This is a genomic window from Burkholderia sp. Bp9143, from assembly GCF_003853645.1.
Classification (GTDB): Bacteria; Pseudomonadota; Gammaproteobacteria; order Burkholderiales; family Burkholderiaceae; genus Burkholderia.
Genome location: NZ_QTPO01000061.1, coordinates 1 through 45,903 on the forward strand (window position 1 = coordinate 1; position 45,903 = coordinate 45,903).

The following is a 45,903-nucleotide window of genomic DNA, read 5'->3' on the forward strand; positions in this document are numbered from 1 at the left end:
TCGGCGTCGAGCGTCTTGCCGACCACACCGCGAATGTCATATGCCTTGAAGATGGATTGGGAGATCATCGATTCTCTTTCGGTTGCGTGCATGGGAAACTTCCGACATGCCCGGTCGTCGCGTGGCCTCGTCTCGATTGGCGAGGAGCAACCGCTTCGCAAACAGGAGACACGATCGATTGCATTCCGGGATCGCATCGGAAATATCGTGTTGTTCAACCATGATCGGTTCTGAATGGCCCGCGCGTGCGCTCTGCCGGTCGATTCGCTCGGACACGGTGGTTCGGTATCCGCCGTATTCTCGATGACACACTGTACGTCGCGAACGCGCCGATGGACCGACAAAGCTCTGAACGGATCCGCCAGCGTGCGTATGGGCGAGGCCGACGGCATGCGCTGCGTTTCGCATGGAGTCGCCACGACGCCATGCGAATCCGGTCAGTCGGCTTCCGCGAGATACGGCGACGTGAACGCGCGTGGCGGGAACAGCGGCACGCCGCCTTGCGGCGTGAAGCTGTAGCGGAGGTAGACGGCCGCCGTCCACTCGCGATACTGATACGCGTTGCCGAACGATGCCGTCCCGCCGACGGCGAGCTGCGGGGCGATCTGGTATTCCCCGCGCGCGGCGAGCGAATAGGCAATGCCGGTCTTGCTGCGTGCCGGATACACGGCCCCCGGGTCCAGCCCCACCGCTTGACTGGTGGCGGCGTTCGCCGCTGCTTGCGCCTGCATGCCCGAATCGAGCGGGAAATACGGCACCGCGTTCTGCCGGTAATGCTGCACACCGACCGAACCGTTCAGATCGTACGAAAACGCGCCCGTTCTGCCTGCATACTCGATCGGAATGTTCAGGATCACGTATTGCTGAGGACTGAAGTAACCGCCCTGCCCGTACGTGAAATACGACTGGTTCTTGCTGAAACGCATCCACGTCGCATTGACGCCAATGGTGAGCGTCCGGTCCGTGTCGCTCAACACGCGCGTATAGGCGCCCCCGCTGCCCTTTCCGGCGAAGTTGCGTTCCACGTGATGGCCGTCGTAGTAGTCGAACGCGCCCGCGACATACACGCCGCTGGTACCGTCGTCCCAGCTCAGCGCGCCGCGCGCGCCGCTGCGCGTCACGCCGCCCCACTTGAGGCCGGCACTCGCATCGCGCGCGCCTGCGAACGAAAGCAGGCTGTCGGTCACCGCGCGGCGCGTGACGGCCAGCGAGTAGGCGGCCCGATCGGTTATGGCACCGTTGTAGCGCACGCCGCCGACCATGTCCTGGTACGGGAACCCGACCGGCGTCGCGCCGATATCGACCTTCAATTGCTTGCCTTCGTACGCGACGGAGAGACCGACGCCGCTCGCCGTCTGAGAACCCGGCGAGCCGCCGCCGGCCGCCGTCGCGAGCCCCGCACCGAAACGCGCAAGGGTCGGCACATCGGTGCCCGAGCTGCCGCCGTCGAGCATGACCGGGGTGGCCGTCACGACAACGTGACCGTTACCCGCCTTGATACGCCCTTCCAGGGGCGCCTCGATATCGGTGAGGCCCGACAGCCCCGCTTCGCCCGTGCGGTTTCGGAACACGAGGCCGCCGGTCGCCGCGCTGGCCTGCTCGCGGTTCACCTGGGCAAGCTCCGACGCGACATCGGGCATCTGTCCGCTGGCGTCCGTGCCCGCATCCGGCTGCGTCGACCGGGCCGCAGTCGCGCTTTTCGCATAGCCTGCCGGTGGCTGCGGGATATAGCGAGACGATGCATCGGGCTGCCCGTACGCCGGCGAAGGAACGGACGACCGCGCGATGGGGAGCTTCGCGCCACCGCGCGGCGGCCGGCTCGCTCTGGCGGAAGACGTGGATGCCGTCGGCGATGCACTCGTCGCCGCGGCGCGCGACGCCGGCGACATCGGCCATGGCGTGGCGACGTAGCCGGCACACTCGTCGTTGGAATCGGCCTGCGACACGCATCCGGTGGACGCCCCCGCCTGCGGTACGTCGGCGCCAGGCTCTCGATACGGCAGATACCGCCGTGCGGTCGCGGCACGCCCCGACTCCCCCGCACCGACGCTCTCCTGGCCGTAGCCGCCGGGATCGCTCACCGCTGCCCGCAGCGGGACGGGTACGGCGGTCGGCGCCGTGCGTGCTTCCGGCACGGCGGACGGTGTGACGTAGGTCGCGGGCGGCGCGGGCGGCATCGTATAGGGCACGGTCGGAGCAGAAGAAGACGGGGTGGACCACGTGGGCATGCCCGGCAGCGGAAGTGCCGCGCCGGAGCCGGCAGACGGACGAACGACATCGACGGCGGTCTTGCCTTCGAACGGATTGGTACCGGGCAACGGATTCGCGCCGATGCGCCGCATCGCGTCTTCCCAACCGCGCGGAACATTCGACCGTTCGGGTTTGCTCGCCGCGGGCGGCGTATTGGCGACCAGCAGCGAACGCTGCAGATACTGCGCGGCGAGCGACAGGTTTCCCTCTGCGCGATACAGGCGGCCGATTGCAGCAAGCAACGCCGGATCATCCGGCGCGATACGCAGCGCCGCGGTCGCGAACGCTTCACCGTCGCGCCAGGCCTTGGCGCTGCTCGCCGCGTAGATCGCCGCGACCAGCAATCCCGCATCGTCGGGCCGGCGGGCCAGCGCGACCCGATAGCATTTCAGCGCGTTCGTCGCGTCGCCGGCCGACGTGTACAGCCTCGCGAGCGCGGCTTGGAGCTCCGGACTGTCGGGCATCGCGGCCAGCCAGGGCGCGATGACGGCGTAGCCGCCGGCAAGGTCGCCCTCCTGACGCACCGCATCGGCTCGACGCACGACGATCTCGAGGTTCAGGCGTTCGAAGTCGCCACGCTGCGCGGGCGACAGCGGCATCGCGGCGAGCCGGCGCATCGCGTCGCCCAGAAGCCCATCGTCGCGGACGGTCAGCAGAATCCGCGCGTACTGCAGCAGCACGCCGGCATTGTCCGGCTCCCGGGTAAGCGCAAACCGCACGATCCAGAGTGCACGCGACATGTCGCCGGCTTGCACATAGCCCGCCGACAGCTGCGCCGCAAGCGCCGGTATCGACAGACCGATTCCCTCGGCGTCGTGCAGCACGCCGAGCGCCTGTGCGCGTCGGCCCTCGCGCGCCATCCGTGTCGCGAGGGCAACCTGCTGGCCAACCCAGAGGCGGTGCTGCAACGTCGTCATCGCCGCCGTGCGTTGCGCGGGCGCGATGCGCTCGAGGCGCTGCAGCCCGATGCTCCAGTCCTGCGTCTGCTCGGCCAGCAGCGCGCCGGCATAGAGCGCGTCGGGCATGTCGGGCCGCTCGGCCAGCAATCCGTCCATCACGCTGCGTGCCGATGCGATCGCACCTTGCCGCACATACACGCGTGCCAGGTCCAGCCGCAGCCACGGATCGTCCGGACTGCCCGCGAGCGCATCCTCGAACAGACTGCGCGCCGCGCCCAGATCGCCGCGCGCTTCGGCCTGCCGCGCCTGCGCCGCCTCCGCCGTGCGACGCAGCCGGTCGAGGCCGCCGGCCTTCGATTGCTGCTCGGCGCTCAGTTGCGTCGCGAACTGCAACGCTTCGTCGCCGCGTCCCTGTGCGGCCAGCGCGCCGACCAGGCCGCGTATCGCGTCCGGATTGTCGGACTGGCGCCGCAACGCCATCCGATACGCCTGCTCGGCGCCACCCGCATCGCGATGCTCCAGCAGCGCATCTCCGAGCAGCACCTGCGCGGTGACATTCGACGGATCCGCCAGAATCGCGCGCTCGAACAGCGCTTTCGCCCGTGCGAAGTCGCCGTTGCTTTGCGCGCCCAGCGCCTCGCTCGTGTAGGACCAGTACGTCGCACTGTCCAGCGCGGATCGCCAGCGCGCCGCATTCCCGCCTCGCGACGCACGCTCGAGATCGCTGCGTGCCTGCGCAAAGCGCTCCTGCTTCAGTTCGACGATACCGCGACCGCCCAGCGCATCACTGTCGTTCGGCAACTTGCCGAGCACGGCATCGAAGCGGGCCCGCGCCGCGTCGAGATCGCCGCGCTCGAGTGCCGCGAAGCCCTCCTCGATCGCACGGCCGCGTGCTTCGTTCGACGCACCTTGCTGATCGCGCTCGCGACCGGCTTGATCCTGTCGCACCATGCTGTCGTAGCGTGCCTTGACCGGCGGATCATCGGGCACCGCCTTCAGATAGGCGAGATAGCGCGCCTGATCCGATGGCCTTGCCGCGAGCCAGAGCAGCGCCTGGCGCCAGCTCTGTCGCGCGTCCTTGCCGACCTTGGCGTCGGCGGACAACTGCTCGAGCCGTGCGATGCCGTCGCGGCGCGTCGCATCGCGATAGGTCAGGTGTTGCGCATACGCGAGGGCATAGCGCGGATCGTCGGGGTTGTCCCGCGCGAGCCGTTCGAGACCGCGCCGCGCTTCGCTCCATCCGGTCGGCGTGGCCGCAAGCGCCTGGAAATATTCGAGCTGCAGCGCCGGCGACGACGGGGCACCCTGCAGCGCGTGCTGATACTGTCGGGCGGCCAATTCGCTTTGCCCCGTTTGCGCGAGGCGGCGGGCGTCGCTGATCTCGCCGTCCCGCGCGCCCGCATCGCCCAGCCGGCGGCCAAGCTCGTCGATCCGCGCGAAACGGGGAGCGGTTCGGCGCAACTGGTCCAGATAGCGGCGCGCGCCGTCGGCATCGCGTCGATCGGCGAGCACCATCCCCATGCCGAACAACGCATCGGGCTGATCCGGCTCGACGCCCAGCACCTTCTTCCAGGCCTGCGCCGCGAGGTCGCCTCGACCGTGCGCCTGCCAGTATCGGCCCTGTTCGACGAGCACCTTCACCGGATCGCTGCTGGCCGCGGCATGCGGCAGCGCAAGCGCGAACAGGAGGCTCGCGACACCGCCCGCGCGAGCGCGGCCGAGCCTGCCTAACCGTCGGACGCGCATGTCACTCCTTCAGCCGGCGCGCCGCCCGCGCACCCAGCAAACGATAGAAAAGCGCCGCCGCGATGAAGGCGGCCAGCACGCCGATCAGCGCAAGCAGCAGCGGACGGGCCGACATGACCCAACGCAGGTATGTGACCGGCGGCAGCGCACCCACGTGATACGACGTGCTAGTCGACGTGACCGTCACGGTGCGATCGCGAATCACGACCATCGCGCCCTGGATCGACGTGAGCATGTCGTCGTCGAGCAGCGCGCGTCCCAGCACCTCGTCCGCATGGCCCGTCGGGCCGATCAGCGCGACCGCGCTGCGCGTCTTTCGCAACGGCGATTCGAAGCCGGCGATCAGCGCGCTCGTGCCGTCGGACACGATCGACAGGCCCGCACGCACACGCTCGCGCTCGGCGCCAGGCGACTCAGCCGCATTCGCGCGGCCGAAGAGGCCGCCGCCGCGATCCTCGTCGAACGGCATGCGCGCGGCCCACCGCGCAAGCAGCGGCTGGGTATCCGGTGCGCCGAGAATCAGCAGGTCCCGCGACGCGAACGTGCCGACGCCGCCCGCATCCGTCACCGCCACGCCGCTGACCGGATAACCGGTCGACGCGCCCATGCGGCCCATCGCGAGCAGGTACAGACCATAGACGTCCGGCGTCGGCTCGTTTGGCAGCACGACGGCCGTGTCCGACAGGTCGGCCATTCGCGTGAATGGAAAACCGCTGTTCGCGAACGCGGCGAGGTCGGGCAGCGCCATGTAATGCGGAAACGACGATACGTCGATCGTCGAGTCCGGGTCGATCGTGCCAGCCACGTTCTGCAGCAGCCGCCCGGTGCATTTGCCCGAGTCCGGAATCTCGTAGAAGAAGTTCAGCGTCAATTGCGTGCGCGGCGTGACCAGCAACGGCGGCACGTGCAGCGTCGCGCGGTCGATGCCGCTGGCGGCGAACGGCAGGTAGCGACTCAGGCTCCAGCGGGACGATTCGCGTGCCGGAATCGGCAGCGCCTTCACGAACGTATCGCCGACGCTCAGGTTGAGCGACGAGCGGTCGGCGCGCGCGGTCGGCGTGTATCGATAACGCAAATCGATCGGCGCGCCCCGTGTACTCCACGTGAACAGATCGGGGGCAATGCGCAGGTCGACCCGGACCGGGCCCGCTTCGTATCCGGACACGGAAAGCGCGCGTTCCCCGGCCAGTTCGCCGAACCGCACCGGGCGGGTCGACGACAGCCAGTTCGGCGCGTCGTACGGCACGCGGGGGGCGGGATTCGCGAGCCCGGTCACCGTGGCGCGGGTGCCCGCAAGCGCGTTGCTGCCGAGCGCGAGCGCAAGCGCCGCGGTCTTCAGTTCGGCCGGCGTTCGCCCGAGAACCAGCAATAGCTGACCATGGGCGGGGGCCTGCCGCTCGGCGACGGCCAGCGTCGGGCCGTCGATGACGGGAAGCGGCACACCGTCCGGGCGATCGTCGGGCGTCGCGAACACCACGGCGTTGCCTGATTCCGGCAGGCCACCAAGTCGGGCCGGGAACCGCGCGCCGCGATACGAAGCCAACGCACCGAACCACGACGCGACGATGCCGGCCGCTTCCAGCGTCTCGCGCGGTGGCCGCGCGGCGAACACGAACGGCACCTCGAGCCGCCGCACGTCCCGCTGATCGAAGAACGGCGCGGGCAGCACGCCAAGCTCCGCCCGCTCGGGCAGCGGCGCATAGGTCAGCTCGAGCCGGCTCGCGTTGCTCACCGTCGCCCAGAGCGACGAACTGGCAGGATTCTCGCAGCCGTTTGTGTAATGGCCGATCAGCTGAACATTCAAATGGTTGTATTCGGTGACGAAGCGCGGATCGATCGGCACGTCACGCGCGACCATCATCCCGGCCTGGGCCGCCGGCAGCGGCAGCGTCGCCGCCACTTCGCCGTTGACGAGCACCTTGAGCTGCGACAGATCCGGCAGCAGCGCGGGCGAGTAGCTGTAGACCAGATGCAGCGTCGCGCCCGTGACGACCTCGTCGCGACGGACCGAAAACGCCACGCCGTTCTGGCCGTCCGTGCCGCGCAACTGCAGCGGATCGCGCGCGCCGAGATCCGCGAACGTCAACGCCTGGCGTCGGCCGCCCGGCACGAGCGTGCCGGGGTCGGCCGTGGTCGGCGGCCCGCCCGCGCGCCGACGCGCGGCTTCGGCCGCGGGCACCGGCTCGGCGAGCAGCGGCGGTCGCGCCGCGACGGGCCCGACGGGCAGCGCCGGCGACGGCGCAGGCCGTTCGCCCGACGACATCGCGCCATCCGCCGCACGCACCGCGCCGGGCCCCTGCGCCATCGCGACCGATGCCCAGATGCCCGACGCGATGCCGCCCGCCAATGCCCAACACAGGAGCGAGCGCATCTTGCGCGGCAAGCGCGCGTGCCAGCCGACCCGAGCAAGGCGCGCGGTGACCGCGCCCTGCGAAACGCACGCCTTGCGGCGCGTGCAGCCGCGCTGTCGCGACACCCACGTCATGCTCTCTGCCATCGTGCTATTTTTTCGTTGTCGTTTCGATCGCGTCGCCGCCGCGGTCGCTGCGCGTGGCCGCGCGCCCGCCCGTGCGCAGGTCGGCGTACAGGCGGCCCGTCACGCGCAGCAACCCCTGCACGCCGACCATCGCGAGATGCAGGAACGCACGCGGCGGCGAATCCGGCCGGCGGCCGGCCGTCCAGTCGATCCATGCGTCGGCGCGGGCAAAGGTCGAGCTGACGAGATCGAACTCCTGCCGTTGTGACAGGCTCTGGAACCGAATGCCGATGCGCCCCGGTTCCGCGTATTCCACCGTCCCGGGAAATGCGTATTCGTCGACGCCGCGAAACAGCGACACCGTCACCTGTTCGCGATCCGGAATGCGCGCGTCGTCGGGGACTGCCACGCCGATGCCGCCCTCCGAGTAGTCGCGCGTTTCGCAGGCCAGTGTGCGGCCATTCGCGAAGCGCAGCATGACCGGAATCCGTGCCGTGACGCGGTGGGTCACGCGTACCTGCCGGCGTTCGTTCGCCGCGGCCACGGCCAGGCCGAGAATCAGGAGGTTGTATGTCGTCCACGCCAGGTTGAACACCGTCGTCTGCACTTCGCTGCCGACATGACGGTTCAGCGCGATGTGCAGCGCGCCCATCGCCAGGCCGAACGCATTCAGGATGACCAGGCTCAGGTAGGGCTTCGAAATGGCCCAGTCGAAATAGCCCCGGTCGATCCGGCCGCCCTTGGCCGTCACGTTGAACGTGCCCAGCCGGGGATTGACCAGCGCGAGCAAGGTCGGCAACGCGATGTACGACGCGAGCACGGCCTCGTAGACCTCGGCCCAGAACGAATGCCGGAACCGGCTCTGCATCCGCGAGTTCGTCACGTTCGCATGGACCACGTGAGGCAGCGCATAAAGCGCGAGCATCGTCGCGGGCGCGTGGATCACGTGTGCGCCGAAGAACAGGAACGACAGCGGCGCGGTCAGGAACACGAGCCGCGGGATGCCGTAGAAGAAATGCATCATCGCGTTCAGGTAGCACAGTCGCTGGCCCAGCGTCAGTCCGCGCCCGAGCAACGGGTTGTCGATGCGGAATATCTGCGTCATGCCGCGCGCCCAGCGGATTCGCTGGCCGATGTGTCCGGTCAGGCTTTCAGTCGCGAGGCCCGCTGCCTGAGGTATCGCGAGATAGGCGGTCGTGTAGCCGCGGCGATGCAGCTTCAGCGCCGTATGCGCGTCCTCCGTCACGGTCTCGGTAGCGATGCCGCCGATCTCCTCTACCATCGAGCGGCGCAGCAGCGCGCACGATCCGCAGAAAAACGTCGCGTTCCAGAGATCGTTGCCGTCCTGCACCAGTCCGTAGAACAACTCGCCTTCGTTCGGCACCTCCCTGAAAATGTCGAGGTTGCGCTCGAACGGATCCGGCGAAAAGAAGTGATGCGGTGTCTGAAGCATCGACAGCTTCGGATCGCGAATGAACCACCCGAGGCAGATCTGCAGGAACGAGCGCGTCGGCACATGATCGCAATCGAAGATCGCGACGTACTCTCCGTCGGTCGTCTTCAGCGCTTCGTTGAGATTGCCCGCTTTCGCATGACGATTGTGATCGCGTATCGTCCAGTGCACGCCGACGGATTCGCAGAATGCCCGGAACTCCGCGCGGCGCCCGTCGTCGAGCACGTGGATCGACAGCTTGTCGGCCGGATAGTCGAGCGCGAGCGCTGCATAGATCGTCGGTTTGACGACGCTCAACGGTTCGTTGTACGTCGGAATGAACACGTCGACGGTCGGCCAGTGCGCGCGCGATTCGGGCAACGGCAACGGCTTGCGCCCCAGCGGCCACGCTGTCTGGAAGTAGCCGAGGAGCAGCACCGCCGCCGCATACACTTCCGCCGCCACGAGCAGCGTGCCCCACGCCGCGTCGAGCGGATGCGACCACACCAGGGTCTCGGTCAGTCTCCAGTACATGTACCGGCCGGTTGCCGCGACCGACAGCACGATCATGACCAGCGTCGCGTAGCGACCGTCCACGCGCCGGATCGCGAGCGAACCGGCCAGGCAGCACGTCGCGAACACGAGTTGCCCGACATTGTCGAGCGGCACCGTACACACGACATACAGCGCCAGGAGCGCGCATGCCGCGAGCGGCAGCGTGACGAGCCAGCCGCTGCCCGGCAACGCGTCGACAAACCGGTCGACCGCCGACGGTCGCGCGGAATTCGCGCCGGCACTCAAGCGATGCTCCGTGCCGTGACGCGCTGATCGATCGCGCGCTCGAGCCACGCGGCGCACGCGTTCAGGTCGGCCGCGGCCTGCGAACGCGGGTCGTAGTGATTCACCGTCGTCCGGCACGCGAGCGCTTCCGCGACCCCTTCGTCCGCGTGAATCACGCCGCCCAATCGCTCCGCGCCGAGACTGTCGCACAGCACCCGCAGCACGTCGCGGCCCAGTTCGCGAGACTGATCGACCTGATTGACCACATAACCGTCGCCGGCGAAATCCGCGCGGGTCGCCGCGTAGGCGTCGATCATCTGCCGCATCTTCGGGATCGATGCGTACGACGCCGCATCGGCGAGCACGACAGTGAGCACGAAATTCGCGGCCGTCAGCGCGGCACGCATGTAGACCGAGGTGCCCGGCGGCGTATCGATGATCACGATGTCGTCGTCGCCGAGCCCGAGCGTCGCGAGCCCGCGCGCGAGCCACGATGGGTCGCGGTCGAGCAGTCGCTCGAAGCGGCGCTGGTCCGCTTCACCGACCACGCCGAACGGCAATACCACGATCCCGTCGACGACCGCGGGCGGCCAGTCCAGCCCGTCGAGCCCGGCGTGGGCAAGCCCGTCGCTCATCTCGAGCGGCACGCCGAAATGCAGCTTCAGCGCATTCTGCGGATCCAGATCCACCACGCTCACGCACCGCCGTCCGCGCGCCGCCATCACGGCCGCGAGGTTCGCGACCAGCGTGGTCTTGCCGACGCCGCCCTTGGCCGAAGCGATCGCAACGATCTTCATGAGCGGCCCGTCCGCGTCGACGGCTCGTCGTGCCCCTCTCCCGGCGCCTCGCTTCGCAGCCGCTCGAACAGCCGGACCAGCGGCTGCGACGACCCTCGCGCATCGGTAGCGTCCGATGCCGACCGCTTTCCGACCAGCTTCTTCAACGGGCCCTGCGTGAGATCGCGCCGGACCGCAGCCGGCGGGGGTGCCGCCTGCGTGTCCGCCATCAAGATATCGCGCAGGCCCGGCGCGCCCTTCGGCGCCCCGGAGCCCGGCTGCGCGTGCGGCTCGCATTCGCGCAGTTCGACACCCTCGAGCAGCGGCCAACGCGCGCGCGCCGCTTCAGCATCCGCTTCGGCACGGACTTCCTGATAACGTCCGGCGTCACCGCCGAAACGCTTAAACAGCGATTCGATATCCCGAGAGGTCGACATAGCGTGCCCAATTGAATTGTTATCGCGGATATTCCGGTCGACCGGACCGCTCAATTCCTTGCCCGCGCAATGCGCAGTTCGATCCGTGAGTCGTCCTGAGGAACGACGTCCTGCACCACGCGCAGGCCGGCCGCGCCGACGCTGTCGAACCAGCCCTGATACGCGCCCTGCAGGAAGGCCGAGGACCACGCGAGATGGCCGGTGCCAAGCGCGCGCAACGGCGCGGCGAAATGGACGATGCGCAGGAATTCGTGCTCGTCGGACAGCTCGGCATAACCCCATTGCGCGTCGCGCCAGCGCGCATTCAACGCATTCGCGAGATCGTCCGTCGATTCGCAAGGGCCGAGCGGATGGGCGGCCGCGAAGCGCATCCCGACGCGCGCCATCAGGTGCCGTAGCTCGTCTCGATCGAGCTGATCGGCGAATTCGACGGCCAGTGCCTCCAGGAATCCACGCCATTGGAGCGACACCTGACGCTCGAGAAGATGCTCCAAAATTCGCTGCATGGACAACGGATTCCCGGTGAAAAACAATGATTGGCGTGACCGCATCGTATGCGTCTCGTGCGGGCATCGTGGCTACAGCGTTTTGCGCATCGTATCGAATCCGGGCACGCGAAGGCGGCCGGAATCTAGCCGTAAAACGCCAAACCGTCCGATGTGACCGGCGGATTCAACCAGCCGGAGCGGCGCCGGCAGTCGACGAATGGGGTTGCTTATGCGGACCGGCGACCGGATATCACGCAGCGTTCGTGCGCGGCGTGGTGCATGAAACGACGGAAAGGCGGCCTTGTCAGGCGCGGCCCGGAGAGAACTCCGCGCGGAATTCGCAAAACAGCTCGTGGCGCTCGGCCAGCACGTCGATCTGCGCCGGGGTCAATGCGGCGACGATCGAGGCCGTCTCGTCGGACATGCCGAGTTGTTGTTTCGCGGCTTCGCGATCCGCTTGCAGCAAGCGCTGGGCGAGCGTCAGGTATGAGCGGTTGAATTCCGCAATCGCGTCGAAGATTTCGTTCTGTTTGGCCATGATCGTTCCTTTTTTTGGACGGCCATTAAATTCAGCCGGCCGCAGGGCGCATATTCTCGACGCCCGGAGTTTTCGACCACGCACTTTACGTGTTGAACGTATCGACCAGCGGACAAAGCCTAGACGGAATCCGCCAAATCGCCATTTTTCCATTGCCGCTTACTGGAAATATAAGTCAGTGGCGTGACGCTCGCGGTGCCGGCTAAGGCTGCGCGCGACGATTAACCAGCGCTTCAATCTCCGTCGGCGTCAGCGCGATGATCCACGACGCGATCTGATTCGAAATGCCCAGCTCGCGCGTCGCCACCTCGCAATCGATCTTCAACATCTGCTGCATCAGTTCGAGATAGGCGGGATCCAATGATTCCAGCGCGTGACAGACATCATCCTGTTCCATCGCCACTCCCTCCCCATGACACGCCCGTGATCTCGATGCGCCGGCATCCGGACGCATCTGCCAGATCCGTCCGGATTCCGGGTCTTCAACGTCAAACCGGATACCAAGCGAGCGATTTCCTGCCGACAAACGACAGCCACAATCCGCTATATAACGCCGATTCGGCCACATGCATACCGTTTCAAAATAATTCTTCCTGCAATGCGCAGCCTTTCAATCAGCCTGTCGGATTCGCCCAGGATTCAGTCGCCGCCTCATTCGCAAATACACCTAGGATTTCCGGAATTGCACGTGCGCGACCATGCAATTGCGTCCTGTACGACGTCGAATATTCCGTTGCGCCCGTACGCCGACATCGGACATCGACGTTGTCCGCTCTTCATTCCGAACTCATGGAATTACCACTATGTTGAAAGTGACGAAAGCCGTCTTTCCCGTTGCCGGCCTGGGCACGCGGTTCCTGCCGGCTACGAAGGCGAGTCCGAAGGAAATGTTGCCGGTCGTGGACAAGCCGTTGATTCAGTATGCGGTCGAGGAAGCGATCGAAGCCGGCATCACGGAGATGATTTTCGTGACCGGACGCAGCAAGCGCGCGATCGAGGATCATTTCGACAAGTCATACGAGATCGAGGCAGAGCTCGAGGCGCGCGGCAAGGACAAGCTGCTCTCCCTGGTACGCAGCATCAAGCCGAGCCATGTCGACTGCTTTTACGTTCGCCAGGCCGAAGCCCTCGGGCTGGGTCATGCCGTCCTGTGCGCGGAGAAACTCGTCGGCGACAACCCGTTCGCCGTGATTCTCGCCGACGACCTGCTCGATGGCCCGAAGCCCGTGCTACGCCAGATGATCGACGTCTTCGACCACTATCATGCGTCGGTCATCGGCGTCGAGGAAATCGCCCCGGAAGATTCGAAATCCTATGGCGTGATCGACGGCAAGCGCTGGGAAGACGATCTCTTCAAGCTGTCCGGGATCGTCGAGAAGCCCGAACCGGCGAATGCGCCGTCGAATTTTGGCGTCGTCGGTCGCTATGTGCTGAAGCCGAAGATCTTCGAGCATCTTCGCAGGCTCAAACCCGGCGCGGGCGGTGAACTGCAACTGACCGACGCGATCCAGTCGCTGCTCACCGATGAACAGGTGCTGGCATACCGCTACGACGGCACACGCTTCGATTGCGGCAGCAAGCTCGGGTACCTGAAGGCGACGGTCGAATTCGCGCTGCGGCATCCGGAAGTCGCGGCAGACTTCGAGCGGTATCTGCTGGCGCGCATGTCGGAGCAGCTCGTCGTCTGACGCCAACCGTGCGCCGCGGTGGCGCGGCGCACCGAGTGGCCGGCCTTTCACGCCACGCGCGATCGATACATCGGTTTCGTCCTTCGAGGACCGGAAATGTGGCTCGCCATCGGCAACCTCGGTGACGCGGCGCTGACGCTCCCGCTCGCCGCAGTCTGTTTCGCTTGGCTCACGCGCTCGATGTATGGCTGGCGCATCGCGCTATCGTGGATCACGCTGCTTGCCGCGGCGATGTTCATCGTCGGCATCACGAAGATCCTTCATGTCGGATGCGGATTGCAGATTCGGGCGATGGACTTCCGCGCGATCAGCGGGCATACGCTGCTGGCGGCAACGGTCTGGCCGATGGCATGTCTGCTCATGCTGCACGACGGGTGGAGCATGCGCCCCGGCTTCGCGCTATTGCCGGGACTCGTGCTCGCCGCGACGATCGGTTTTGAACGCGTACGTGAGGATGCGCATACCGCGTCCGAAGTGATCGTGGGCTGGATGCTCGGCGTGATCGTCATCACCCTGTTGCTGAAGCGGTGGACGGACGCGCCGATCCTGCCACCGGCATTGCGCCCGCTCGCCGTGGTTTCGGTGTTGGCGGTGTCCGGCGTCTCCTATGGATATCACGCGCCGATCCAGGTTGCGATCGAGATGTATTCGCCACTGCTTTGCGCGCATCTTCCCTGACTGATGCTTGCCCGTTCGGTGACGCTGCGCGCGCCGCGCGCGCTCACCCGGGTTCCAGACGGCCGCCGTCGTTGATTGGCGGCACCGATCAACATTCTGTCGGACTCGTACGGTTGGCATTGCCGACAATGCGCTTATAACGCACCGCACCATTTTTACGTCTCGCTGGAAGCCGATGAAAATCCTCATCTACGGCATCAACTATGCGCCCGAGCTGACCGGCATCGGCAAGTACACCGCCGAAATGGCGGATACGCTCGTCGAGAAGGGCCACACCGTGCGTGTCGTGTGCGCGCCGCCGTACTATCCCGAGTGGCGAATCGGCAGCGGATACTCGGCGCTACGCTACTCGACCGAGCGTCGCGGCGGCGTGGCGCTTTGGCGGGCGCCGCTGTGGGTTCCGTCGCGACCGAGCGGTGCCCGCCGCATCGCGCACCTCGCGAGCTTCGCACTCTCCAGTCTCCCCGTCATGCTGCGACATGCGGTGTGGCGGCCCGACGTCGTCGTCTGCGTCGCGCCGAGCCTGCTGAACGCGCCCGCCGGCTGGTTCGTCGCACGGTTGACCGGGGCCCACGCGTGGCTACACATCCAGGACTACGAGGTCGATGCGGCGTTCAGCCTCGGGATGCTCAAGGGATCCCTGCTGAAACGTACCGTGCTCGCGATCGAGCGCATGCTGTTGAAGCGCTTCGATACCGTGTCGACGATCTCCGGGAAGATGATCGAGCGCGCGATGCGCAAGGGTATTCATCCGCGCAAGCTCGTGCATTTCCCGAACTGGGCCGACACCCATTCGATCTACCCGCTCAAACGGCCGAGCGAGCTTCGGAACACGTTGTACATTTCCCCGTCCGCAACGATCGTGCTTTATTCCGGCAACATGGGTACGAAGCAAGGGCTGGATATCCTGGCTGGCGCGGCCGAACGGCTCGTATCGCGCGACAACGTGGTGTTCGTCTTCTGCGGCAACGGGCCTGCGCGCGCCGAGCTCCTGATGCGCTGTGTCGGCCTCAGGAACTGCCGCTTCCTGGATCTGCAGCCGATCAGCCGGCTCAACGAGCTGCTGAATCTGGCCGACATTCACGTCCTCCCGCAACGCGCCGACGCGGCCGATCTCGTGATGCCGTCCAAGCTGACCGGGATGTTCGCAAGCGGGCGGCCCGTGATCGCGATGGCGAGCCCGGGCACGGAGTTGCATGACGTGGTCGGGTCGCGCGGGATCGTCGTGCCGCCGGGCGACGCCGAAACGCTTGCATCGACTATCGACGCGCTCGCCGCCAACGCGGCCGAGCGCGCTCGCCTGGGCCAGGCCGGGCGCAGATTCGCCGAAGCTGTTCTGTCGCGCGACGCTGTGTTGAGCGAATTCGACGCCAGATTGCGCGCATTGCGTCCCGAGCCGGCCCCCGCCGACGTATCCGGCGCACGGCATCCGGATTTTTGAAACCGCATTCGATCCCTCTTCATACGGCAACATGAAAATCACCATCATCGGTACCGGCTACGTAGGCCTCGTTACTGGCGCATGCCTCGCCGAAATCGGCAACGACGTGTTTTGCGTCGATGTCGATCAACGCAAGATCGACATCCTGAACGGCGGCGGCGTACCGATTCACGAGCCCGGCCTCAAAGAGTTGATCGATCGAAATCGCGCGAGCCGTCGACTGCAGTTCTCGACCGACATCGAGGCCAGCGTCGCGCACGGTGACATCCAGTTCATCGCGGTCGGCACACCGCCCGATGAGGACGGTTCCGCCGATCTGCAGTACGTGCTCGCCGCCGCACGCAATATCGGTCAGCATATGACCGGCCCGAAGGTGGTCGTCGATAAATCGACGGTGCCGGTCGGCACCGCGCTGCACGTGCGCGATGCGATCGCGACGGAACTCACACGCCGCGGCCTGCGCCATGATTTCTCCGTCGTGTCGAACCCCGAGTTCTTGAAGGAAGGGGCCGCCGTGGACGATTTCATGCGCCCGGACCGTATCGTGATCGGCACCGACGACGACGATGCCGGAGAACGTGCGCGCGAGCAGATGAAGCGGCTGTATGCACCGTTCAACCGCAATCACGAACGTACGCGCTACATGGACGTGCGCTCGGCCGAGTTCACCAAGTATGCGGCGAATGCAATGCTGGCGACGCGGATCTCGTTCATGAACGAGCTCGCGAATCTTGCGGATCGCGTCGGGGCGGATATCGAGGCCGTGCGTCGGGGTATCGGTTCGGACCCGCGCATCGGGTATGACTTCCTGTACGCCGGCGTTGGTTACGGTGGATCGTGCTTCCCGAAGGACGTACGCGCGCTGGTGCAGACCGCGGCGGAATATGGGCAGTCGCTGCAGATTCTGGAAGCCGTTGAAGCGGTCAACGATGCGCAGAAGAAGGTACTCGTCGACAGGATCGTCGAGCGCTTCGGGGACGATCTGTCGGGACTCACGTTCGGGCTTTGGGGGCTTGCGTTCAAGCCCAATACCGATGACATGCGCGAGGCGCCGAGCCGTGATCTGGTGGCCGGGCTTTTGAAGCGCGGTGCCAGCGTGCGTGCTTACGATCCCGTCGCGACGGATGAGGCGCGACGTGTGCTTGCGCTTGACCTGAGCGACGAGCCGGATGCGCATTCGCGGCTCGAGTTCGTGACGACGTCGGAAGAGGCCGCGGCCGGCGCCGATGCGCTCGTGATCGTCACCGAATGGAAGGTGTTCAAAAGCCCGAATTTTGCGGGGCTGGTTGAGTTGCTGAATGAGCCGGTGATCTTCGATGGGCGGAATCTGTATGAGCCGGAGACGATGAGGGAGTTGGGGATTGAGTATTACAGTATTGGGCGGCCGGATGTAGCGGGAGTGTCTAAGGCAGTTAGGACGCTGAGCGTGGCGAGGGCGTGAACGTGCAACTTCTTGGCTTGGGGTCTACATCACGACCTCGAGCCAGCAACTGAAGCGATCACTGTGAAGGAAACCTAAGAATAGCGGCCTTGTATATAAAGTCGGACACCGCGTGCAGTGTACCATGCAGATGGCAGCCCATTTTTTCATAAGGTCCTGTTGCCAGCAGGACCGGTATAACTAAATGTTATAAATTAAATGAATAAATCCCCGCCGCCCACTCCAACCTAACAAAAACATTTCTCGGAGCATCGAATCATGAAGGTTAGCGTAGCAGTTTGCGGTCGCTTCCATTTCCACAACTACATTGAAAATCTAGATAAATCTGGAATTTTAGATACATTTTACTACTCCCATAAAATACATAATTCCGCGTTCTCGCTCGCGCGCAGCCGCGCGGTCAATATCTGGGCAAAGGAATATGCCGTCCGAGCACATGCGAAAATGCTAAAGGGACGGCTGAATGACCTGCTCTACCCGGCATATCACGATCTTTGGCAACTTGGAGTACGTCTGAATTGGCGACCGACTCAAGTGCTACACGTCATGGCACACGGCACATCACGACAAGTTGTCAAGGCCGCAAAACGCGAAGGCTCGACCATAATCGGCGAGGTTGTCAATACACATCCAATTTATCGTGACAACATTCTCACCATGGAGGAGAACAAGCGAGGGCTTCCGCATGTCAACAGAATTAATCGACAGCAAAATAGATTGATCGAGGAATTACAAATGTACGATTACGTACTCGCGCCGTCAGCGATCGTACGAGAGTCGTTCATTCAGCAAGGGGTATCGGCAAGCAAAATAAAGGTTATTCCATATGCTGCCAATGTAAAAAGATTCCACCCATTAAATAAACGCGAACACTCGAAAGATCGCTTCGACATCTTGTGCGTCGGACAAATCAACTTGCGAAAAGGCCAGCTTTACCTCCTGGAGGCCGTCAAGCAACTCAACAACAAGCGCTTTCATGTCACTCTGATCGGGCAAATTGATCCTCAGATCGAATTCTTACTGGAGCCATATCGACATCTCTTCACGCACATTCCACGCGTAGATAACGCACAACTCAACAAGTACTATAATTCTGCCGATCTCTTCGTGCTGCCCTCCCTTGAAGAAGGTTTGGCGGTGGTGCTATGCGAAGCTTTGGCTACCGGACTTCCCATCGTCGCAACACGCGAATCCGGGGCTGCGGAGATCATCGAAGATAACCGTAGCGGCAAAATCATTCCGGCCGCTTCCGCCACCCAACTGGCCGACGCAATAGACAAGATGGTTAGCGCTCCAGAAAGGCTTAGGGAATTTTCTAGTCAGGCAAGCCTCGCCGCCACCGATACTCATAACTGGAACCAATACGTCGAAAAACTGGTCGGCGTCTACTCCGAGTGTATGAGATAGAAGCAGAAAATCACGAGGCGTAGGTCTTCCGCGTCAAAATTCTATTAAATCCAAATTTTTGCAGTACTGTCGACGAAGTTAAAATCGCGGTCTACGCATCTATTCAGAATTGCGTCGACACATCGCCTAACAGATTGGTGAAATACCGTTTTCCGTGGTGCTGGGAAGCTGTTCTCATGGGCAGTCGCCCCCATCGGCTTATACAGAAGTGTCAGGGTTAAGGTCGCCATGTAATGCTCATAGAGTGTTAGCAGCGACATGAACCTCTTTCAGTTTAAGCCAGATGGCCTTCGCGTCCGGTTCGCCATCGCCATTGCGACCGAGGAACCACGCCCGCCGTCGGTTTGGCCGCCAATCGTTCCATCAATGTCCTCGCTCGATTGTTCAGGCGCGCGTCGCCAAGCTCGAGGTGGGCGAATTCCGTTTCCGTCCAGCAGGTCGCACGGCCAAGGAGCTCACGCAAAAAGCGGGAGTAAACGCGGCCTACGAGCGGAGCGCTATGTCAGTGAAAGTAAACACGTTCGTCCGCGCTCGAGGGCAGAGCGCCGAGATGTGTATAAGACGATGGGCTAACCGGTTGCACTTGACTCTTGAGACGGCCCAGTAGTATTAAGCCGCATTGCCGATCACGTGATTCATTCACCAAGGCGAGCGGTATATGTTGCTTCTGCCAATCGTACCGTGGTCGCCGTCCGGCGAACCAGAGTGCGAAGCGCGATACGACACTGAGGCCGCCGTATTGTTCCGCGCCAAGCCCTTTCCCTGATTACTTTGTCCGGCGTAGCTAGCAACACGCGCAGCGGATTCCGGCGAAAGCAATCGCTCCACCGGAGTTCGGCTATAACCTTCCGATGGGTCAGCGAATTGCTTTCCACCAAGTTCCTCACCGAGATTCGCTCCATATCGCTCGTCGTAACCTTTCGGTGCACCGAGCAACGGACTTGCAGACACCCGGGGGGTACTTATTGAGTTCCGGCCCTCGCCGGTGCTCGCCGGAGCTTTGCCATCACTGCTTCGAGAGACACCTGTCGCCCTACCGTCAATTCCATGTGCGGCTCCCAACTGCGGAGATGTCAATGTCCCCGCAGGCATTGCCATATTTCTCCCTTGGCGACGCGTTTTCCCTTTATTTGATCCACTTTGTGCGTTGGCCGTCGTACCGTTCGCCAATAAAATTCCAAGCGTTAGGAAAATGCAGAAGACTTTCTTACACATGTACATGTTTTCTCCGCTGCAAGTAAACCGAATTGTCACTTCCAGAATGAGTCAATTATTTAAAAGCACGCCTCTGGTTGAAGATCACGATGAAGCAATTTCCATTTCACTTTAAGCAATCCGGTGCCGCGCGGCCATCAATATGGCACACCACACCTCAAAACCAGAAATACGATTCAAAAAATAAATTCTTTTAAAATATCATGCAACCATTGCTCGATATGCAGCAACCATCCCTCGTTTTCCAGGCATCTCAACGAATATATGAGTCACGTAAGAAATGGACATCAAAACAGTCAAATATAAAGCCAAGATCGCAAAGAATCTAAAATCGTCCACACCACCCAACGCCGATTCAAAAACAAGCAATAGCGGCATATGCAGAAGATACATTGAGTAGGATAACTTCCCCAACATTTGCGGAACGGAAGTATTGAGCAAATTTGGGAGAATCCCATTATCAGCACTCAATAGACCAATCAATATTGCAAATGCAAGTGGAGCAATGAATGCCAACGCACCATACTGCGTCGATGCCGCAATCAGCAACATTGACGCAGCAGCAAGAATAATCGCCACATACACACCCGCATTCACACGGGAGAATTCACCCAATCTCTTAAAATGATATACTGCAACACCGGCAAAAAACCCTGCCAAACATCGAATCATCGCCCCTGATGACGCGACATTATCAAGGCACGCCTTCGCACCCACACCGCACCCATTTTTTACCGAATCAATATAAAAAAGAAACATATAGCAAATAAGCGCAAGCGTTATCGAACCTAGCGCGCGATGCCGACGATTTGTCACCATCCAAAACAGCCCAAATACACCATACGTGTAAAACTCCGTACTTATACTCCAACTCGCGAAATTATATATACGAATATTTGGCAAACCAAATCCGAAAATCATAGTGCCCGTGGCCAATATCTCGGCCGGCGAGGGCACAATCAATTTACTTGTTGAATCGATTGTGTTTGCAACAATAAAATATACGAGATAAGAAAATAGAAGAAGCGGCAACAGTCGCGCCAGTCGCGAAAACATGTATTCCGCGAACTCCGTCAAACTGGTTAGCCTGTCACCATAGCTAACACACATCACAAAACCACTCAATATAAAGAATAGATCGACCGATAGATAGCCGGCCTTGATCAACGAAATACCGTGCAACGCCTTGACGTGATAAAGCACCACCAGAAAAGCCGCAATTCCCCTAAGACCTTCAAATGATTTGATAATCGGCCGAGCCATTTTCCCATCCTCAGCATTTCACATATTTCACTGCATCTTCATCGAAGGTTGAAGCGGATTAACTATCTGGCCATCGATAGTAACCCGACCCAATTTTGCCTTTACGACCACGTCTGCCGAAAATTTGCTTCCAACTGCATTCTTTTCCATAAGAGATAGCGCCGGTTTTCCTATCGATACTATTCTTATTTTTCCAAGGCGTAGCCCCGTCACCCCCCCTAACGGAAAGAACTTTGCATCTGACCTACTCAAGCCGGATTGCCCAACCAGAAACGGGGAATGCGCACCTTGATCGAGAAATTCGATATATCCCTCATCAATTTTCAATTCGGCGTCGTGTACACGAACGGGAACCGATGTTGGACCGGTTATTGACAATTTCCGAATATGTACCGTCGTCGCTCCAGTGTTTCGCATCTTGTACTTGGAAGAAACACTTTCTGAAATAGACGAACTCGGGCCTGCGCCCGCGGCGGGAAAACCTATAGAAACTGCCGCAGAGTATGCGTTCTTAGCGGGTGTGCTTGTTGCGCAGTTTTCTACGGCGAGATAATCGATCTCGGTATCTCCACCAAATAACACACTGATCCCAGCTCGCTGAAAATCTCGCGCCTCAATGCGTTTGAAGTGAACATTGGTCGATGCATCACCGACGAGCAATCCGCCAAGGGAATTTGACGAGCCATTCCCTTCTAACATGAGGCTCCCCCAGTCCACATCGGACGTTGATTCGATTGTCAGCGTGTTCTTCTTAATAGCGTCCGAAATCAATGTGACCTGGTCACTTTTTACTCCATTTGACGTGCCCCACGATGCTGAAACACCGCGATCGAGCGTTATATTTTTCCACCCGCTATTGATAGTTGCTGAGTGACAGATATAAGCGGTGCCACCTGTAGACGTAAAGTGCAAATTTTCTAGCCGAATATTCTTTGGATAATCCCGCTGCCCATCTCGGAATCTCAGGACAAGGTCTTCCGCAGACTTAAAAAGCTGACGCAAACCCTGATCAACCGTTATTGAATTTTCATCTACAGATTTGATAGTCAAAAATTGATTTGGTGCGTCTTCGCGTGATGGCGTGCTGTTTACCGACCGCCCGTTTCGCGCCAGACGAATGGTTTGACCGACACAGATATTCGGCATGACTTTGAAAGATATTTTATTTTCATCAACACTTACCCCGGTCACTTCGACTGTTTTCTCACCATCAAATACTCCAGACAAGACATTTATTGACGTCTGGTAGCCAAAAGGGCAGGACTCTCCTCCTACCAGATCGATAATCGAAGAATTTTTTGATATTACGAGCACATTTGACGGTAAGATCCAAATTCGTGAAATGCTGTTCGCATCGAGATGATGGCCTAGAACGTTCTCGGCGACGTCTGCTCCGGTGTATCTTCCAAGAATATATCTGGGGAGATCCAGATATATTACTCCGCCACCACGTTGATGAGTAGCATTCGAGGCACGCTGAAATGCAGCTAGCCAGTCACCTTGGTCTTTATCCTCGTAGTAGTCTTCAACAGCTACCACGCTCTTGAGCCGGACATCAGCTGCACTAGACGGTCGTTCCCGGGCGTTCGCCCTGAATGGAACCACCATATTCCCAACGACAACAGCGCCGATTTTTGCTACAGCCGCTCTTCGAGATGGACGCATGGCATTATCGATATCCATTCAATTTTCAATCGAATTATCCGACAAAAGTCGGCTACATTCTAATCCGAACGGGACGGACAATCATCGCAATTAACATACCCAGCCAAAATGCTCGAGATATAACAATTGCCTGACCGCCATCGAACAAAAGAGCCACCAACATGACCATCGCTATGCACATGGTTGGCATTAACCCTCTTTTCTGCCTGGACACATATATGCCGCGCATCAACCACACTAAAAATGGGGCAGTAAATATAATTCCATAGTGAAAACACATGTAGAAGAACAATGAATCAATGGTTGTTACCTCTACTGCCGATTGCGAAAAATACGGGTCAATATCATTAAAAAATGAGCGATACCCAAGCCCATGAGGTAGCGTTACCTTCCACGGATTCGTAAAAATAAACTTGAAATAAGAGAATCGCGTCTCATCTGAGCCTTGCATTCTCCCATTTCCACTTACAGTGGCATCAAGAAAGTTCTGAGTCTTGCCGACAGCCTGTATGTAATGTGACTGATCGCTAACAAAAAAATCCTCTACTTTTGAAACGAGTCGAGGTGCGAGTGGGGCGACCACGATTGCGCCTACCGCAATAATTACTATTAGGCGCATTCTAGACCTATTTCCAAGCTTTGATGCCGTATAAGACAACAAATAAACAACCCCACACGCAGCGGAAATCCAGTATTGCCGATAAAAACTAACTGCTGCCAGAAATACAAGCAGTACCGTGGCCAATGTGGCAAGAGCCATCCTACGCGACTCGCATGCGAGCACAATCGCCACCAGCATGCAGACATATGGAGACGCGAATTTTGTGCCTAAGGAGTCTCCAGTGACCTGAAAATACCAACTCAATGTACTTATTATGCCGGTAACTATTCCAAGTTGAATCAAAGGAAGCGAATCTCGCCGCCCGAAATCCCAGAAAATTAGAAATCCAACCAGGACACTAAGATTTGCTCTGTAGTCCGCATATGAATATAGCGCATTCCCACCGACGAGAGACCCTAGGATGAAAAGTATGGTTATAATGATAAACGCCGCGAATGCCTCGTGTTTTTTATACCGAATAATCCTCGTAACTGATCGCGCGATGGGGTCGCGAACAATGAGCCCCCACCCAACGGCTAAAAACAGTGCCGCCTCAAACAGATAATTTCCGCCAATATCAAAAATCTTGATCGAAAATGCGGATAGAAGCAGCAGGCTATAAATCGTTGGAGAAATCCAACTTATTACGGAGCGAGCTATTCCTCGCGAGACATCAGATCGCGCAGACGCTCCTCTGACATATCTCACGTTGACAGGTTTAATTTGGCTCGATGCTGCGTTTATTTCGTTCATCGGAGTGGTGATCAGTGTCAGCCCAGTAGCGTGGTTTTCAGAAACCGATTACTTCGATATGTCCGCTTGCGTGAGATGGCAGCCCGTACGAAGCACAATTTACGGGTGTGATGATGTGTAATCTAGCGTGAGGCTAGGGCTCTATCACTATCGACGAGTGGCACCTAGGTGTGGAACCATGTGAGCCACTATTCAGAGGCATGTCCCATCACATCCGGTGCTGCGACGCGGCATATTTCGGCATGGTGTCCGATCACGGATGGCGGCGTCCGCCTAAATCTTGGCGGAATCCGTCGCCTGCCAGCGATTTTTCGCTGCGTGCGGTGCACCGGTGGTTTGCGCTCGAGGAATTCGACATGACCGACAGGCTGAAGACATTCTTAAACAGCCCCGTCAACCACCCACTCCGGCCGCTCCCCTTCCGCAAGCAACCAGCGATACACTGCAGCCATCCGTTCCGCGACGCTGCGCCAGATAAAGCGCTCCGCGACCATCACCCGTCCACGCTCCCCGATCTCGCTCAGTGTTCTCTCATCCGCCGCACCGAACTTCACCAGAAACTGCTTGATATCGTCGACATCCGCCCCGATTCTGAACGCCGCCCCGGCGTCAAATCCTTCCGGCAGATTGCATGCGTCCGTCAGTGCGCACGGCACGCCGACCGACCATGCTTCCAGCGGGACCATCGGCAGACCCTCGCTGAACGACGGCAGGATCAACCCGTGACAGGCCGCATAGGTCTGCTGTTTCGCCCCACCGAATTGCGGCCCGATGAACCGAACCTGGTAATCGGCTCCCCGAGCCTCGACGATCTGGTGCAACTGATCGATATAAGCCTGGTCCCCCCAGCCGCCAACAATCAGCACCAGGCGCGGGTCCAGCGTTCCGTCCTGAAACATCGCTTTCCACGCGAGCAAAAGATTGTCCAAGCCCTTCTTTGGATGCAAGCGCCCGAAATACAACAACAACCGTTTTCCCTCAAGGTTATCGCTCCACCACGACGGCTTCGTTCGCACCTCCGTCTTGGGCATATGCACACCGTTCGGGATGATCGCGATCGGCTGTTCGAACCCGGCTGCGCGAATGCCGCGTGCCTCCTCCAAACTCAGTGCGTGAAAGCAAGCAGCTTCCCGTAAATGCGCGCGCTCATAACCGGTCAACGCGATCCACTTCTTGACCTTGGAGCGATTCAGAATCCAGCGATCCAGCATTCCGTGCGGAGAGATCAGGTAAGGCTTGCCATATCTGCGCCGCCACGCAACAACATCCGCCGATGGGTGCATCCAGATGCCGTGCGTATGCACGAGTTCCGCGCCGGAACTCAGCAGGGCCTGACGCATCGCGGGAGCGAAACCTATGGATTTCGGGCCCAGAGGTTTCGAGGTAGTCAGCGGAATCGCGCCCCACTCCGCACGGTCCTCCTGTGTATGACCATCTTCCAAGCCGAAAACGTGCGGCGAGATCCCCGCGTCGGGCAACTGAAGAACCAACCCCCTAACTGCATCGAACAAGCCGCCGGCATTGCGTGACACTGAAGAGGTTACAACGGCAACGTTCGCAACGGACGCGCGTTCGCCAATTGCTTTGACTGTTAGCCCCATACTTTTCACAAGGCACCTTTAAATCAACAATTTCGATACGTTCGACCCCAATCCGGAATTCGAATCATCTATCGAGCGATCATTGCGACACCCTGCGCCTTACCGGTCGACAAGGGGTTCCGACGCAAATCATCCCTTCCTCCATATCCGAAAACACCGAGCTTCGTGCGCCAACGACAGCGCCACGGCCGACGGTCACACCTGGGGCGACAAACACATCCGAGGCTACCCAGGCCTGTTCCTCGATGCGGATCGGCCGGCCGCGAATTGCGAAGTCAACACGAGTAGGATCGTGATCGCCGGCACACAAATACGAGCGCTGCGAGACAACCGCATGCGCGCCGACCTCAATCGGTCCCAAGCTGTATAGCACCGCATCGTCCCCGATCCAGCTGTGATCGCCGAGCGTTACTTTCCACGGATACGTCACCACGGACGTCGGTCGGATCAGCACACCCTTCCCGACTCGCGCGCCGAATAAACGCAATAGGAATCGGCGCCAGCCATACATGAATTGCGGTGATGCCCGAAACAGGATCGACTGACAGATCCACCAGAGCTGAACGATCACGATGCCGCGTCCGCGGAAGCCACTCGGTACAGCAAAGCGGCTCAGATCCTGATATGTCAATCGATCGCCAAGGCGATCGGAATCCTCGGTCTTCGTGTCATACGTCATGCTTTGATCACTCTATCAACGATATCTGCCAATCTCTGGCCCAAACTCGGCGAGTTGAGCTGTTGATATTTCGCAAACGCACGTGAGGCCGTGTTGCGGATGATCTCCGGCGGCAAATTCCAGATCTCGGTCAAAGCCCCTGCCAATGCATCCGCTCCGCCGTCGTGCGCATAGAGAAATCCGGTTTCGAAGGGCTCCACATTTTCCGGCTCAGGACCCATGTGCATCGGCAATCGGTCGTGCACCAGAGGCGGCAAACTGAGGCCGAACATATGCACGACGCTCAAGCCGGCAGCGCCCGGATAGCAGCCAATCCGGCACTTTCTGCTGATCGCGGCGATCTCGCCGTCGTCGAAAATCCCGCCGTGCCAGATCACGTGAGCTCGCCCCGCATACTTGTCCTGCAAGCGGGCTCGTTGCTCGCCGTCACCAACGACGTGCAGCACAATACAATGCCCTTCGCTCACGAGCGCTTCCACGGCCTGGATCAGGATTTCTACATTACAGCCCTCACGCAACCTCCCGACGAACAGCACGCCCTGTTCGGTGCCGGTCTTCTCCGACGGCGCGACCGTCCGTTCGACCAAGAGCGAATTGCTCGCGACGGTAAGCTTCGACGGCGGGCAACCAATGCGCTCGAGCGAGCGCTTCGATACTTCCGCGTAGCAGACGTAATGCGAGGAAAGTGCAACCGCGGCGCGATAACAAAGTGTACGCAACAGGCCAGGTTTCTCGTAACGGTAAAGCCCTTGTCCGTGAATCACCATCGGAACGCACGTCAGACGACCAACGACCAATGCCAGCCACAACGAAACGTAAGTCACATCGGCGAAGATGAATACGGCTGCCGGCCGCTCGCGCATGATGCGCGGCACAACCTTTGTCTGGACTTTGACGCGCCTACGGAACACATTGTTGATCGGCGTTTCGACGAACTCTTCGCATTTGGGGCGTTCGCGCGAAAACCCCCGCGACTCGACCCCATCGGAGCTCGCGAAGACCTTCACGTTGAAGCGTTGGCTGAGCGCCGCGATAACCTCAACCCGATAACGGGCAATCAACGGTTGCACGTAATAGACCGTATGCTTCAACGCAAACTGAGTGGCTGCGCCCGCGCCGTTACCACTCCGATTCGATGTTTTGTGGTTCGTCACTGTCCCGTCCAAATGATCAACTCGACTCACGAAACACAACTATCCACTTCGTCGAGGTGCCAGCTCTGCGATGTAGCAATGGCATTAACGACGTTGCGTCCGAAAGCCTGCGGCGTATGTGCCACCGCGAACGCGCGCAACCGACCCGATCCGCTCATCGCGGCCACGCTGTCGGTGAGGCTAGACCAATTGAAGTGAACCTCGCTCGGTCCATCCGTGACAAAATCGCTCCACCGGATGCCTAGCATGTACCGCTCTCGATAGTGTTCAATCAGTCCGTAGCCTGCCGTCACAACGGGCACTCCAGCCTGCGCCGACTGAATCAACACACCACTCATTCCACTGAAGTTCTCGTAGCACAGCCAAGCCACGTCGGCGCAGGCGAAGGCCTGCCCTTCCTCAAGATTCGTCACGAAGCGATCGACAGAGACGAACTGGTGTTTCCGCTCCGGCCGACGCTCAAGATACTCGGCGATCATCCGCTTCGCTTCGCCATTCTGCGCGCCCATCATCAGCAAACGGAAATGCGACGGCAGATCCGGTGCGTCAAACAACCTCAACAGCTTCGCAAGCCCTTTGCGAGGGCTAACCGAGCCATACAGCAAAATCACGAAATCGCTCGGCGAGAGGCCGTGAACCAAACGCGCCTCCGACCGCTCTGCGGGTTGCCGGATGAAGGAAACGTCAGGAACGTAGCGAACCTTACCGGAATGACGCTTCATCGTTCGGCCGACAAATTCGGCTAGCGGCTCGTCGATCGATGTCAGTACGGCAAGATTTCGCGTCTTGAGCGCAAGGTTAAAAAAGAACTTGTTAACAATATCCTGCTTGCCGTGCGTGCCGATAATGCCGCAAGCCGCATGATGAAACTTTGCAGCCAACAACATCCCGCCGAACGGTGTCTCGCCGAATGGTGATCCGAACCAGCCAATCACCTTATCGATGTTGTTGAAGAAAGGCACATATACGAAATCAATCTTCTCGTACCCGGATACGGTTCGATAGCCTGCCTGAAACGCACGAATCCATCGGTACTGCAAGCGAAACAACTCGAACCGGCTCGTCCCCCCTGGCGGCACGTCTGGCATCGTTGCGATCTTCAACCGGTCGCCGAACTCGGACCGCAGCGCATTACATGCGTCATGACGCGTCGCTTCGGTGCTAGTCAGCATAATGACCTTCAACCCACGGGCAAGCGCCTCAGCCACGATCAACCGGACGTACAGCACCATGCGGTGACCGGTCGCATCAGGTTCGACGATCATCAATGTCGCCATTCCGTTCCCCTACGCGCGTTCGGTCCTGATGTCATCACGCATCAAGATCTGCTTGAAAAGATCGAAATACTGTTCGGCCACACGTTTAACGGAAAAAGCGCTGAGGTCCCGCTTGAACCGCGCCTGATACGTAACGAATGATTCGATCGCTGCCGCGTAGCGCGCGCTGTCCGACACGGGAACGCATCGGATTCCTTCAAACCCGTTCAGCTTCGCAAACGCATCGATATCCGACGCGACGACCGGAATGCTGCTGGCTAGCGCCTCGATCATCGCAACGCTGTGCGCCTCGCGCAGCGAGGGCATCAGGTAAACATCCGCCGCGGACAGAAGCGATGGCACGTCCGACCGACTGCCCAGCCACAAGACATGGTGCTCGAGATTCAGTTCGGCGATTTTGTCGACCACTTCCTGGCGATATTCCTCGGTCTCCGTCAGGCCGGCGAACCAAAGCATGACATCGTGTCCAGCGTCAACGAGCCGCTTGAGCGCCAGTACGCTGGATACCTGCCCCTTCACTCGCGCAACGCGACCGACCTGCAACAGAACGATCTGCTTCTCACCCGCCTGCAACGCATGGCGCAGCCTGTATCGCTCGGCCGGATCGAAACGAAAACGATCAATCTGCGTACCGTTCGGGATCGTCTCGAGCCTGCCCACGCTACCGAATCGCTTTCTGTAGTTGTCGCGGGCAGTGTCGGTCACGGTTACAACCGCTGCCGCCGCAAAACGCAACAGATACTCGGAAGTACGCAATGCGGCATTCGAATAGTCGTCGTTCGTCGCAGAGTGCAGCACGCTGACTACCGGAATGGAAGCACCGGACAATCTCGCCGCGGCCCGGGCATACGCGGCCGGGATCACTGAATGCGCGACGACAATGTCCGGCTGGAACTCGCGGTATGCGCGGCTGATCAAGCGCAATCGGTCTAGACGTCCAGTCACATGTGGCGGGTTCGTGTACCAGACACCCCGTTGCACAAGCGGATCAACAATTTTCTCGAAATCCGGATCGGACGGATTCAACGCCGCGATGCCCGTGACTGCGCCGTGCCCGGCGTGTGCGTCTGCCAGGCTGCACGCGAGGACTTCCGCCCCCGAATGCCGTGGCGTCAGAACAATATGGAGAATTCGCATCGCCGAGTCTCCTCAAGCAGACAACGAAAAGCCGGCCCGCAATTTCTGCAGGGGCAAAACGATTGCGGCACCGCTCAAGAATCCGATCAGTACCACGTGGTACGGGATCTCCGACAACAGATATCCGAGCAATGTAATCAGCCCTGAAATTGGCACTCCGATGGTAGCGAGCGGCAACAACTCTCGTAAATCGCCACGCGCGTCGGCAATCATTTCTCGAAGCATGATCAAGCAGCACACAAAAACCGAAATAGCAGACGCAAGTGCGACACCGATCGCGCCAAGCAAAGGTACTGCGATAGCAGATAGGCTCAGCAACACGACCAGTTGTACCGATGTGGCAACCGTGACCCGACTCGGCCGCCCCGTTCCACGAAGATATGCGTTGAGCAGACCAACGAGCACGCCCACCGCCATCAAGTAGACAAAGATCCGGAAAAATGGCACGGCACCGCGCCACTGACTGCCGAGAGTCAAACTGACGATGTCCGGCGCCGCCACGCAAAGGAATGTCGCAAGCACCAAGCCGATCGCGCCCAGATGGCTAAACAGGGCCAATGCATACCTTACCGCATGCTCTTTATCTCTCCGTGCCAATTCGGCAAAGTTCGGGAACAGGTACTGGTTAAGCGCAATGCCAAAATCGGCCACGCCAAATTGGGCAAGGCGACTTGCCGTCTGGTATAGACCCAGAGTCTGTACGCCAAAGGTCTTGACCGTGATCAGCCGATCAAGTTGATTGACGACCATCGTCAGCAAGCTGCTCGCCCAAACCCAGCGGCCAAACCCCATGACCTCGCCAAGCGGCGCCGTGTCGAAGTTCAGACGCGGTCGTGTAGCAAACACGATATGCGACGCGATAGCCTTCAGCAACTCGGCCAGCGGAAGCGCCGCAAGCACCCATACCACGTCGTGATAGGCGAATGCCGCAACACAGGACATCACGAAGTCAACGATGACGAAAGCCGTCGTCAACAGGGCAACCGTGCGAAACCGTCGTTCGCGTTGGGCGATCGCAACCCGCATGCTTGCCATGCACCGCGCAAACGGCACCAGCGCGACAAGTTGCAACAGCGTCGTGCTCTCCGGAATGCTCATCAATCGCGCGATCGGCGCCGAAGTCACGAACAAGACAACTGAAAGAATCGTGCCCCGCACTGCGTTTGCCGTCCACAATGCGTCCAGGCTCCGCTGATCCAGCAACTCACGTTGCTGGATCAGCGCATGGCTCAATCCCATTTCGGTGAGAGATTCCGCAATCGACAGAGCCATCAGGGCTGCGGCAATCAGACCGATCGACTCCGGCCCCAACAAGCGTGCCAAAAGAAAGAACTTGAACGCCACCAGCAGGCGCGACACACCTTGTTGCGCGAACACCCAGGTCGCGCTGCTCTCGTCAAATCGCATCATCGTGGTTTGCCGTCTCTACCCGCTTAAACCCGCTCGGTCATCTGGGCTTCGGGACGCTGGAGAAAATCGCGGTAGGTCGAAGCCAGTCCTTCGTCGAGACCAATCTTCGCAGTCCATCCCAGTTCGGTCAGCTTGCTGACGTCGAGCAGTTTCTGCGGCGTGCCATCCGGCTTCGTCACGTCGAATTCGATTCGACCGTCGAATCCCACCGTTCGCATAGCGGCGTGCGCCAATTCCTCGATCGTGACATCCGATCCGCATCCCACGTTGTACAGGCTCGAATCGATGTCCCTCTCCAAAGCGAAAACTGTCGCGTCAGCCATGTCATCGACGTGCAGGAACTCGCGGCGCGCGCGACCGGTTCCCCACACCTGGAGGTTGTCCTTGCCTTCGAGATTCGCCTCGTGCGCCTTGCGTAGCAATGCAGGCAACACGTGGCTGTTGTTCAGGTCATAGTTGTCGTTCTGGCCGTACAGGTTTGTCGGCATCAGCGACACGTACTTCGTCCCGTATTGCCGGTTGTACGACTCGCAAAGCTTGATGCCCGCGATCTTTGCAATTGCGTACGGCTCGTTCGTCTTTTCCAGCGGCCCGGTCAACAAATACTCTTCCTTGATCGGCTGCGGGCACTCGCGCGGATAAATACATGACGACCCGAGGAACACCAGGCGCTCGACTCCTGCACGATAAGCCGCGTGAATCACGTTGGCTTCGATCATCAGGTTCAGGTACAGGAAATCGGCCGGATACGTATTATTGGCCAGAATCCCGCCCACCTTGGCTGCCGCAAGCACGACGACGTCAATCGCGCTGTCTCGGAAAAACGCATCGACGGCCGCCTGATCAATCAGATCAAGCTCGGATCGACTGCGTGTCACGATATCGCGATACCCCTTCGCCACGAGATTGCGCACGACCGCCGAACCGACCATTCCACGATGTCCGGCGACGAAAATTCGCGTGTTCTTGTCCATGGCACTCACTCGTTGTATTCGAACGTCTTGAAACCGGCAAGGTTCACGAGCGCATCGCGCTTTGCCACCTGATAGTCCGCTCGCACCATTTCGGTGACCAACGACTCGAATGACGTCGTCGGCCTCCAGCCCAGTTTCTCGTGAGCTTTGGTCGGATCACCCAGCAACGTTTCGACTTCAGTCGGACGGAAATAGCGCGGATCGACACGGACAATCACCGTGCCGGGAATCACTTTCGCCTCCGAGCCCGTTACCTTTTCGACGATACCGATCTCGCTAACGCCTTCGCCTTCGAATCGCACGGTAATGCCGAGTTCGGCAGCGGCCTGCTTGACAAAGTCGCGTACGCTGTACTGCACGCCCGTCGCAATGACGAAGTCTTCAGGCTGCTCCTGTTGCAGCATCATCCATTGCATTTCGACGTAGTCGCGTGCATGTCCCCAGTCACGCAGCGCTGACATGTTGCCCAGGTACAGGCAGTCCTGCAGGCCGACCGCGATCCGCGCGATCGCGCGCGTGATCTTGCGTGTTACGAAGGTCTCGCCGCGTACCGGCGATTCGTGGTTGAACAAGATGCCGTTGCACGCATAGATACCGTATGCCTCGCGGTAGTTGACGGTAATCCAGTACGCGTACATCTTCGCGACCGCATACGGGCTACGCGGGTAGAACGGTGTCGTCTCCTTCTGCGGAATCTCCTGCACGAGACCGTAAAGCTCCGACGTCGATGCCTGATAAAAGCGCGTCTTCTTCTCGAGCCCGAGAATCCGGATCGCTTCAAGAATCCGCAGCGCGCCGATACCATCGGCATTCGCCGTATATTCCGGCTCTTCGAACGAAACGGCGACGTGGCTCTGGGCGGCGAGGTTGTAGATCTCGTCAGGCTGCACACGCTGGATGATGCGCACGAGGCTCGTCGAATCTGTCAGGTCACCATGATGCAGTACGAAGCGCCGGTCGGACACATGCGGGTCTTGATAGAGATGATCGATCCGATCGGTATTGAACAGTGAAGCACGACGCTTGATACCGTGCACTTCGTAGCCCTTGTTCAGTAGCAGCTCCGCAAGGTATGAGCCGTCTTGCCCCGTGACGCCGGTAATTAAAGCAACTTTACGATTCATGATTCGATACTCCCAATTTGACGTGCCGCATGTGTCGATTTCAAACACATTCCGCGATGTAGTTCACTCTGAAACGCTTTCGTATCCGTAGTAACCGGAGTAATAGCTGCCATAGCCGAATCGATGCCGCGGCACGTCGGTCAACAACGTCCCCTTCAGCGCCACGCCACCACCACGCAGGCGGTTTGCGCATTCAATGAGTTCCGCGCGAGGGTGCTTTCCATGGCGAACTACGAGCAACGTCGCACCCGCATACCGACCGATCACTGTAGAGTCGGTGACTGCGAGCACGGGCGGCGTATCGACGATCACGAGGTCGTAGCGTCGCGACACTTCGTCGAGAAGCTTCTTGAACTTGTCGCTCAGCAGTAGCTCTGCCGGATTCGGTGGCAAAGAACCCTTCGGAAGCAGATCGACACCGGTCACGACATCGCGCTGAATTGCCTCGTCGAGGCTGAATCCCGTGATCACGTCCGATAGACCAGGTTGCTTGGTCACTCCGAGATACGAATGAACGTTGCCGCGGCGCATATCCGCATCGATGAGCAGTACGCGAGTACCGCTGCTCGCGATAACGGCCGACAAGTTCACGGACACGAACGACTTCCCGACATCCGGTCGAGGGCCTGTAATCACGATCACGTTATTGGACGAATCGAGCAACCCGAACTGCAATGCCGTTCTCAGGCTGCGAATGCCCTCAGTAGCCAGATCCTCGCTCTCGAGCGACGCCAAAACGTGGGGGCCAGGTAGCCCGCGATCCATTGCTTGTTGCAGGTTGATCTGTGCTTGACTATGAGGAATCGTTGCGTAGACCGGCAAATCGATAGCCTTCTCGATTTCGTCGCTGTGCTTCAACCCGCCAAACAATGCGTGCTTCGCGAACGCCGTCACCGTACCGATCACAAGCCCGAGCAACGCGGCCAACACGATGACGAGCGGCCGTTTCGGCTTCACCGGTTCATCGGCTACCACTGCAAAGTCGACGACACGGACGTTACCGACTTGGCCAGCCTTGACGATGCGCAGTTGCTGCGCGTTGTCCAGCAAGCTCGTATAAAGCTCTGTGTTCACACGCACATCGCGCAACAGCCGCAATGCAGACTGCTCCGTATCGGGAAGCGTCAGCACGCGCTTGTTCAACTGATCCTGTTGGGCATTGAGGGCTGCTATCTGTGCCGTCAATGCCGCAAGCGCAGGGTGCTCGCCCGTAAAGCGCTGGGCCATTTCGACACGTTGCTGTTCCAGATCCACGAGCTTGGTCTTGCCTTCGACGATCTGCTGCAGCAAAAGTCGGCTCTCTTCGGTCAGATCGACAGTCCCCTTTTTATTGCGAAAGGCGTTGTACTTGTCTTCAGACTGATCAAGCTGCTTGCGCAACTGCGGCAGTTGCTGATCAAGAAACGCAAGCGTGTGCTCCGCTTCAGCCGACTTCCGATCAATATTCTGTTGCACATACGTGGATGCGATCGTGTTGAGAATTTGAGCTGTCCGGGCACTATCGGTGCCGTCCAGGGATACACCGATCACGCCAGATTGCTTGGTCTTCTCGGCAATGACGAGATCGCCCTGCAATCGATTGATCGTCGCCTGGGTCGAAGCGCGACTGAAAACGAATTCCGTATTTGGTCGCGCTCGGAGACTTTCGACCGTCAATTCCACCGCGCCGTATTGATCAACGCCACGCTCAACCCGGCCGACCGCCCCCTTCAGAACGACATCGCCGTCCGGATTCACGAGTTCATAGTGGCCTCCATCCCGCGCAATCAGCTCGAACTTGGTACCGTAGCGTTCCTTTGGCACCTCGAACCGGGAGACTGCGATCTTCTCCCCTCCCCATGCGAAGTGCGTCATTCCGAACCAGGGAGATGCCAGTTTCTGGCTTCCTGCGATGCGTGCCAGCATCGCCCCGATCACGGGAAAATAGCGGGGCTGCGCCGAGATATCGAGATGCAATGCCTCCACTGTGTGACCGACCACTAGGCGAGAACGAATCAACTCGATCTCGGCGTCTGCGGTCTGTTTCGTATCAAAGATCGATGCAAGCTCGCCCAACGCATTTTGCGTCGAGTTTGCACTGTCTTCGACCTGAATCATCACGTCCGCACGATAGGCCGGCTTCGCGACGAACGCGTAGACCGCGCCGAGCAAGAGGATGAATGCGGCAATCGCGGAAATGAGTTTCCAGTTCTCGGCGACGACAGCCACATAGTCAGACAGGTGAATCTCGTCACCTTCCTGCATGTCGATGATTCTGGATTTATTTGCGGATTCCATAGTCAATTCTTGATCCGATTCATTTTGTCGATCCAGCGCTTCATGCACTGGTCGATTTGATTCAGAGCCAACTCGAATACCGACCGTCCACGCCGATAGGGATCGATGACATCGATCCGTTCGAATTCGCCAATACGGAACACCCGCCCTTTCGAAAACGGATAGCCGGCTTCAATTCTTTTGCGTTGGCTCTGCGTCATCGTGAGAATCAGGTCCGCCGAACGCATGTGTTCCAGATTCAGGTCGACGGCAATGTGTTCCCCAAGGTCGATGCCGCGCTCGGCCATCAATTCGACCGCCAGTGGGTCTGCACGCCGCCCCGCGAGTGCCGAACATCCCGCCGATCTGATTCGAGCCGACGGCAGCGCTCGAGCCAGCAGCGCCTGTGCCATCGGGCTCCGGCAAATGTTCCCTTCACATACAACCAGGATGTTGTCGATCATTTCGTCAACACTGCGCCGGTCAGACCTGCATTGATCGCGGGCAGCAGTAGACTGAGCACGCGGCTGAAGCGCACGAGTGCGTTGCCATCCACATACACGACGTCCTTTGGCTGCAGCTCAAACTGGTTTGCCAGCACCATCGAAACCGGTGAGTGAGCATTGAGATGAAAAACCTGAGGCTTTGCTTCCGATGCTCCACGAATCACATACAGCTGCGCAGCGTCCGCACTGGCGCTGTTCACGCTACCCGCCTGAGAAAGTGCATCGCTCAGCGTTAGCCTCCCGTTCTTCAACGGCAATGCCGTAATCGGCTTGTTGACTTCGCCCATCACGAAGGCGCCGTTGTCCTCGCGCGAGACGATACGTAGCAGATCCCCGTTCCTCAGCAGAATTCTGGAAGGATTGATGTTGTGGTCCAGCATCCGCGTGAGGTCGAGCCGGTACGACTTACCATTCCGCACGACGACCACCCGGCTTTGATCAGCCGTTGGGCTGAACCCACCTGCTCGGTTGATCGCCTCGTTCAACGTCATCGGCACATCGTTGACGGGGACGATACCTGGCGTATGGACTTCTCCGTCGACGTAAACTTGTTTTGCACGAAACGAAGAAACGCGCACCGTGACCTGTGGTTTCACGAATACCCGCTGCAGCGCGGCCTGGACGGTCCGTTGAGTTTGATCGATACGCATGCCGGCGACATGAACGCTTCCGGCATACGGCACCTGCACGTTGCCGTTGTCGTCGATGACGAAGCCTTGAACAGGGTCGTACGGCCGCGAGGTCGTCGACGTTTGCGCACCCTGCGCAACAGCAAGTTCGGGATGGTCCCAGACGGTGATCTGCAACACGTCACCCACGCCGAGCGTGTACGGCTCCGGTTTTGCTATCAGGTCGTTAAACTGCGTTTCGCCGGCACGCTGCCCGGCCTCACGCAGCTCCTGAATCAACGCCATGTTGATATCAGTGATCGGAATGTGAAGCTCCTGCTGGGTAGTATTTTCATCGCCGCCAGTCACCGGCAATGTTGCTTGCGTCGACATACGCATACCCGGTGCCACAGCGCACGCCGACAGTACAGCGCTCATCGTTGCGCCAATCACGATTCGCGCGCCATGACGGCCGAACGCGGCTGCCCTGCTCTCGCGCCGATCCCAAATACACCTCATCTCATCTTCCCCGGTTTATGTTTAGAGATGCGACAAATCACGACGTCGAAAACCGCTCAATAAGCGTTCGCATTAATCAACCCCTTCGCCACCGTCGCCAGCACGATCCGCATATCCAGCGCAAACGACCAGTTCCGCAGATAATAGAGGTCATACTCGACCCGCTTCTGCATCTTCTCGAGCCGATCGGTTTCGCCGCGATACCCGTTCACCTGGGCCCATCCGGTGATCCCGGGCTTGATCCGATAACGATGGATGTACCCTTCGACGACTTTCTGATAAAGCCGATCGTGCTCGATCGCATGAGGCCGCGGCCCGACCACCGACATTTCGCCGCGCAGCACGTTAAGAAACTGCGGCAGCTCGTCGAGGCTGGTTCGTCTGAGAAAGCGCCCGACCCGTGTGATGCGCGAGTCGCTCTTCGTCGCCTGCGTAACCACGCCTGCCTGTTCGGCGTGCACGCGCATCGTGCGGAACTTCAGGATCTGGAACTTGCGTCCGTCGGCACCCTTGCGGTATTGCTTGAAGAACACCGGCCCGCGCGACGACAACTTCACCGCGACAGCGATCACCACCATCAGCGGCAACAGCGCCATCAGCGCGACCGCGGCGAACAGGCGATCGAACACCTCCTTCTGCCACATCGCATGGCGCGGCAGCGGCGACGCAACGAGATTGATCGCCGGCGCGCCGATGAGGTCGATCATCGCGCCGTCGAACAGCGCGACGCTGCGCACATCGGGAATAAAGCGGATATTCACGAGATCGTCGCCGAACGCATTGACGAACCGCAGAACGGTCGCTTCCTCCGACAACGGCAGCGCGAGCCAGATTTCCCGGACACCGTTCTCACGGACAAACTGCGCGAACTTATCGAGTTCCGTGAATACCGGCACGCGATGCGAAGCACTTGCGGTGATCGGGCGCAGGTCGAATACGGCTGCCGGGCGAAATCCGCTGGCCGGCGACTCCTCGATGTTTCGAATCACCTGTTGACAATGTTGCGCGTGCCCCACCACCGCGACACTGCGCAGGTTGATGCCTGCATGCCGCACACTGCGCAGAAAAAGATGCGTGCCGATTCGCGATGCGATCAGTGCGCTCCCCGTCATCGCGGTCCAGTACACGAACCAAAGCCGCGAAATGACGTCCGAACGATGAAGCGAGAACATCAACACGATGCCGCATGCCTGCACGACGAGCCAAGCCAGCGAAATCTTTCCGCTCAGCCTCAGCATTGACCGTCCTCGCCACGATTCGTACACACCGAACACCGGAAACAGCACCAGCGTGAAGGCGATCGCGAACGTGACGAGCGCGCTGTCGAAGTGGCCTTCGGAAACCGTCTGATAGCGAAATTGCGACGCAAGCAACGAGCCGGCGACGATCAATGCGATATCCACGAGTCGAGCCATCATGCCTTGTAGACCGAACATTTCAATCTCCCGTCTGACGTCAACGATCACAGTCGAATCGGCGCATTACGCTCGCCCGTACGTATCGTCGAACCGCACGATGTCGTCCTCGCCGAGATACGATCCCGATTGCACTTCGATGAGCTCGAGCGGCAACTTTCCCGGGTTCTCGAGCCGGTGCGTGACGCCAAGCGGAATGAACGTCGACTGGTTTTCGCCGAGCATGAATTGCTCGTCGCCCCGCGTGACGAGTGCGGTCCCGCGCACGACGATCCAGTGCTCTGCGCGGTGGTGGTGCAGTTGAAGCGACAAGCGGCCGCCCGGATGCACGACGATGCGCTTGACCTGGAAGCGATCTCCGTGATCGATCGAGTCGTAGTAGCCCCACGGGCGTCGCACCTTCCGGTGCGTGTCGGCTTCCGGCGCCTGTTGAGCGCGGATCCGGCTCACCAGGCCCTTCACGTCCTGGACACGCGAGCGGTCGGCCACCAGCACCGCGTCGGCCGTCTCGACGACGACGGCATTGGTCATGCCCACGCATGCGACGAGTCGTCCTTCCGAATGCACGAAGCTGGACGTCGCACCTTCGAACACGACCTTGCCGCGCCCGACGTTGCCGTCCGGATCCTTGTCGAGCGCTTCCCAGACCGCATCCCACGAGCCCAGATCGGACCAGCCCGCATCGAGCGGAACGACCACGCCGTCCACCGTGCTCGCCTGGGACGCAAGACGTTCCATCACTGCGTAATCGATCGAATCCGACGGCGACTGACGAAAGGCATCGTCATTCGGCCGGAAGAACGGACCATCGTTGGTGCCTTGCACATGTGCCGTCATGCAGGCTGCGTGCATGTCAGGCTGAAGCGCGCGCAACGTGTCGAGCCAGACGCTCGCGCGCACGACGAAAATGCCGCTGTTCCACCAGTACGAACCCGCCTCGACGTACTGTGCGGCGAGTTCGGCTGCCGGTTTCTCGACGAATCGCTCGATCCGGTGTGCGCCCGCGCCCAGCGCTTCGCCGATCTTGATGTAACCGAAACCCGAATCGGGCCGAGTCGGCGGCACGCCAAGCGTCGCGATCGCACCGCGCCGCGCATGGTCCACCGCCAGTTCGATCGCGCGATGAAACGCAGCCGTATCGGCAATAGCGTGATCGGCGGGCATGGCAACGACGATCGCGTCTTGCCCGTCCGCACAGGCAGCGGCAGCAGCAAGGGTCAGCGCAGGCGCCGTATCCCGCCGGGTGGGCTCGACGATGATGCGGGCATCGAGTCCGCTGGCCCGAAGCTGCTCGGCTGTAACGAATCGATGCTCTTCACCGCAAACGACGATCGGCGCCGATACGTCGCCTTCCCCGATCGAAAAACCCGTCATGCGCTGGACGGTTGCCTGCAGCAAGGAGTCCGCACCCAGTACGCCGATCAGCTGCTTCGGATACTGCTCGCGCGACATGGGCCACAAGCGGGATCCCGATCCGCCTGCGAGAACGACCGGCGCGACGCGGAATTTCACGTCGGCTGGAGTGTCGCGGTCCGACCCGACCTGTCCTGTTTCGCCTTTCACTGCATCGATGGACGACGACATGTTCTGCACTCCTATTCTCTCAGGCAATGAATTCGATCTGCAAAACCGCAAGAATGCGCCTTGTCTTTCTCTAGGCCGACCCAGCTTTTCCTACAATTCCTGTTCCGCCTCACTCGAGCGTCCGCGGGACCGGTATTCCGAAGGCGTCACGTCGAGGTGTCGCCGGAAAATCTTGGCCAGGCGATCACCATTTCCCCACCCGCATCGCCGAGCGATCGTGCCGATCGGCAAATCGGTTTCCATCAACAGCTGCACCGTGCGCTCCAGGCGAACCTGCAACAGGAATTCCGACGGCGTCACGCCGATTTCCTGCTTGAAATGACGCAGGAAGTTCCGTTCACTCATGGCAGCAACACGCACTGCATCGCTGACGGATATCGCTCGCTCACAGTTCTTTCGCAACCAAATCTGTGCCGCCCGAATCCGGTCGGCGGGTACGCCATTACGTGCGTCATCATCCTGCTCGGCCGGATCGAGCGCGTCATTCAGCGCGAGCCGCGCCGCGATCCCGCGCACAGCATCGCTGCCCAGGTCGCGCTCGACAAGCGCCAATGCTGCTCTCGCCGGCTCGTAGCCGTCTCGCACCACGTTCACCACGTCGGTCGCGTGCGAACCCATTCGTGCTGCATCGATCAACATCCTGCCTTCACCGATCGACTCGACCGTGCCGGTCTTCGGCAGCACGGTCCGCAACCAGTCAATCATCCGGGCGTCGCGCGCGGCGCGCCGCGCGCCTTCTCCGCCTGCGACGAACAACGCGTCGAATGCATTCGCCGATCGCGCATCGCATACAGATGTCCGCACGCTGATGGCCGACGACCAGATGATGTTTCCGCCCTTCGACGAATAGAACCGAATGTCGTATAGCGGACGCCCGGTCGCTCGCGGCGCATAGAGTTCGTTTGCCACTTCGAACACCTCGAACACCGCTCCAGCTGCAAACAATGAAAATCCATCGAAGATGACAACGCCGATGTTCCGATTTCTGCGTGACCGCTTCCCTCCAACATCCGCTGCCGCCCCATCACTCGAATGATCGACAACCATGTGCGTCATAGCGTGCTCTCGGACATTCAGTCCAATCAACTTTTGCCGTCTTTGATCGTTTTTTTTACTCCGTTGCGACGCATCATACCGAGGGCGCCGAGTGGCGTTTAAACGCTGGCCGAATCGTACAAACAGTCGTCGGATTAGTCTGCGGGATTTCCCTGATCGGCCAAAACCTGGCGGTTTCCGACTAGCTTGTCGCAGCGAAATAGACGACGACGGAGGAGGAAACGCAGCGGTCACGCTGCAAGCGAGTGGTATGCGGCGGCGGAGACGATATGGCGATCGCAGCATAGGGACTTGTGCCGCTGGTCGTCGCTTGTCCGGCAAGGTGCGCGGCACCTTCGTGCATGAATCACGGCGCCGGTGGATATGATGCGGCACGCTCGCGCACCGGCAGCATCGTCCTGGAGGCAACGATTCGCCGCCGTAAAGTCCGACACCAAGGCAGCACGCTGCGATCAGTGCCGGTCATGTCCGGCCCCAGCGTCGTTGCGGCGTATTCGGCCACGGGTGTCGTGCGAAGCCGACTAGCCTGGATCCGCCATTCCGGCGCTCGGAGAAGCGCGCTGACGCTGCGATGCAGCGACTGTTGCGACAGTTTCTCGCATGTTTCGACGGAGGCCCGGCTGGCCGGCCGGTACTCACGTCAAGCCACCGGCAACTTGTCTGCGAGTGCGTCCGTCTACGACATCACCGCGCTCGCAACGAGCGACGCAATGCCTGCTGGAAGCGCAAATATCACTGACAGTGCCATTTTTTTCAGGATTCGCGCTCGCGCCATTTCACGCGAACCACGGGCTCGACGCGACTGAAATTCGAGCAGCAATAGCCCTTGACCATGTCGCGCGCCGGCCCAAAGACCCGACGCGGCGCTGAAGACGAGGTAGACCAGAACCCACACGAAACAGATCCTGGAGAAAATCATAAGAGCGACGTTCATATCGGCCATGCTCCGTTGTCGGCAAGGTCTCGCGCATCGAACCATGCGCTACGATGCCGCTAGCGTACATTGCAATGCAGCATACCCGACATGACAATCATTCCGTCGATTCCGCCAACCGGTTACCGTATGTTTGCGACTGGTAACGCGCGTCGCCAGATCGCGTCACGGAAGCAGCACACGCGACGACGCCGGGACGATTTCAGGATGTTTTCAGGTGATGAAGCGAGACGCGCGATGGGTCCGAGGCAATCAGCATGGCTTCCCGATCGATAAGCGTGCGGTTCGCGATACTGTTCGTACTGCTTTGTAATTAGCGATGCCTGACGACACGTATCGTCTTGCGGTTCCACGATTCGGACGACTGCGACTGGCAATCGCAGCACGTTCAATGCGACCCGTGATGAATAAAAAGGCCTGCGCGCCAGATGGCGCGCAGGCGAAATTCCGAGGAGAATTCCGGGGTGAACTCGTCTCCTCGAAAGGCCAGACGACAGACTAACTTCGAATCGACTGTTTCGAAGCGAGATGGCGGCTCCGACCACGATCATGGCCGAATGAAAATGTATCGATGCGCGCGCACGCGCTTCTCGATGAACATTGCACCATTGCGCACCATTGGCTTGGCACGATTGGCGGATTGCTTCGGTGTTTTGGCCGACGAGCGCAGCCTAGGCCGGTCATCATGAGATGCATGCATACGGACATCCGCCGTTCGAGCATCGGCAAAGCCGGCACGGCATTACGGTAGCCGAGTTGCATTCGAATGCGGAACGATGCCCGTGCACTTCGACAGATTTCCTGGAGCCGATCAGCCATGCTTCCGCTGGACACTTTCATGCGCGTCGTCGACGCAACCCCGCTCGTCGCGATCGACCTGATCATCTCGAACGGCAACGGGGCCTACCTGCTCGGTCACCGCGTCAATCGTCCCGCGCAGGGTTTCTGGTTCGTGCCCGGTGGCCGGATCCGGAAGAATGAACGTCTCGATGATGCGTTCAATCGCATCGTCCACGACGAACTCGGATGCAGCGGTCTGGAACGGGCCGATGCCGAACTTCTCGGCATCTATGACCACCTCTATGAAGACAACTTTGGCGGTGAGCCAGGCATCTCGACGCATTATGTCGTGATGGGATACAAGGTCCGCGGCAAGTTCGACCTTGTGTCGCTGCCGAATGCACAGCACACCGCATACCGGTGGGCGACCACCGACGAAATCATCGCCGACCAAACGATCCATCCGAATACCCGGACCTACTTCGACGAGTCTGCCTGAAACCAGACATGCGCCGCGCCCGGACTAAAACCGGCCTCTCACCGCCGGTCGTCCTCCGGGCGAATATTTCATCGAGACGACGTAGCGTTCCGCCAGTCCGAGCCTTCCGTCGACGCGAACATCCGGTCGCGAGCGGCCGCGCGATACTCCGTCGGCGACATCGCGAGATGCTGGCGAAACAGCTTGGCCAGCCGATCCCCGCTGCCAAGGCCGACGCGCCGCGCGACTTTGTCGGCGGGCAAGTCCGTCTCGACCAGCATGGAGCACGCTTTTTCGAGCCGTACGCGCAGCACGAACTCGGTTGGCGTCACGCCAATTTCGTTCTTGAAGCGCCGCAGGAAATTCCGCTCGCTCATTGCAGCTGCCTGAGCTGCATTTGCTATCGAGATGCGATTCGCGCTGTTGCTCCTGAGTTGATGAGCCGCTGCACGAATCAATTCACTGGCTCGAGCCTCCTGTACGCCAAACAGAACGCTCGCAAATTTTCGATTCGCGCCGGGCATCATGCATGCAACGATCTCCTGCGCGATTTCGTAACCTGCGTCGCGCACGACAATCGACAATGCGGCGGCGAACATGTCTTCGTCGTCGCCGGACGGCGCCGAGTCGCCTGTACCGCAAGCGGCCAGCGTCGCTTGCATCGCGTGCGGCACGGCTTCCGGACTTTTCTGGTTCAGGCGAATCCCGGTCAGCATTTCAACGCCGCCGCTGTCGCCCTTGACCACGCGCGCGCGCTGATGAGTATGCTGCAGCCAGGCGATGAAGGGATCGTCTAGACCGCTCGCCCGCCCCTGTCCACCCAGCACGAACATAGCCTGGACACTGCTCGCATCAAGCGGACGAGGTGCGTCCGTCCAGATCTGTACACCCGACGACGAACGAACGGCACCACCGTGACTGGAGTAGAGCCGCAATTCGTAACGGTCGGCAAACGCGGCGTCGACATGCTCAAGCTGATTTGCAAGTTCGAATACCGCGGCCAGTCGGCCCATTTGCATAATTGAAAATCCATCGAGCAACAGGATGATTACGCTGTCGCGCCGACGACCGATGGTTCTTCCCCGATCACCGCTCACTCGAAACCCCGTTGTCGTTACATCCGGCACTGTTTGCATCATCTCGGCCCTTAACAATTTTTTGCATTTTCTGCAGCGCATCATATGCGGCTAAATCGGCGGCCGTCCCATCAGTGTCCGATTTCGCCTCATTGTTGACGGAATCAATCAAGGCAGTGATGCGGTACTAATTATTTGTTGAGAATCAAGAAAAAGATGTGTGGCGGCGATACAAAAACAACAACACTTGATCCAGATCATTGACGTAATGTGTTTGTAAGGTTGCGCGAAAATCGTAGATCAAATAGGTGCACCCGTATCGGAGCACGACCGCGCGTTCAATTCCCTCACAAAACCGATTACATTCGAATACAGCAACGACCGGCAGCGCTCGTGGCTCGGGAGGCCGACAACCAGAATCGATCCGAACAGTACGTGCAATGCAGTCTGATGCATGGAATACCCGCTTGCAAACAGCGTCATATAATAATCTGATATAAAAAACGGCTGAAATTATAGTTTAACGTTTGCGCGAGTTCTTGGATTTTTCCATCCCCTGCACCCATGAATAATGTATTCATGGGGATAGCACGAGTCATCATATCAATATGTGTCTGCGTTGAGGCCGTAATAGACCGAAATATCGGGCACAACGTCGAGTCGGCCTCCCAAGCCACACATCGTCAAAACTCCCCCCCCTTTTTGCGCACCTGGACCAGCTACAACGCGAACGTGGTATAGACAGCGTCATCAACCGGAGGAAGCGCATTACGAGCCGAAGCGGACCCTCCGCCGCCCGCGAGATACTTGCGCGCAACACACCTTGTTCGGTTACGGAGCGCAGGCACGAACCAGGCGACTGATGACGAGCGTCACAGTGCCCGGACGGGGCCAATTGGCGGGTCGACGACACACGAACCGAAGATGTCGACCTGTCGAAGACAGAGCCGTTCGCATCGGAAGGCAACGAACCCGATCAACGGGCAAGACCTGCTCTGACGTCGTCATCCGGTTTACTATGGAATACACGCTATTCACGAGCTCGATCACACGACATGCGCATTGGTGTTCAATGCTTGGCAGTGCTCATCTCGAATGGCCGCGCTCGAGAATCCGAATGTGCGATAACGCAACCTCCACAATGATCGCTCGTGCCGCCGACCGTCGCCGAATAGGATTTGAGCACCTGGCCCCGTCATGTCCCATGGACTTGCGTGCTAATTTCTCGCGTCGTCTAGCGACTATCTGGTGGGCGTATTCTTTCGAATTGCCGACTACTTGTTCGTTAGACAGTATGACTCCGCGTGGCAGGGGCTGGCCTCTCGTGAGGAATCAAACGTGGGTTAGCATTTCTGCCAGAG

Annotated in this window: 33 protein-coding genes and 2 pseudogenes; 6 read left to right on the forward strand and 29 right to left on the reverse strand. The window is 59.7% G+C overall.

Annotated features, from left to right (window positions below):
• Window positions 1–437: 437 nt before the first annotated feature.
• From DIE23_RS33355 to DIE23_RS33390, 8 genes are all read right to left on the reverse strand, one after another.
• Window positions 438–4,895, reverse strand: a complete 4,458-nt coding sequence (locus DIE23_RS33355) for a cellulose biosynthesis protein BcsC (protein WP_124616405.1) — start codon at window positions 4,893–4,895, stop codon at window positions 438–440.
• Between the two features lies 1 nt (window position 4,896).
• Window positions 4,897–7,392: a cellulose biosynthesis cyclic di-GMP-binding regulatory protein BcsB gene (bcsB, locus tag DIE23_RS33360; protein ID WP_260436290.1), complete on the reverse strand. Its 2,496-nt coding sequence runs from the start codon at window positions 7,390–7,392 to the stop codon at window positions 4,897–4,899.
• A 4-nt stretch (window positions 7,393–7,396) separates the two neighbouring features.
• Window positions 7,397–9,604: a UDP-forming cellulose synthase catalytic subunit gene (gene bcsA, locus DIE23_RS33365; RefSeq protein ID WP_124616406.1), complete on the reverse strand. Its 2,208-nt coding sequence runs from the start codon at window positions 9,602–9,604 to the stop codon at window positions 7,397–7,399.
• Window positions 9,601–10,380 carry a cellulose biosynthesis protein BcsQ gene (bcsQ, locus tag DIE23_RS33370; protein ID WP_124616408.1) on the reverse strand — a complete coding sequence of 260 codons (780 nt, stop codon included), beginning with the start codon at window positions 10,378–10,380 and terminating at the stop codon, window positions 9,601–9,603. Before bcsQ ends, bcsA begins: the two co-directional genes overlap by 4 nt.
• Entirely contained in the window at window positions 10,377–10,796 is a 420-nt protein-coding gene (gene bcsP, locus DIE23_RS33375; RefSeq protein ID WP_124616465.1) for a cellulose biosynthesis protein BcsP, read from the reverse strand. The genes bcsQ and bcsP overlap by 4 nt, the downstream gene beginning before the upstream one ends.
• A gap of 50 nt (window positions 10,797–10,846) precedes the next feature.
• Window positions 10,847–11,302 (reverse strand): cellulose biosynthesis protein BcsD, encoded by a 456-nt coding sequence (gene bcsD, locus DIE23_RS33380; protein ID WP_124616410.1) that lies wholly within the window; start codon window positions 11,300–11,302, stop codon window positions 10,847–10,849.
• A 286-nt stretch (window positions 11,303–11,588) separates the two neighbouring features.
• Window positions 11,589–11,975 carry a flagellar transcriptional regulator FlhD gene (locus tag DIE23_RS40500; protein ID WP_260436291.1) on the reverse strand — a complete coding sequence of 129 codons (387 nt, stop codon included), beginning with the start codon at window positions 11,973–11,975 and terminating at the stop codon, window positions 11,589–11,591.
• 49 nt (window positions 11,976–12,024) lie between these two features.
• Window positions 12,025–12,219, reverse strand: a complete 195-nt coding sequence (locus tag DIE23_RS33390; protein WP_124616412.1) for a flagellar transcriptional regulator FlhD — start codon at window positions 12,217–12,219, stop codon at window positions 12,025–12,027.
• A 406-nt stretch (window positions 12,220–12,625) separates the two neighbouring features.
• Between DIE23_RS33390 and galU the strand changes: the two genes are divergently transcribed.
• The 5 genes from galU to DIE23_RS33415 all read left to right on the forward strand — a co-directional run bounded on the left by galU (window position 12,626) and on the right by DIE23_RS33415 (window position 18,477).
• Window positions 12,626–13,510, forward strand: coding sequence for a UTP--glucose-1-phosphate uridylyltransferase GalU (gene galU / locus DIE23_RS33395; RefSeq protein ID WP_124616415.1), 885 nt, complete (start codon window positions 12,626–12,628; stop codon window positions 13,508–13,510).
• A gap of 96 nt (window positions 13,511–13,606) precedes the next feature.
• The gene (locus tag DIE23_RS33400) at window positions 13,607–14,188 is read left to right on the forward strand and encodes a phosphatase PAP2 family protein (RefSeq protein WP_124616417.1); all 582 of its coding nucleotides are present in this window, start codon (window positions 13,607–13,609) and stop codon (window positions 14,186–14,188) included.
• 175 nt (window positions 14,189–14,363) lie between these two features.
• Window positions 14,364–15,629: a glycosyltransferase WbuB gene (locus tag DIE23_RS33405; RefSeq protein ID WP_124616419.1), complete on the forward strand. Its 1,266-nt coding sequence runs from the start codon at window positions 14,364–14,366 to the stop codon at window positions 15,627–15,629.
• Window positions 15,630–15,660: 31 nt separating this feature from the next.
• Complete coding sequence (locus tag DIE23_RS33410) at window positions 15,661–17,070, forward strand: UDP-glucose/GDP-mannose dehydrogenase family protein (protein ID WP_124616421.1); 1,410 nt, start codon at window positions 15,661–15,663, stop codon at window positions 17,068–17,070.
• Between the two features lie 258 nt (window positions 17,071–17,328).
• Window positions 17,329–18,477, forward strand: a complete 1,149-nt coding sequence (locus DIE23_RS33415) for a glycosyltransferase family 4 protein (RefSeq protein WP_124616424.1) — start codon at window positions 17,329–17,331, stop codon at window positions 18,475–18,477.
• A gap of 237 nt (window positions 18,478–18,714) precedes the next feature.
• Here DIE23_RS33415 and DIE23_RS40505 read toward each other — a convergent pair.
• From DIE23_RS40505 to DIE23_RS33510, 20 genes and pseudogenes are all read right to left on the reverse strand, one after another.
• Window positions 18,715–18,807: pseudogene (locus DIE23_RS40505) on the reverse strand (IS4 family transposase); the annotation flags it as partial.
• A gap of 7 nt (window positions 18,808–18,814) precedes the next feature.
• A pseudogene (locus DIE23_RS33420) lies at window positions 18,815–18,940 on the reverse strand (transposase DNA-binding-containing protein); the annotation flags it as partial.
• Between the two features lie 953 nt (window positions 18,941–19,893).
• Window positions 19,894–20,955 carry an acyltransferase gene (locus DIE23_RS33425; RefSeq protein WP_124616428.1) on the reverse strand — a complete coding sequence of 354 codons (1,062 nt, stop codon included), beginning with the start codon at window positions 20,953–20,955 and terminating at the stop codon, window positions 19,894–19,896.
• Between the two features lie 27 nt (window positions 20,956–20,982).
• Window positions 20,983–22,638, reverse strand: coding sequence for a hypothetical protein (locus DIE23_RS33430; RefSeq protein ID WP_124616430.1), 1,656 nt, complete (start codon window positions 22,636–22,638; stop codon window positions 20,983–20,985).
• 34 nt (window positions 22,639–22,672) lie between these two features.
• The gene (locus DIE23_RS33435; RefSeq protein WP_124616432.1) at window positions 22,673–23,380 is read right to left on the reverse strand and encodes a hypothetical protein; all 708 of its coding nucleotides are present in this window, start codon (window positions 23,378–23,380) and stop codon (window positions 22,673–22,675) included.
• Between the two features lie 974 nt (window positions 23,381–24,354).
• Window positions 24,355–25,575, reverse strand: coding sequence for a glycosyltransferase (locus DIE23_RS33440; protein WP_124616434.1), 1,221 nt, complete (start codon window positions 25,573–25,575; stop codon window positions 24,355–24,357).
• A gap of 79 nt (window positions 25,576–25,654) precedes the next feature.
• On the reverse strand, window positions 25,655–26,254 hold the full coding sequence (locus DIE23_RS33445; RefSeq protein ID WP_124616436.1) for a putative colanic acid biosynthesis acetyltransferase: 600 nt from the start codon (window positions 26,252–26,254) through the stop codon (window positions 25,655–25,657).
• Complete coding sequence (locus DIE23_RS33450) at window positions 26,251–27,408, reverse strand: glycosyltransferase (protein ID WP_124616438.1); 1,158 nt, start codon at window positions 27,406–27,408, stop codon at window positions 26,251–26,253. Before DIE23_RS33450 ends, DIE23_RS33445 begins: the two co-directional genes overlap by 4 nt.
• A gap of 26 nt (window positions 27,409–27,434) precedes the next feature.
• The gene (locus DIE23_RS33455) at window positions 27,435–28,685 is read right to left on the reverse strand and encodes a hypothetical protein (RefSeq protein ID WP_124616441.1); all 1,251 of its coding nucleotides are present in this window, start codon (window positions 28,683–28,685) and stop codon (window positions 27,435–27,437) included.
• A 9-nt stretch (window positions 28,686–28,694) separates the two neighbouring features.
• On the reverse strand, window positions 28,695–29,822 hold the full coding sequence (locus tag DIE23_RS33460) for a glycosyltransferase family 4 protein (protein WP_124616443.1): 1,128 nt from the start codon (window positions 29,820–29,822) through the stop codon (window positions 28,695–28,697).
• A gap of 12 nt (window positions 29,823–29,834) precedes the next feature.
• Window positions 29,835–31,232, reverse strand: a complete 1,398-nt coding sequence (locus DIE23_RS33465) for an oligosaccharide flippase family protein (RefSeq protein ID WP_260436293.1) — start codon at window positions 31,230–31,232, stop codon at window positions 29,835–29,837.
• A 23-nt stretch (window positions 31,233–31,255) separates the two neighbouring features.
• The gene (locus DIE23_RS33470) at window positions 31,256–32,206 is read right to left on the reverse strand and encodes a GDP-L-fucose synthase (RefSeq protein ID WP_124616445.1); all 951 of its coding nucleotides are present in this window, start codon (window positions 32,204–32,206) and stop codon (window positions 31,256–31,258) included.
• A 5-nt stretch (window positions 32,207–32,211) separates the two neighbouring features.
• Window positions 32,212–33,330 (reverse strand): GDP-mannose 4,6-dehydratase, encoded by a 1,119-nt coding sequence (gmd, locus tag DIE23_RS33475; RefSeq protein ID WP_124616447.1) that lies wholly within the window; start codon window positions 33,328–33,330, stop codon window positions 32,212–32,214.
• Window positions 33,331–33,393: 63 nt separating this feature from the next.
• Window positions 33,394–35,607 (reverse strand): polysaccharide biosynthesis tyrosine autokinase, encoded by a 2,214-nt coding sequence (locus tag DIE23_RS33480; protein WP_124616449.1) that lies wholly within the window; start codon window positions 35,605–35,607, stop codon window positions 33,394–33,396.
• Window positions 35,608–35,609: 2 nt separating this feature from the next.
• On the reverse strand, window positions 35,610–36,050 hold the full coding sequence (locus DIE23_RS33485) for a low molecular weight protein-tyrosine-phosphatase (protein ID WP_124616451.1): 441 nt from the start codon (window positions 36,048–36,050) through the stop codon (window positions 35,610–35,612).
• Complete coding sequence (locus tag DIE23_RS33490) at window positions 36,047–37,138, reverse strand: polysaccharide biosynthesis/export family protein (protein WP_260436294.1); 1,092 nt, start codon at window positions 37,136–37,138, stop codon at window positions 36,047–36,049. Before DIE23_RS33490 ends, DIE23_RS33485 begins: the two co-directional genes overlap by 4 nt.
• A gap of 137 nt (window positions 37,139–37,275) precedes the next feature.
• Complete coding sequence (locus tag DIE23_RS33495) at window positions 37,276–38,655, reverse strand: undecaprenyl-phosphate glucose phosphotransferase (protein WP_124616455.1); 1,380 nt, start codon at window positions 38,653–38,655, stop codon at window positions 37,276–37,278.
• Window positions 38,656–38,700: 45 nt separating this feature from the next.
• The gene (locus tag DIE23_RS33500) at window positions 38,701–40,218 is read right to left on the reverse strand and encodes a mannose-1-phosphate guanylyltransferase/mannose-6-phosphate isomerase (RefSeq protein WP_260436296.1); all 1,518 of its coding nucleotides are present in this window, start codon (window positions 40,216–40,218) and stop codon (window positions 38,701–38,703) included.
• Window positions 40,219–40,308: 90 nt separating this feature from the next.
• Complete coding sequence (locus DIE23_RS33505) at window positions 40,309–41,274, reverse strand: GlxA family transcriptional regulator (RefSeq protein WP_124616457.1); 966 nt, start codon at window positions 41,272–41,274, stop codon at window positions 40,309–40,311.
• A gap of 676 nt (window positions 41,275–41,950) precedes the next feature.
• Complete coding sequence (locus DIE23_RS33510; RefSeq protein ID WP_124616459.1) at window positions 41,951–42,217, reverse strand: hypothetical protein; 267 nt, start codon at window positions 42,215–42,217, stop codon at window positions 41,951–41,953.
• 808 nt (window positions 42,218–43,025) lie between these two features.
• Between DIE23_RS33510 and DIE23_RS33515 the strand changes: the two genes are divergently transcribed.
• On the forward strand, window positions 43,026–43,487 hold the full coding sequence (locus tag DIE23_RS33515; protein WP_124616461.1) for a GDP-mannose mannosyl hydrolase: 462 nt from the start codon (window positions 43,026–43,028) through the stop codon (window positions 43,485–43,487).
• 68 nt (window positions 43,488–43,555) lie between these two features.
• Here the strand turns inward: DIE23_RS33515 and DIE23_RS33520 are convergent, their stop codons facing one another.
• Window positions 43,556–44,647: a helix-turn-helix domain-containing protein gene (locus DIE23_RS33520; protein ID WP_260436297.1), complete on the reverse strand. Its 1,092-nt coding sequence runs from the start codon at window positions 44,645–44,647 to the stop codon at window positions 43,556–43,558.
• Between the last annotated feature and the right edge of the window lie 1,256 nt (window positions 44,648–45,903).

What these genes read in the sequence shown, in the direction of transcription:
- bcsD (WP_124616410.1), bottom strand. Translation starts at nt 11,302, where the DNA reads ATGCAGCGAATTTTGGAGCATCTTCTCGAGCGTCAGGTGTCGCTCCAA.
- DIE23_RS33465 (WP_260436293.1), bottom strand. Translation starts at nt 31,232, where the DNA reads ATGATGCGATTTGACGAGAGCAGCGCGACCTGGGTGTTCGCGCAACAA.
- DIE23_RS33510 (WP_124616459.1), bottom strand. Translation starts at nt 42,217, where the DNA reads ATGGCCGATATGAACGTCGCTCTTATGATTTTCTCCAGGATCTGTTTC.
- bcsP (WP_124616465.1), bottom strand. Translation starts at nt 10,796, where the DNA reads ATGTCGACCTCTCGGGATATCGAATCGCTGTTTAAGCGTTTCGGCGGT.
- DIE23_RS33440 (WP_124616434.1), bottom strand. Translation starts at nt 25,575, where the DNA reads ATGGGGCTAACAGTCAAAGCAATTGGCGAACGCGCGTCCGTTGCGAAC.
- bcsB (WP_260436290.1), bottom strand. Translation starts at nt 7,392, where the DNA reads ATGGCAGAGAGCATGACGTGGGTGTCGCGACAGCGCGGCTGCACGCGC.
- DIE23_RS33485 (WP_124616451.1), bottom strand. Translation starts at nt 36,050, where the DNA reads ATGATCGACAACATCCTGGTTGTATGTGAAGGGAACATTTGCCGGAGC.
- DIE23_RS33425 (WP_124616428.1), bottom strand. Translation starts at nt 20,955, where the DNA reads ATGGCTCGGCCGATTATCAAATCATTTGAAGGTCTTAGGGGAATTGCG.
- DIE23_RS33505 (WP_124616457.1), bottom strand. Translation starts at nt 41,274, where the DNA reads ATGACGCACATGGTTGTCGATCATTCGAGTGATGGGGCGGCAGCGGAT.
- DIE23_RS33415 (WP_124616424.1), top strand. Translation starts at nt 17,329, where the DNA reads ATGAAGGTTAGCGTAGCAGTTTGCGGTCGCTTCCATTTCCACAACTAC.
- DIE23_RS33455 (WP_124616441.1), bottom strand. Translation starts at nt 28,685, where the DNA reads ATGGCGACATTGATGATCGTCGAACCTGATGCGACCGGTCACCGCATG.
- DIE23_RS33435 (WP_124616432.1), bottom strand. Translation starts at nt 23,380, where the DNA reads ATGGCTCTTGCCACATTGGCCACGGTACTGCTTGTATTTCTGGCAGCA.
- DIE23_RS33460 (WP_124616443.1), bottom strand. Translation starts at nt 29,822, where the DNA reads ATGCGAATTCTCCATATTGTTCTGACGCCACGGCATTCGGGGGCGGAA.
- galU (WP_124616415.1), top strand. Translation starts at nt 12,626, where the DNA reads ATGTTGAAAGTGACGAAAGCCGTCTTTCCCGTTGCCGGCCTGGGCACG.
- DIE23_RS33490 (WP_260436294.1), bottom strand. Translation starts at nt 37,138, where the DNA reads ATGAGCGCTGTACTGTCGGCGTGCGCTGTGGCACCGGGTATGCGTATG.
- DIE23_RS33520 (WP_260436297.1), bottom strand. Translation starts at nt 44,647, where the DNA reads ATGATGCGCTGCAGAAAATGCAAAAAATTGTTAAGGGCCGAGATGATG.
- bcsQ (WP_124616408.1), bottom strand. Translation starts at nt 10,380, where the DNA reads ATGAAGATCGTTGCGATCGCTTCGGCCAAGGGCGGCGTCGGCAAGACC.
- DIE23_RS40500 (WP_260436291.1), bottom strand. Translation starts at nt 11,975, where the DNA reads ATGGAAAAATGGCGATTTGGCGGATTCCGTCTAGGCTTTGTCCGCTGG.
- DIE23_RS33410 (WP_124616421.1), top strand. Translation starts at nt 15,661, where the DNA reads ATGAAAATCACCATCATCGGTACCGGCTACGTAGGCCTCGTTACTGGC.
- gmd (WP_124616447.1), bottom strand. Translation starts at nt 33,330, where the DNA reads ATGAATCGTAAAGTTGCTTTAATTACCGGCGTCACGGGGCAAGACGGC.
- DIE23_RS33355 (WP_124616405.1), bottom strand. Translation starts at nt 4,895, where the DNA reads ATGCGCGTCCGACGGTTAGGCAGGCTCGGCCGCGCTCGCGCGGGCGGT.
- DIE23_RS33480 (WP_124616449.1), bottom strand. Translation starts at nt 35,607, where the DNA reads ATGGAATCCGCAAATAAATCCAGAATCATCGACATGCAGGAAGGTGAC.
- DIE23_RS33445 (WP_124616436.1), bottom strand. Translation starts at nt 26,254, where the DNA reads ATGACGTATGACACGAAGACCGAGGATTCCGATCGCCTTGGCGATCGA.
- DIE23_RS33515 (WP_124616461.1), top strand. Translation starts at nt 43,026, where the DNA reads ATGCTTCCGCTGGACACTTTCATGCGCGTCGTCGACGCAACCCCGCTC.
- DIE23_RS33500 (WP_260436296.1), bottom strand. Translation starts at nt 40,218, where the DNA reads ATGTCGTCGTCCATCGATGCAGTGAAAGGCGAAACAGGACAGGTCGGG.
- DIE23_RS33405 (WP_124616419.1), top strand. Translation starts at nt 14,364, where the DNA reads ATGAAAATCCTCATCTACGGCATCAACTATGCGCCCGAGCTGACCGGC.
- DIE23_RS33495 (WP_124616455.1), bottom strand. Translation starts at nt 38,655, where the DNA reads ATGTTCGGTCTACAAGGCATGATGGCTCGACTCGTGGATATCGCATTG.
- DIE23_RS33470 (WP_124616445.1), bottom strand. Translation starts at nt 32,206, where the DNA reads ATGGACAAGAACACGCGAATTTTCGTCGCCGGACATCGTGGAATGGTC.
- DIE23_RS33390 (WP_124616412.1), bottom strand. Translation starts at nt 12,219, where the DNA reads ATGGAACAGGATGATGTCTGTCACGCGCTGGAATCATTGGATCCCGCC.
- DIE23_RS33430 (WP_124616430.1), bottom strand. Translation starts at nt 22,638, where the DNA reads ATGGATATCGATAATGCCATGCGTCCATCTCGAAGAGCGGCTGTAGCA.
- DIE23_RS33400 (WP_124616417.1), top strand. Translation starts at nt 13,607, where the DNA reads ATGTGGCTCGCCATCGGCAACCTCGGTGACGCGGCGCTGACGCTCCCG.